The organism is Klebsiella sp. CN_Kp066 (genome assembly GCF_040065135.1).
Lineage (GTDB): Bacteria > Pseudomonadota > Gammaproteobacteria > Enterobacterales > Enterobacteriaceae > Klebsiella > Klebsiella oxytoca.
In genome coordinates this window covers 1-57,095 of the sequence record NZ_JBEAIU010000002.1, presented here as the reverse complement: position 1 = coordinate 57,095, position 57,095 = coordinate 1, and the positions used below count along the sequence as shown (strand labels likewise).

At 54.8% G+C, this 57,095-nt stretch carries 55 protein-coding genes and 1 other RNA gene (1 of these 56 running past the window's edge); 40 read left to right on the top strand and 16 right to left on the bottom strand.

The annotated features are described in order from the left end of the window. Both lsrK and ABLV75_RS01260 read left to right on the top strand, forming a co-directional pair. Positions 1 to 558 carry the final stretch of an autoinducer-2 kinase gene (gene lsrK / locus ABLV75_RS01265; RefSeq protein ID WP_004105945.1) on the top strand. Its footprint begins 1,035 nt before the window's first position, so 558 of the gene's 1,593 nt are visible here — the last part of the coding sequence; its start codon lies beyond the left edge, outside the window; it ends in the stop codon at positions 556 to 558. A gap of 213 nt (positions 559 to 771) precedes the next feature. Next, complete coding sequence (locus tag ABLV75_RS01260) at positions 772 to 2,793, top strand: NADPH-dependent 2,4-dienoyl-CoA reductase (protein WP_047720605.1); 2,022 nt, start codon at positions 772 to 774, stop codon at positions 2,791 to 2,793. Between the two features lie 153 nt (positions 2,794 to 2,946). On the opposite strand, the gene ABLV75_RS01255 is transcribed toward ABLV75_RS01260, so the two are convergent. The 3 genes from ABLV75_RS01255 to ABLV75_RS01245 all read right to left on the bottom strand — a co-directional run bounded on the left by ABLV75_RS01255 (position 2,947) and on the right by ABLV75_RS01245 (position 6,430). Further along, a complete protein-coding gene (locus ABLV75_RS01255) occupies positions 2,947 to 3,774 on the bottom strand; it encodes a hypothetical protein (RefSeq protein WP_004105947.1) in 828 nt (275 codons plus the stop codon). A 77-nt stretch (positions 3,775 to 3,851) separates the two neighbouring features. Then, entirely contained in the window at positions 3,852 to 4,982 is a 1,131-nt protein-coding gene (gene rlmG, locus ABLV75_RS01250; RefSeq protein WP_348854874.1) for a 23S rRNA (guanine(1835)-N(2))-methyltransferase RlmG, read from the bottom strand. A gap of 104 nt (positions 4,983 to 5,086) precedes the next feature. After that, on the bottom strand, positions 5,087 to 6,430 hold the full coding sequence (locus ABLV75_RS01245; RefSeq protein ID WP_064356198.1) for a glycoside-pentoside-hexuronide (GPH):cation symporter: 1,344 nt from the start codon (positions 6,428 to 6,430) through the stop codon (positions 5,087 to 5,089). 107 nt (positions 6,431 to 6,537) lie between these two features. Between ABLV75_RS01245 and ABLV75_RS01240 the strand changes: the two genes are divergently transcribed. The 6 genes from ABLV75_RS01240 (at position 6,538) to sstT (ending at position 13,538) form a co-directional block, all read left to right on the top strand. After that, positions 6,538 to 7,404, top strand: coding sequence for an AraC family transcriptional regulator (locus tag ABLV75_RS01240; RefSeq protein WP_004105950.1), 867 nt, complete (start codon positions 6,538 to 6,540; stop codon positions 7,402 to 7,404). A 128-nt stretch (positions 7,405 to 7,532) separates the two neighbouring features. After that, entirely contained in the window at positions 7,533 to 9,176 is a 1,644-nt protein-coding gene (locus ABLV75_RS01235) for a glycoside hydrolase family 43 protein (RefSeq protein ID WP_053064444.1), read from the top strand. A 78-nt stretch (positions 9,177 to 9,254) separates the two neighbouring features. Beyond that, entirely contained in the window at positions 9,255 to 9,758 is a 504-nt protein-coding gene (locus ABLV75_RS01230) for a M48 family metallopeptidase (protein WP_014839612.1), read from the top strand. A 69-nt stretch (positions 9,759 to 9,827) separates the two neighbouring features. Further along, positions 9,828 to 10,817 carry a Gfo/Idh/MocA family oxidoreductase gene (locus ABLV75_RS01225; protein ID WP_023330070.1) on the top strand — a complete coding sequence of 330 codons (990 nt, stop codon included), beginning with the start codon at positions 9,828 to 9,830 and terminating at the stop codon, positions 10,815 to 10,817. Positions 10,818 to 11,067: 250 nt separating this feature from the next. Next, complete coding sequence (locus ABLV75_RS01220; protein ID WP_004105962.1) at positions 11,068 to 12,036, top strand: TerC family protein; 969 nt, start codon at positions 11,068 to 11,070, stop codon at positions 12,034 to 12,036. A 254-nt stretch (positions 12,037 to 12,290) separates the two neighbouring features. Continuing rightward, a complete protein-coding gene (gene sstT / locus ABLV75_RS01215; RefSeq protein WP_348854873.1) occupies positions 12,291 to 13,538 on the top strand; it encodes a serine/threonine transporter SstT in 1,248 nt (415 codons plus the stop codon). 15 nt (positions 13,539 to 13,553) lie between these two features. Here sstT and ABLV75_RS01210 read toward each other — a convergent pair whose 3' ends face one another. The 3 genes from ABLV75_RS01210 to uxaC all read right to left on the bottom strand — a co-directional run bounded on the left by ABLV75_RS01210 (position 13,554) and on the right by uxaC (position 17,271). After that, positions 13,554 to 14,108: a YgjV family protein gene (locus tag ABLV75_RS01210; RefSeq protein ID WP_004105965.1), complete on the bottom strand. Its 555-nt coding sequence runs from the start codon at positions 14,106 to 14,108 to the stop codon at positions 13,554 to 13,556. A gap of 244 nt (positions 14,109 to 14,352) precedes the next feature. Then, positions 14,353 to 15,840, bottom strand: coding sequence for an altronate dehydratase family protein (locus tag ABLV75_RS01205; RefSeq protein ID WP_348854872.1), 1,488 nt, complete (start codon positions 15,838 to 15,840; stop codon positions 14,353 to 14,355). 18 nt (positions 15,841 to 15,858) lie between these two features. Next, complete coding sequence (uxaC, locus tag ABLV75_RS01200) at positions 15,859 to 17,271, bottom strand: glucuronate isomerase (protein ID WP_004105970.1); 1,413 nt, start codon at positions 17,269 to 17,271, stop codon at positions 15,859 to 15,861. A gap of 480 nt (positions 17,272 to 17,751) precedes the next feature. On the opposite strand from uxaC, the gene ABLV75_RS01195 reads away from it, so the two are divergent. The 11 genes from ABLV75_RS01195 to ABLV75_RS01145 all read left to right on the top strand — a co-directional run bounded on the left by ABLV75_RS01195 (position 17,752) and on the right by ABLV75_RS01145 (position 25,368). Next, positions 17,752 to 19,053, top strand: coding sequence for an MFS transporter (locus ABLV75_RS01195; protein ID WP_004115725.1), 1,302 nt, complete (start codon positions 17,752 to 17,754; stop codon positions 19,051 to 19,053). A 127-nt stretch (positions 19,054 to 19,180) separates the two neighbouring features. Further along, positions 19,181 to 19,957, top strand: coding sequence for a transcriptional regulator ExuR (exuR, locus tag ABLV75_RS01190; protein WP_004105974.1), 777 nt, complete (start codon positions 19,181 to 19,183; stop codon positions 19,955 to 19,957). Positions 19,958 to 20,295: 338 nt separating this feature from the next. Next, positions 20,296 to 20,958 (top strand): DedA family general envelope maintenance protein YqjA, encoded by a 663-nt coding sequence (gene yqjA, locus ABLV75_RS01185; protein WP_004105976.1) that lies wholly within the window; start codon positions 20,296 to 20,298, stop codon positions 20,956 to 20,958. Positions 20,959 to 20,966: 8 nt separating this feature from the next. Further along, a complete protein-coding gene (gene mzrA, locus ABLV75_RS01180) occupies positions 20,967 to 21,344 on the top strand; it encodes an EnvZ/OmpR regulon moderator MzrA (RefSeq protein WP_160886235.1) in 378 nt (125 codons plus the stop codon). Between the two features lie 139 nt (positions 21,345 to 21,483). Next, positions 21,484 to 21,852 (top strand): DUF1090 domain-containing protein, encoded by a 369-nt coding sequence (locus ABLV75_RS01175; RefSeq protein WP_004105978.1) that lies wholly within the window; start codon positions 21,484 to 21,486, stop codon positions 21,850 to 21,852. Positions 21,853 to 21,897: 45 nt separating this feature from the next. Next, complete coding sequence (locus ABLV75_RS01170; RefSeq protein WP_004105979.1) at positions 21,898 to 22,203, top strand: YqjD family protein; 306 nt, start codon at positions 21,898 to 21,900, stop codon at positions 22,201 to 22,203. Between the two features lie 2 nt (positions 22,204 to 22,205). Beyond that, positions 22,206 to 22,604 (top strand): phage holin family protein, encoded by a 399-nt coding sequence (locus ABLV75_RS01165; protein ID WP_004105980.1) that lies wholly within the window; start codon positions 22,206 to 22,208, stop codon positions 22,602 to 22,604. Further along, positions 22,601 to 22,900 carry a YqjK-like family protein gene (locus ABLV75_RS01160; RefSeq protein WP_004105981.1) on the top strand — a complete coding sequence of 100 codons (300 nt, stop codon included), beginning with the start codon at positions 22,601 to 22,603 and terminating at the stop codon, positions 22,898 to 22,900. Before ABLV75_RS01165 ends, ABLV75_RS01160 begins: the two co-directional genes overlap by 4 nt. Before the next feature lie 330 nt (positions 22,901 to 23,230). Continuing rightward, positions 23,231 to 23,623 (top strand): DoxX family protein, encoded by a 393-nt coding sequence (locus ABLV75_RS01155; RefSeq protein WP_004105982.1) that lies wholly within the window; start codon positions 23,231 to 23,233, stop codon positions 23,621 to 23,623. Positions 23,624 to 23,886: 263 nt separating this feature from the next. Continuing rightward, the gene (locus ABLV75_RS01150; protein WP_004105983.1) at positions 23,887 to 24,873 is read left to right on the top strand and encodes a glutathione S-transferase family protein; all 987 of its coding nucleotides are present in this window, start codon (positions 23,887 to 23,889) and stop codon (positions 24,871 to 24,873) included. Positions 24,874 to 24,999: 126 nt separating this feature from the next. Further along, entirely contained in the window at positions 25,000 to 25,368 is a 369-nt protein-coding gene (locus ABLV75_RS01145; RefSeq protein WP_004105984.1) for a DUF805 domain-containing protein, read from the top strand. Between the two features lie 37 nt (positions 25,369 to 25,405). Here ABLV75_RS01145 and ABLV75_RS01140 read toward each other — a convergent pair whose 3' ends face one another. Next, entirely contained in the window at positions 25,406 to 26,302 is an 897-nt protein-coding gene (locus ABLV75_RS01140; protein ID WP_004105985.1) for a LysR family transcriptional regulator, read from the bottom strand. A 104-nt stretch (positions 26,303 to 26,406) separates the two neighbouring features. On the opposite strand from ABLV75_RS01140, the gene ABLV75_RS01135 reads away from it, so the two are divergent. Both ABLV75_RS01135 and ABLV75_RS01130 read left to right on the top strand, forming a co-directional pair. Beyond that, on the top strand, positions 26,407 to 27,108 hold the full coding sequence (locus ABLV75_RS01135; RefSeq protein WP_004105987.1) for a pirin family protein: 702 nt from the start codon (positions 26,407 to 26,409) through the stop codon (positions 27,106 to 27,108). Positions 27,109 to 27,132: 24 nt separating this feature from the next. After that, a complete protein-coding gene (locus ABLV75_RS01130; RefSeq protein WP_004105990.1) occupies positions 27,133 to 27,294 on the top strand; it encodes a hypothetical protein in 162 nt (53 codons plus the stop codon). Between the two features lie 35 nt (positions 27,295 to 27,329). On the opposite strand, the gene ABLV75_RS01125 is transcribed toward ABLV75_RS01130, so the two are convergent. The 6 genes from ABLV75_RS01125 to garP all read right to left on the bottom strand — a co-directional run bounded on the left by ABLV75_RS01125 (position 27,330) and on the right by garP (position 32,971). Continuing rightward, the gene (locus tag ABLV75_RS01125; RefSeq protein ID WP_004115743.1) at positions 27,330 to 27,740 is read right to left on the bottom strand and encodes a Spy/CpxP family protein refolding chaperone; all 411 of its coding nucleotides are present in this window, start codon (positions 27,738 to 27,740) and stop codon (positions 27,330 to 27,332) included. Between the two features lie 556 nt (positions 27,741 to 28,296). Next, an RNA gene (gene rnpB, locus ABLV75_RS01120) (RNase P RNA component class A) lies at positions 28,297 to 28,675 on the bottom strand. A 32-nt stretch (positions 28,676 to 28,707) separates the two neighbouring features. After that, positions 28,708 to 29,853 (bottom strand): glycerate 2-kinase, encoded by a 1,146-nt coding sequence (gene garK, locus ABLV75_RS01115; protein WP_004105997.1) that lies wholly within the window; start codon positions 29,851 to 29,853, stop codon positions 28,708 to 28,710. 65 nt (positions 29,854 to 29,918) lie between these two features. After that, complete coding sequence (gene garR / locus ABLV75_RS01110) at positions 29,919 to 30,809, bottom strand: 2-hydroxy-3-oxopropionate reductase (protein ID WP_004105999.1); 891 nt, start codon at positions 30,807 to 30,809, stop codon at positions 29,919 to 29,921. Between the two features lie 28 nt (positions 30,810 to 30,837). Continuing rightward, a complete protein-coding gene (gene garL / locus ABLV75_RS01105) occupies positions 30,838 to 31,608 on the bottom strand; it encodes a 2-dehydro-3-deoxyglucarate aldolase (protein ID WP_004106001.1) in 771 nt (256 codons plus the stop codon). A 28-nt stretch (positions 31,609 to 31,636) separates the two neighbouring features. Then, on the bottom strand, positions 31,637 to 32,971 hold the full coding sequence (garP, locus tag ABLV75_RS01100) for a galactarate/glucarate/glycerate transporter GarP (RefSeq protein ID WP_004106004.1): 1,335 nt from the start codon (positions 32,969 to 32,971) through the stop codon (positions 31,637 to 31,639). A 518-nt stretch (positions 32,972 to 33,489) separates the two neighbouring features. Between garP and garD the strand changes: the two genes are divergently transcribed. Then, on the top strand, positions 33,490 to 35,061 hold the full coding sequence (garD, locus tag ABLV75_RS01095) for a galactarate dehydratase (protein ID WP_004106006.1): 1,572 nt from the start codon (positions 33,490 to 33,492) through the stop codon (positions 35,059 to 35,061). Between the two features lie 50 nt (positions 35,062 to 35,111). Here garD and ABLV75_RS01090 read toward each other — a convergent pair whose 3' ends face one another. Next, complete coding sequence (locus ABLV75_RS01090) at positions 35,112 to 36,059, bottom strand: sugar kinase (RefSeq protein ID WP_004106007.1); 948 nt, start codon at positions 36,057 to 36,059, stop codon at positions 35,112 to 35,114. Positions 36,060 to 36,069: 10 nt separating this feature from the next. Continuing rightward, positions 36,070 to 36,864 carry a DeoR/GlpR family DNA-binding transcription regulator gene (locus tag ABLV75_RS01085; protein ID WP_163524817.1) on the bottom strand — a complete coding sequence of 265 codons (795 nt, stop codon included), beginning with the start codon at positions 36,862 to 36,864 and terminating at the stop codon, positions 36,070 to 36,072. Between the two features lie 352 nt (positions 36,865 to 37,216). On the opposite strand from ABLV75_RS01085, the gene ABLV75_RS01080 reads away from it, so the two are divergent. The 14 genes from ABLV75_RS01080 to ABLV75_RS01015 all read left to right on the top strand — a co-directional run bounded on the left by ABLV75_RS01080 (position 37,217) and on the right by ABLV75_RS01015 (position 52,192). Further along, positions 37,217 to 38,071, top strand: coding sequence for a tagatose bisphosphate family class II aldolase (locus ABLV75_RS01080; protein WP_348854870.1), 855 nt, complete (start codon positions 37,217 to 37,219; stop codon positions 38,069 to 38,071). A gap of 24 nt (positions 38,072 to 38,095) precedes the next feature. After that, on the top strand, positions 38,096 to 39,010 hold the full coding sequence (pfkB, locus tag ABLV75_RS01075) for a 1-phosphofructokinase (protein WP_004106013.1): 915 nt from the start codon (positions 38,096 to 38,098) through the stop codon (positions 39,008 to 39,010). A gap of 10 nt (positions 39,011 to 39,020) precedes the next feature. Further along, entirely contained in the window at positions 39,021 to 40,433 is a 1,413-nt protein-coding gene (locus ABLV75_RS01070; protein WP_004106015.1) for a PTS fructose transporter subunit IIBC, read from the top strand. 10 nt (positions 40,434 to 40,443) lie between these two features. Further along, positions 40,444 to 41,259, top strand: a complete 816-nt coding sequence (locus tag ABLV75_RS01065) for an HPr family phosphocarrier protein (protein ID WP_004115756.1) — start codon at positions 40,444 to 40,446, stop codon at positions 41,257 to 41,259. A 176-nt stretch (positions 41,260 to 41,435) separates the two neighbouring features. Beyond that, positions 41,436 to 42,707, top strand: coding sequence for a tagatose-bisphosphate aldolase subunit GatZ (gene gatZ, locus ABLV75_RS01060; RefSeq protein WP_004106019.1), 1,272 nt, complete (start codon positions 41,436 to 41,438; stop codon positions 42,705 to 42,707). A 15-nt stretch (positions 42,708 to 42,722) separates the two neighbouring features. Next, positions 42,723 to 43,190 (top strand): PTS galactitol transporter subunit IIA, encoded by a 468-nt coding sequence (gene gatA / locus ABLV75_RS01055; RefSeq protein ID WP_004106021.1) that lies wholly within the window; start codon positions 42,723 to 42,725, stop codon positions 43,188 to 43,190. Between the two features lie 26 nt (positions 43,191 to 43,216). Then, positions 43,217 to 43,501 carry a PTS galactitol transporter subunit IIB gene (gene gatB, locus ABLV75_RS01050; RefSeq protein WP_004106023.1) on the top strand — a complete coding sequence of 95 codons (285 nt, stop codon included), beginning with the start codon at positions 43,217 to 43,219 and terminating at the stop codon, positions 43,499 to 43,501. Positions 43,502 to 43,506: 5 nt separating this feature from the next. After that, positions 43,507 to 44,880, top strand: coding sequence for a galactitol-specific PTS transporter subunit IIC (locus tag ABLV75_RS01045; RefSeq protein ID WP_004106027.1), 1,374 nt, complete (start codon positions 43,507 to 43,509; stop codon positions 44,878 to 44,880). 46 nt (positions 44,881 to 44,926) lie between these two features. Further along, complete coding sequence (gene gatD, locus ABLV75_RS01040; protein WP_004106028.1) at positions 44,927 to 45,970, top strand: galactitol-1-phosphate 5-dehydrogenase; 1,044 nt, start codon at positions 44,927 to 44,929, stop codon at positions 45,968 to 45,970. Between the two features lie 110 nt (positions 45,971 to 46,080). Next, positions 46,081 to 46,854: a DeoR/GlpR family DNA-binding transcription regulator gene (locus ABLV75_RS01035; protein WP_004106029.1), complete on the top strand. Its 774-nt coding sequence runs from the start codon at positions 46,081 to 46,083 to the stop codon at positions 46,852 to 46,854. A gap of 328 nt (positions 46,855 to 47,182) precedes the next feature. Further along, the gene (locus ABLV75_RS01030; RefSeq protein ID WP_004106030.1) at positions 47,183 to 47,752 is read left to right on the top strand and encodes a fimbrial protein; all 570 of its coding nucleotides are present in this window, start codon (positions 47,183 to 47,185) and stop codon (positions 47,750 to 47,752) included. A 60-nt stretch (positions 47,753 to 47,812) separates the two neighbouring features. Next, a complete protein-coding gene (locus tag ABLV75_RS01025; RefSeq protein WP_004106031.1) occupies positions 47,813 to 48,505 on the top strand; it encodes a molecular chaperone in 693 nt (230 codons plus the stop codon). A 56-nt stretch (positions 48,506 to 48,561) separates the two neighbouring features. Continuing rightward, positions 48,562 to 51,087: a fimbria/pilus outer membrane usher protein gene (locus ABLV75_RS01020; protein ID WP_004106039.1), complete on the top strand. Its 2,526-nt coding sequence runs from the start codon at positions 48,562 to 48,564 to the stop codon at positions 51,085 to 51,087. Positions 51,088 to 51,100: 13 nt separating this feature from the next. Then, positions 51,101 to 52,192, top strand: a complete 1,092-nt coding sequence (locus ABLV75_RS01015) for a fimbrial protein (protein WP_004106040.1) — start codon at positions 51,101 to 51,103, stop codon at positions 52,190 to 52,192. A gap of 50 nt (positions 52,193 to 52,242) precedes the next feature. Here the strand turns inward: ABLV75_RS01015 and rsmI are convergent, their stop codons facing one another. After that, positions 52,243 to 53,103: a 16S rRNA (cytidine(1402)-2'-O)-methyltransferase gene (gene rsmI / locus ABLV75_RS01010; protein ID WP_004106041.1), complete on the bottom strand. Its 861-nt coding sequence runs from the start codon at positions 53,101 to 53,103 to the stop codon at positions 52,243 to 52,245. Between the two features lie 63 nt (positions 53,104 to 53,166). Here rsmI and ABLV75_RS01005 point away from each other — a divergent pair, with 63 nt between their 5' ends. The 4 genes from ABLV75_RS01005 to dolP all read left to right on the top strand — a co-directional run bounded on the left by ABLV75_RS01005 (position 53,167) and on the right by dolP (position 56,979). Beyond that, positions 53,167 to 55,248, top strand: a complete 2,082-nt coding sequence (locus tag ABLV75_RS01005) for a penicillin-binding protein activator (RefSeq protein ID WP_004106043.1) — start codon at positions 53,167 to 53,169, stop codon at positions 55,246 to 55,248. Then, a complete protein-coding gene (locus ABLV75_RS01000; RefSeq protein ID WP_004106044.1) occupies positions 55,206 to 55,592 on the top strand; it encodes a YraN family protein in 387 nt (128 codons plus the stop codon). Before ABLV75_RS01005 ends, ABLV75_RS01000 begins: the two co-directional genes overlap by 43 nt. A 211-nt stretch (positions 55,593 to 55,803) precedes the next feature. Beyond that, on the top strand, positions 55,804 to 56,394 hold the full coding sequence (diaA, locus tag ABLV75_RS00995; RefSeq protein WP_002918211.1) for a DnaA initiator-associating protein DiaA: 591 nt from the start codon (positions 55,804 to 55,806) through the stop codon (positions 56,392 to 56,394). Between the two features lie 9 nt (positions 56,395 to 56,403). Beyond that, complete coding sequence (gene dolP, locus ABLV75_RS00990) at positions 56,404 to 56,979, top strand: division/outer membrane stress-associated lipid-binding lipoprotein (RefSeq protein WP_004106049.1); 576 nt, start codon at positions 56,404 to 56,406, stop codon at positions 56,977 to 56,979. Positions 56,980 to 57,095: the final 116 nt, after the last annotated feature.

Here is a 57,095-nt window from a genome sequence, read left to right as displayed (position 1 = left end):
CACGGGGTGATGCCGATTTTCTCTGACGCCATGCACTTTAAGCAGTGGTACCACGCTGCGCCATCGTTTATTAACCTCTCCATCGACCCGGAAAAATGCAATAAGGCCACGCTTTTCCGTGCGCTGGAAGAGAACGCGGCGATTGTCTCCGCCTGCAACCTGGCGCAGATTTCGCAGTTTTCCGGCGTGCAGTTTGATAGCCTGGTCTTTGCCGGCGGCGGTGCAAAAGGGGCGCTGTGGAGCCAGATCCTCAGCGATGTCACCGGTCTGCCGGTGCGGGTGCCGGAAGTCCGCGAAGCGACGGCGCTGGGCTGCGCGATCGCCGCCGGCACCGGCGCCGGGCTATACGCCGATATGGCGACAACGGGTGAGAGACTGGTGAGCTGGTACCGGGAATTTACGCCTAATCCCGCGCATCGGGAGCTGTATCAGGAGATGATGACCAAATGGCAGTCGGTGTACGCCGAGCAGCTCGGTCTGGTGGACAGCGGATTGACGACCTCCATGTGGCAGGCGCCGGGTCTGGCGCGCCGCGAGCGCGTTGCCCCCTCACCCTAAGCCTCTCCCCGACAGGAGAGAGAACAGTCCGGGCTTCACTGGCCCCCTGCGCTATTCCGCCCTTCTCCCTTTCCCGGTGGGAGAAGGGAGAACCTTCCGCCGTTCTTTGAATCCCATCACAATCGCCGCACTCCCCTTTTCCCTTTTTGCCCGCGGCGGCTAAATTAGTAACTCATCCGACCACATAACAATAATTTTACACTGGAAGAGATTATGAGCCGCTACCCGTCGCTTTTCGCCCCGCTTGAGCTGGGGTTCACTACGCTCAAAAACCGCGTGTTGATGGGCTCAATGCATACTGGCCTGGAGGAGCTCCCGGATGGCGCGCAGCGGCTGGCGGCTTTTTACGCCGAGCGCGCCCGCCACGGGGTAGCGCTGATCGTCACCGGCGGAATTGCCCCCGCCCCTTCCGGCGTCACCATGGCGGGCGGGGCGGTGCTTAACGACGCCAGCCACCTCTCCCATCATCGCTATATTACCGACGCGGTACACGAGGAGGGCGGCAAAATCGCCCTGCAGATCCTGCATACCGGGCGCTACAGCTACCAACCGAAGCTGGTGGCCCCTTCCGCTCTGCAGGCGCCAATCAACCCCTTTACGCCTCACGAACTGAGCCACGAAGAGATCTTACAGCTGATCGATGATTTTGCCCGCTGCGCCCAGCTGGGGCGAGAAGCCGGGTACGACGGCGTCGAAGTGATGGGCTCGGAAGGCTATCTGATTAACGAATTTCTTGCCGCGCGCACCAACCTTCGCGACGACCAGTGGGGCGGCGACTACGCCCGACGCATGCGTTTTGCCATAGAGGTGGTCAGAGCCGTGCGGGAGCGCGCAGGCAACGACTTTATTATTATCTATCGTCTGTCAATGCTTGACCTTGTCAGCGGCGGCAGCACCCTGGCGGAAGTCACCGAGCTGGCAAAAGCCATTGAGGCCGCAGGGGCAACGATTATCAATACCGGCATCGGCTGGCACGAGACGCGTATTCCCACCATCGCCACACCGGTACCGCGCGGCGCCTTTAGCTGGGTCACCCGTAAGCTGAAAGGCGCGGTGTCGATCCCGCTGGTCACCACCAACCGGATTAACGATCCCGATGTGGCGGAAGCGATCCTGGCTCGCGGAGACGCCGATATGGTATCGATGGCCCGCCCTTTCCTCGCCGACAGCGAATTTCTCTCCAAAGCACAAAGCGGACGGGCGGAAGAGATCAATACCTGCATCGGCTGCAACCAGGCCTGCCTCGATCGGATCTTCGCCGGCGAGGTCACCTCGTGCCTGGTCAACCCGCGCGCCTGCCATGAAACCCTGATGCCGATAGCGCCCGCGACCACGCCGAAGCGGCTGGCGGTGGTCGGCGCTGGTCCTGCCGGGCTGGCCTTTGCGGTTAACGCCGCCTCGCGCGGACATCAGGTTACCCTTTTTGATGGTCATTGCGAGATTGGCGGCCAGTTTAATATCGCCAAGCAGATCCCCGGCAAAGAGGAGTTCTACGAAACCCTGCGCTACTATCGCCAGATGCTCGATCTTCACGCTGTCGATCTGCGATTGAATACCCACGTCACGGCCGGGGATCTGCGGGCATTTGATGAAATCGTCCTCGCCACCGGGATCGCCCCGCGGATGCCGGATATCGCCGGGATCGAGCATCCCAAAGTGCTGAGCTACCTCGATGTCCTGCGCGATAAAGCGCCGGTAGGCGAGAAGGTGGCGATTATCGGCTGCGGCGGGATCGGCTTTGATACGGCCATGTACCTCAGCCAGTCCGGCATTGCCACCAGCCAGAATATCGGCGAGTTCTGTGCAGAATGGGGGATCGATACCAGCCTGCAGAACGCCGGCGGACTGCGCCCGGAGGGGATGCAGCTGGCTAAAAGCCCGCGCCAGATCGTGATGCTGCAGCGCAAAACCAGCAAGCCCGGCGACGGGCTGGGGAAAACTACCGGCTGGATCCATCGCGCTACCCTGCTGGCCCGCGGCGTCAAAATGATCCCCGGCGTCAGCTATCAACGGATCGATGATGCCGGCTTACATGTGACGATCGGCGGCGAATCTCAGGTGCTTAACGTTGATCATGTGATTATCTGCGCCGGTCAGGATCCCCGCCGCGAGCTGGCCGATCCGCTGCGGGCGGCGGGTAAAACGGTACATTTGATCGGCGGCTGCGACGTGGCGATGGAGCTGGACGCCCGGCGGGCTATCGCTCAGGGCACCCGGCTGGCGCTGTCGATTTAAAAGTTCATGCTCAGACAATCGCGAGCGCCATAGCTAAACTCGCGATTGTCATTTCCCTGCGTGAGGCGGTACATCACTATCGCCCCATCCTGATACAAACGGCAATCTTGATATTGCTGGCTGCGATAGCTTCAATCAGCAATTTTCCCCATCTTAAAATTGACAGTCTTTTGGCGTAAACGACAGGTCACGCGTCTCATACCCCTGCGCAAAGCGGACTATCATTTTTAAATCAAGCGAGCTCGCCACATCGTTGGCGCAATAACGCGAGTAAAGTTTTTTAGCGTGCGCGTAGTAGAGCGCCATCGGTAATTCGGCCAGCTTTGTCTGGCGAACATGGTGTTCAACAATCAAGGTGTGCTGATCAAAATAGATGTCGGTAAGGGAAGTATTATTATCGATTTTTATCGGCAGCGGGATCTTACTCTTATCTTCCATGACCGATTGATAAAACGCCTGCCAGAGGATATTGCGGGTGTGCTTCTGCGCCTGTTTCAGGCCCAGACAGGATGAATGGAAAAGCACGAGCACAACGATATACAGCGTTCGCGTTCGCTTATTAATATATGTACTGTCATCAATCCCGATGACTTTATGTTTACGCCGCATCCAGCAGGCAATAATTCCGTGGCAAAAACAGAGTAACCAGATCGTGGTCCCTGCCAGCCAGGCCACATTAAAGCTGCGTCCGGGCGGAAATAACTCCACCGCCAGTTGATCGATAAAATAAAGAACCAGCGCCATGACAGCGCAGGCGCGGCTATATTTATAGATTCCGAAGGCCATTGCTGCCCACAGGACAGCGAATAGCAGATTATACCCTCCACCGGTATTATCACTAAACCCGAGCCAGCCAGAACCAGTGATGTATATATAAACTATGCATTGTATAACGCAAACAAATACGGCAGGATGCCTGCCTAAGACAATTTTGCGCGGAGTGGCGGCTCCATTACTGTATTCATCTTCCTGATGATTCATATTAATAATCCCTGTCCGATTAATATAAATAAGCAGGCCATAGCGGCCTGCTTATCCAGGAACGAGATTATTATCTTTTAACGCGCCTTACGCAATTTCACCGCTTTTAAAACCACAAATTTATTATTAGTGGCGATCGTCGTGCAGTTACCGAACGCGCGCTTCAGCTTGCGGAAATAATCGAGGTGGCGGTTACCGACGACATACAGCTCGCCGCCGTACTTCAGGCTACGACGGGCATCGTTAAACATCTGCCAGGCAATATGATCGGTGATCGCATGCTGCTGATGGAACGGCGGGTTGCAGAGGATGGCGGCGAAGCGGTCCGGTTCAATATCGGACAGCGCGTTATTCACCATAAACTCGCAGCGCTCGAGGTCATCCGGCAGATTGGTTTCGACATTCAGTCGGCTGGAAGCGACCGCCATATAGGACTCATCGGTAAACATCACCCGGGCGTCGGGGTTTAAAGCCAGCGCTTTCAGGCCAATCACGCCATTGCCGCAGCCGAGATCGGCGATCTCGCCTTCAATATTTACTGGCAAGTGTTCCAGGAAGAAGCGCGCGCCAATATCCAGGCCGCTGCGGGCAAACACGTTGGCGTGGTTGTGAATCGTCCACGGTGTACCGTCCAGCTGCCAGCTGTAAGTTTGCGGCGCATCGGCTACCTCAGGCACGGTAAAGGTACAGAAAATCAGCCGCGCCTTTTTCCAGGCCAGCGATGTGGTGGTGGTGCCAAGGATTTTCTCAAACAGCGCCAGGGTGGAATTGTGGACGTCGCGAGCTTTCGCAGCGGCAATGATGCGGGTTTCTGGCGTGACAACCGCGCGCAGAGCGCGCAGCTGCTGCTCCAGCAGCGCCAGCTGTTTTGGTACTTTAATGAGCACCAGTGCCGGAGCTGCGGGCAGTTCGCTCAAGGGATCCTGAAAACGTACGCTCTCTTCATCAATGCCGTTCATCCGCAGGTTGTAGCGGGTCGCCAGCTCAGAGACGTAGGAATCGTTGATGCTGACCGGATTGCGTTCCGCCAGCGCGCAACCCAGCGCGCCGAAGCTGTCATTGAAAATGAGCGTCAGGCCGTCGACATCATTCACCTGTTGCAGCAGATATTCATCCGCCGCTTCCCACGCCTGAAGCGCTTCCTCTTCAGCATTCGGCGGGAACCGCTCTAATGTGAATAACTCACCGTTTAACTCTACCTGGCTCATCGCCTTTGTGCCTCCGGAACTCTAAAACCCGCGAGTTTATACGCAAACTCCGCCCAGTAGAATAGAGATGCGCCGATTATCTCCTTCTTCCGGGCGATAGCCCGTTACGCCGGGAGGTCGTCCTGCGCCATGCGCGACAGGCGCTTATCGTCCAGACTATATTTGTTCATGATAACAATCAGCAGCGCCACCAGCACGCCGGGGAAGACGGTAAACAACAGCTTAATCATCTGCAGCGCGGACTCGGTTTGCTGGGCTGCGCCGCCGACGTAGTCGCCCCAGGCCAGCATATAGCCCACCAGCGCGCCGCCGATGGCGATCCCCAGCTTGATGGCAAACAGGTTCGTTGAAAAAACGATCCCGCTGAGCTTTTTACCGCTGCGTTTTTCTTCCGCATCGATGATATCGGACAGCATGCTCCACTGCAGCGGCGTGGCGGCCAGCTGGATAATATTGATGATAATCACCAGCGCAAAGATAGCGGCTACGTTCCCCGCCGGGACGAAGTACATGCCCGTCAGCAGCGCCGCCTCGATGGCCATCGAGATTTTAAACCCTTTCACTTTATCAATATTTTTAAAGATAAACGGTGAGAGCATCGCCCCCAGCACGCCCGAGGCCAGGGTGGTGGTCAGCAGCAGGCTACCCAGATCCGCCCGCCCCATAATGTTGTTGACGTAATAGAGCGTGGTCCCGCCTTTAAACAGCACCGCAATCAGGTTAACGACGTTTAGCGCGAACAAAATGCGCCAGTCCTTGTTGGCGAGCAGAGTTTTTAGATCGTCAAGAATGCTGCTTTGGTTGTTGACCGCGATATCCGTGGTGTAACGCTCTTTCGTCAGGCCAAAACAGATAAAGAACAGGATGATGCTCAGGCCCCCCATTACGATCATGGTGTAAAAATAACCGTTTTGTACGTTCCCCTGGCCCAACCACGCCACCAGCGGTAGCGCGGTCAGCGAAACAATCAGGCCGCCAAGCGTACTGAGCGCAAAGCGCCAGGACTGGAGCGATACGCGCTCGCGGGAGTCGTTAGAAATATTATTGATCATCGCGCAATACGGAACGTTAATCGCTGTATAGACCAGCGATAATAAGGTATAAGAAACATAGGCATAAATGAGCTTGCCGGTATAACCGAAATCTGGCGTATAAAAAGTTAAGCAGCAAAGAACGCCAAAAGGAATGGCGAACCATAAAATATAAGGACGGAATTGCCCATATTTAGTTCGGGTACGATCCGCCACCGCCCCCATTAATACATCGGTCACCGCGTCTAATACCCTTACCGCGAGAAACATGGTTCCCATATGCGCCGGACTTAAACCAAATACATCGGTATAAAACCAGGCCATAAACAGCATCACTGTTTGCCAGACTAAATTACAGCCGGTATCCCCTAACCCATAGCTAAATTTTTCTTTAATACTGATACGGGCAGTGTTCATCGCGCCTCCGCCAGAAACATCGTTAATATTTGTCCTCTGTACGTTATTGCGAAGGGCCTACCGATTATGTATAAATCATCCTGTTAAATATAAGAAGAGTGTACCCGATGAGTGACGAATCTCCCGTTTTCGAAAAGATCCCCGTGGGCGCCGGCGAGCTATTTACCTTACGGGTAGATAACATAAATGATTTCAATGGCATAAACGTAGTCCCCCATTTTCATATGATGGACGAACTGATGTGGTTCAGAGAGTCGGCAGGCAGCTATTCGATTGGTGATGAGAAATTTACGATAAAAAACAATACCCTGGTTTTCGTCCCTGCCTTATTGATCCATGAAATGACGCTGCCGGCCGCTGCCAGCCACAAGCGTTATCTTATGCAATTCGAAAAAGAGTGGCTTGAGGGATATGACCTGTCGCTACCCGCCGCGCACTGCGGCGCAGTCGCTTACCTTTCCGGCGAGGAAGCCGAGCGTCTGGAGCTGCTCCTGAGCTGGTGCGGCGAGTTCAGCGACTTTGCCGATTCGCTGTTCCGTTCCCTGATGCAGAGCGTGCTGCTGCATGCCTTTAACAGCCTGAAAGATTCCGTCCCCATTACCGAACGGACCAACCACCGCTACCTCAGCGAGCTGATTGAACTTCTGCAATCCATTGATGAAAATGAAAATTTTGAGATGACGACCGAAGAAGCCGCCCGCCGCTGCCGGTGGTCGAAATCCTGGTTTTCCCGCACCTTTAAATCCGCCTTCGGTATCAGCTTCAAAAAATTTATGCTGCTGCGAAAACTCAATATCGCTATCAACCTGCTGACCAATACCGACCTGAAGATCAGCGATATCTCGCAAAGCGCCGGCTTCACCGACAGCGCCTACTTCTGCCTCAAGTTTAAGGAGATGATGAACGACACCCCGCTGGCCTTCCGTCATAAAGTCAGAAGCACCGATGCCGTAGGCAGCCGGGCGGAGAAATAACGCGGTTTTGTGAGCGCCGTCACCGGATAAGTAGACGTTTATTATATAAATAGCCAGAGTCTATATATCCCCTTTGCTATCGCCTGTTTACAATCATCGCTATATTTTGCGCATTAAGGGTAAATACGATGATTCAGAATCCTGTTTTTAAAGGTTTTAATCCGGACCCCAGTATCTGTCGGCGCGGCGATGATTATTATGTAGCTGTCTCTTCCTTTGAATGGTTTCCCGGCTTGCCGATTTACCATTCGAGAGATCTCAAACATTGGCAATTACTCACCCACGTTCTCACCGATGATACGAATCCGGATTTAAAAAAGCTGCCCTCCGCCAAAGGTATTTGGGCGCCAAGCCTGACCTGGTGTGAAGAGGAAAAGCTGTTCTACGTTATTTATGGCGTAATGAATTCCATGAATTCGCGTTATTTTGATGTAGATAACTATCTTATTACCGCCAGTGAAATCAGCGGCCCGTGGAGTGAGCCGGTTTATCTTCACTCGGCCGGGTTCGATGCTTCTATCCTGCACGACAGCGACGGTAAAAAATGGATCGTTTCACTGGAGTGGGAAACCCGCGAAGGTTACGAAAAACCGGGCGCCATTTGCCTGGTGGAGTATTCACCGCAAAGGCAAAGCGTTGTCGGCTATCCGCAGCGGATCTGGCGCGGCGGGACCGATCGCGGTTGTATAGAAGCACCGCATTTGACGCGCCGCGGCGACTATTACTATCTGATGGTCGCTGAAGGCGGCACCGGTTACGGCCATGCGGTCACTATGGCGCGCGCAACGCAGGTCGCTGGCCCCTATGAAGGCGATCCGCAAAATCCTATCGTCACCGCCTGGCCGGAGAATTTTAACGAGCGCCACGATGCAGGTCATCTCAAACCACACTACTTCAATCCGCAAACCTATCTGCAAAAGGCCGGGCACGGCAGCTACGTCGAGACCCCGACGGGGGAAGTCTGGTTAACCCACCTTTGCAGCAGACCCTTCCGCCAGGAGTTGCGCTGCCCGCTAGGCCGCGAGACGGCGATACAAAAGATGGTATGGAGCGACGATGGCTGGCTGCGCATGGCGGCCGGGGGGAACCTCGCTCAGCACCAGGTGGAAGAGTCTAATCTGCCTTCTCAGCCGTTTCCGGCTAAACCAGACAGGGATGATTTTGATGGGCAGACGCTGGATAACGCCTTCTATGCGCCGCGGATCCGCTTTCAGCGCTTTACCAGCCTTGAGCGTAAAGCGGGTTACCTTGCCTTACGCGGTCAGGAGTCGCTGAGCTCGCTGAATAAAGTCAGCCTGCTGGCGAAAAAGCTCACCTCGGTATACGCCACCATCACCACGAAAATGGATTTCAGCCCGGAGATTTATCAGCATAGCGCGGGCCTGGCGCTTTACTACGACAATATGAACTATCTGTTTTTGCATAAAACCAGGGATGAAGCCTCCGGCGCAGCGCAGCTGGCCATCATTTATATGGACAACGGTGAGCGTCACGACGACCCGCAGAAAATCTGCCTTACGGAGGGGGAAATCTATCTGGCGATGGCGATTAATGGCCGGGAGATACAGTGCTCGTGGTCCGTGGATGGCGAAAAATACCTCAACATCGGCGCGGTCTACGACACCTCGCGTTTTTCCGATGAATACAGCCGCTATGGCGAGTTTACCGGCGCGTTTGTCGGCATGGCCTGCGTGGATAGCATGCTGCATCGTAAAGAGGCGCTGTTTGACTTCTTTAGCTACCGGGCGGTCGAAGACGCGATAATCGAGTAACGCTGCCTTTCTGGCATCCTGCCCGCGCGGGGTGCTAGAATCCGCGGCTGTTGTCGCTGAATTACGCAAACAGGCCACATGAGCACTTTAACCTATCTCCAGGGCTACCCTGAATCCCTGCTGGCGCAGGTCACCGCGTTAATCGAACAGAACCGTCTCGGCGAGGTGCTGAAAAAGCGCTATCCGCAGGGCCACGATATCAACAACGATAAAGCGCTGTATCAGTACACCCAGGATCTGAAGTCCCGCTATCTGCGCGGCGCGGCGCCTATTAACAAAGTAATGTACGACAACAAGATCCACGTGCTTAACAACGCGCTCGGCCTGCATACCGCCATCTCCCGCGTTCAGGGCGGCAAGCTGAAGGCCAAAGCCGAAATTCGCGTCGCCACCGTTTTTCGCGATGCGCCGGAGGATTTTCTGCGGATGATCGTGGTGCACGAGCTGGCGCACCTGAAGGAAAAAGAGCACAACAAAGCGTTCTATCAGCTGTGCTGCCATATGGAGCCGCAGTACCATCAGCTGGAGTTTGATACCCGCCTGTGGCTGACCCAGCTTTCGTTAGAGCGTTCTGCGCCATAGCGCACTGGTTTTGTCATGATGCCGTGCTACAGTGACGAAAGGTCCCTTTTACGGAGTTCGTCAACGTTTATGATACGTTTCGCAGTTGTTGGCACAAACTGGATAACCAAGCAGTTTGTCGATGCCGCCCATGAAACCGGCAAATATAAACTCACCGCCATCTACTCCCGCAGCCTTGAGCAAGCCCAGGCTTTCGCCAGCGATTATCCCGTCGAACATCTCTTCACTTCGCTGGAAGATTTAGCGCAAAGTCCTGACGTTGACGCGGTCTATATCGCCAGCCCAAACTCGCTGCACTTTCCGCAAACCCGCCTGTTTCTGCGCCATAAAAAGCACGTCATTTGCGAAAAACCGCTGGCCTCGAATCTGCAGGAAGTGGAAGCCGCCATTAAGACGGCGCGGGAAAATAACGTGGTGCTCTTCGAAGCGTTCAAAACCGCCAGCCTGCCAAACTTCCTGCTGCTTAAACAATCATTCGACAAGATCGGCAAGCTGCGCAAAGCCTTTATTAACTACTGCCAGTACTCTTCCCGCTATCAGCGCTATCTCGACGGTGAAAATCCCAACACCTTCAATCCGGCCTTCTCTAACGGCTCGATTATGGACATCGGCTTTTACTGCCTGGCCTCGGCGGTCGCGCTGTGGGGCGAGCCTCGCGCGGTGCACGCAACCGCCAGCCTGCTGGAGAGCGGCGTCGATGGCCAGGGCACGGTCGTTCTCAGCTACGGGGATTTTGATGTCACTTTGCACCACTCAAAGGTCAGCGACTCGGCGATCCCCAGCGAAATTCAGGGCGAAGCCGGCGCGCTGGTGATCGAAAAAATCTCCGAATGCCAGAAAGTGTGTTTCGTGCCGCGCGGCGGCAAGTCTCAGGATCTCACCCAGCCGCAGCATATCAATACGATGCTGTATGAAGCGGAGGAGTTCGCGCGTCTGGTCGAAGCCAACGAGGTGGTTCATCCGGGTCTGGAAGTGAGCCACATCACGGCGAAGCTGCTGAGCGAAATTCGTCGCCAGACCGGGGTCGTGTTCCCGGCGGATAGTCAACCGGTGGCGTAAAGCTGTGTAAATGGTCCGTCGGCCTCCATTGACGCCATTTATAACCTGTAATACTTTGTTACGCGCAAAGGGGAGTAACTTCCTTGCCGGCCGATCGTCATTACGATGCGTGAAAAACCGCATCCGGTCGCCGGGCAACAGATTCTTGTTGTAAGTGAGACCTTGCCGGAAGGCGAGGTCTATGCATAAAAGCGCAGCGGCTGCCGTCTTCCGACGTCAGCCGTTTTGTTTTTATGTAAGGAAAATAGTAATGAATACTGTCGGCACACCGTTGTTATGGGGCGGATTCGCAGTGGTCGTGGTCATTATGCTGGCTATCGATCTGCTGCTGCAGGGACGGCGTGGTGCACATAGCATGACCATGAAGCAGGCCGCTGGCTGGTCAATTCTCTGGGTTACCCTCTCGCTGCTGTTTAACGCCGCTTTCTGGTGGTATCTGGTGCAGACCGAAGGTCGCGCCGTGGCCGACCCGCAAGCGCTGGCGTTCCTCACCGGCTATCTGATTGAAAAAGCGCTGGCCGTGGATAACGTCTTCGTCTGGCTGATGCTGTTCAGCTACTTTGCCGTTCCGCCTGCGCTACAGCGCAGAGTGCTGGTTTACGGCGTACTGGGCGCGATCGTGCTGCGTACGATCATGATCTTCGCCGGTAGCTGGCTGATCTCTCAGTTTGAGTGGCTGCTCTACGTCTTCGGCGCCTTCCTGCTGTTTACCGGCGTGAAGATGGCGCTGGCGAAAGAGGATGATTCCGGGATCGGCGATAAACCGCTGGTGCGCTGGATCCGCAATCATCTGCGCATGACGGATAAAATCGAGGGTGAGCGCTTCTTTACCCGCAAAAACGGCGTTATCTACGCCACGCCGCTGTTGCTGGTGCTGATCCTGGTCGAGCTGAGCGACGTTATCTTTGCCGTTGACAGTATTCCGGCCATCTTCGCCGTGACCACCGATCCGTTTATCGTGCTGACCTCCAACCTGTTCGCGATACTTGGCCTGCGCGCGATGTATTTCCTGCTGGCGGGCGTCGCGGAGCGCTTCTCGATGCTGAAATATGGCCTGTCGGTGATTCTGGTGTTTATCGGCATCAAGATGCTGATTGTCGATTTCTTCCATATTCCTATCAGCATTTCTCTGGGCGTGGTCGGCGGTATTCTGGTGCTGACCCTGCTTATCAACGCCTGGGTCAACAAGCAGAACGATAAGAAAAAACAGCTGCAATAAAAGGTAAACGACCGGGTGAAGACCCGTTTCACCCGGTCGGCAACGTTCGCCGCGCATTATTCTTACTCATGTCACAAAATAGTTAATGCATAGTTAAAAAATAAGATCTCAGCGCGATAAACAGCATTTTACCCTTCCCCAATAGCGTTCTTTCCGTATACTCAACCAGGCAAACATCTATTTACATCCGGACATAAACGTTACAAATAATACGTAGCCGGGACGGACAGCGACATCACTGGAAGGAATGAATTATGGCAACCCCATCACCCCGATCGACCCTGCTACGGCGGCTGGCTCAGGGCAGTCTGGTCAAACAAATTTTAATCGGTCTGGTACTCGGCGTACTGCTGGCGACGGTCTCAAAATCGGCCGCCGTCGCGGTTGGGCTACTGGGTACGCTTTTCGTCGGCGCGCTGAAAGCGGTAGCGCCGGTGCTGGTATTGATGCTGGTTATGGCCTCCATCGCCAATCATCAGCAGGGGCAAAAAACCAGCATCCGCCCGATTCTGTTCCTCTATCTGCTGGGGACTTTTGCCGCCGCGTTAACCGCGGTGCTGTTTAGCTTCCTCTTTCCGTCAACGCTGCACCTGAACGCAGTGGCAGAGAGCATTACTCCGCCGTCGGGCATCGTTGAAGTCCTGCGCGGGCTGCTGATGAGCATGGTTTCTAACCCGATTGACGCCCTGTTGAACGCTAACTACATCGGGATTCTGGTCTGGGCCGTCGGTTTAGGGTTCGCGCTGCGCCACGGCAATGAAACCACCAAAAATCTGATCAACGATATGTCCCACGCGGTGACCTTTATCGTTAAGGTGGTGATTCGCTTTGCGCCGCTGGGTATCTTTGGGCTGGTCGCGTCAACGCTGGCGACGACCGGGTTTGAAACCCTGTGGGGCTACGCCCAGCTGCTGCTGGTGCTGGTTGGCTGTATGCTGCTGGTGGCGCTGGTGATTAACCCGCTGCTGGTGTTCTGGAAAATCCGCCGCAATCCCTATCCGCTGGTGATGACCTGCCTGCGCGAAAGCGGCGTATACGCCTTCTTTACCCGCAGCTCCGCCGCCAACATTCCGGTGAATATGGCGCTGTGCGAAAAGCTTAATCTGGATCGCGATACCTATTCGGTCTCTATTCCGCTGGGCGCGACCATCAACATGGCCGGCGCGGCGATTACCATTACGGTACTGACCCTGGCGGCAGTGCACACGCTGAACGTTCCGGTCGATCTGCCGACCGCGCTGCTGCTCAGCGTCGTTGCTTCGCTGTGCGCCTGCGGCGCTTCCGGCGTGGCGGGCGGGTCGCTGCTGCTGATCCCGCTGGCCTGTAATATGTTTGGTATCCCGAACGATATCGCCATGCAGGTGGTCGCCGTCGGCTTTATTATCGGCGTCCTGCAGGACTCCTGCGAAACCGCGCTGAACTCCTCAACCGATGCGCTGTTCACCGCTGCCGCCTGTATCGCTGAAGACGAACAGCTGGCGAAGAACGCCCTGCGCAGTTAATCTCCCCCCCCTCCGCTAACGCGCGGAGGGGGTTTCCTTCTGTACCGCCTTTTCCACTTTAAACGGATCGATACCGCGCTTCTGCATCCGCCGGAAACGAATGATATTCAGGCCGTTCATCAGCAGGAAGCTGCCTTCAATCAGAGTGCCGCCGATCGAACCCAGCCAGAAGTTGTGGATCACCCAGCAGGCGGTTGCACACCACATCACGCAGCGGACGGTGAGCCCGGAGCAGCGAAAGAGCGCCCAGGTACTGGCCAGGGTGCCAATAATCGGCAGCAGCTCCATAGCGTGCTGCAGCTTCGCCAGCCCCAGTACCAGCGTGAGCACAATAAACAGGGTCATCACCCACAGCCTGCGGGTGCGCATGGAGACGAGGGTACGAACGGTATTCAGCTCGGCGCTCATACCCGCCGGCCAGGCGCCCATCAAAAAGAAATGCACGCCAATGGTGGCGCTATAAACGGCTAGCTGGAGCTTAAAGCGGCGCTCATCGCGATTGAAAAATGTCGTAATACCGATCAGAAAGGCGATAACGCCAACGCTCTGGGCAAGCCAGTATGCGGTCATGGGAAATCCTTATATACCCGTCATACTTCAAGTTGCATGTGCGTTAGCCGCGTTACTCGGCCTGCGGTCTCGCCCCTTCGGGGCCAGCGCTGTTCAAAGCACAAGTGCTTTGTCCTGCGACTCGAATTATTTAGGGTATAAGACAAAACGGCGCATCATACTCAGAAACGCCGCTTTTGAAACGCCTCTCTTTATTACTCAATAAGGTTTCACGCCGCAGCTGTGGCGTGAAAGATACGAGTACTTAAAGGGTGACGCCGCTTTTGAATATCGCCAGTTCGCGGAAATCATTACGCTCGTTGCAGGTTTGCTTACCGTTGGCAAAGGCCACAATGGTATCGACAAACTCTTCCAGCAGCTGCGGCATCGCTTTACCGTGAATCAGCTGACCGGCATCGAAGTCGATCCAGTGTTTTTTCTTCGCCGCCAGTTCGCTGTTGGTGGCAATTTTCACCGTCGGAACGAAACCGCCGTATGGCGTGCCGCGTCCGGTGCTGAAGAGCACCATATGGCAGCCCGCGCCGGCCAGGGCGCTGGTCGCTACCGCATCGTTGCCCGGCGCGCTCAGCAGGTTAAGGCCGTGCACTTTCAGCCGCTCGCCGTAGCGCAGAACGTCAACCACCTGGCTGGAGCCCGCTTTCTGCGTACAGCCCAGCGACTTATCCTCAAGCGTAGTGATGCCGCCCGCTTTGTTGCCCGGCGATGGGTTCTCATAAATCGGCTGGTCATGAGCGATAAAGTACTGTTTGAAATCATTAACCATCGTCACCAGCTTGCCAAACGTCTCTTCATCGCGACAGTGGCTCATCAGCAGCTGTTCGGCGCCGAACATTTCCGGTACTTCGGTCAGCACGGTGGTACCGCCGTTAGCAATCAGGTAGTCCGAGAAACGGCCCAGCATCGGGTTAGCGGTGATGCCGGACAGACCGTCTGAACCGCCGCACTCGAGACCAAACTTCAGTTCGCTCAGCTTACCCGGCTCGCGCTTATCGTGGCGCATCACGTCATATAGCTGACGCAGATGCTCCAGCCCGGCTTCCACTTCATCATCCTGATGCTGGCAGATCATAAAGTGGACGCGGTCAGGGTCGAACTCGCCCAGCGTTTCGCGAAATGCATCAACCTGATTGTTTTCGCAGCCCAGGCCGACCACCAGCACCGCCCCCGCGTTCGGATGGCGCACCATGTTTTGCAGCATGGTACGGGTGTTGATGTGATCGTCACCGAGCTGTGAGCAGCCGTAGGTGTGACTGAAAAGATGTACGCCGTCAATATCTTCCGCGTCATTCGTCTCTTTCAGGAATCGATTCTGCATTTGACGCGCTATGGCGTTGACGCAGCCGACGGTCGGCAGGATCCACAACTCGTTGCGCACGCCGACTTCGCCGTTGGCGCGACGATAAATCTGGATATCGCGATCCGCCGGCTGCGCGGCGGGTTCGATAAGATCCGGTTGATAGCTGTACGCGTCGAGATCGCTTAAGTTAGTACGCGTATTATGGGAGTGGATATGTTCCCCCGGCGCGATATCCGCCAGCGCATGCCCTATCGGCAGACCGTACTTAATGACGTTGTCTCCCTTCGCAATGCCGCGCAGCGTAAACTTATGCCCGCGCGCAATATCCTGAGCCAACGTGACCGTATCGCCGTCAATGGTGACTACCGTGCCTGCCGCCATATCCGCCAACGCTACCGCGACGTTATCTTGCGAATGGATTTTAATGTATTGCATATCAACCGACCTCTGGTCTTAGTTCAGTTCAATGGCGAAGTAGTCACGCGCATTGTTAAAGCAAATATTTTTCACCATCTCGCCCAGCAGCTGAATGTCCGCCGGGGCTTCTCCCGCTTCAACCCAGCGACCAATCATCTGGCACAGGATGCGACGGAAATATTCATGACGGGTGTAGGAGAGGAAGCTGCGGCTATCGGTCAGCATCCCGACAAAGCGGCTCAGCAGGCCAAGCTGCGCCAGCTGGGTCATCTGACGTTCCATACCGTCTTTCTGATCGTTAAACCACCAGCCGGAACCGAACTGCATTTTGCCCGGCATACCTTCCCCCTGGAAGTTGCCGATCATAGTGCCCAACACTTCGTTGTCGCGCGGGTTCAGGCAGTAGAGGATAGTTTTCGGCAGCAGGTTTTCTTCGTTCTGTTTGCTGAGCAGTTTGGACAGCTCTTCCGCCATCGGACGGTCGTTGATGGAGTCAAAACCCACATCCGGCCCTAACAGTTTGAACTGGCGCAGGTTGTTGTTGCGCAGCGCGCCGATGTGATACTGCTGTACCCAGCCGCGACGGGCGTATTCCGCGCCGAGGAAAACCAGAACCGCCGTCTTGAACTGCGCAACCTCATGCTCGCTAAGGGCCTCGCCCGCCAGACGACGCGCCAGGATGCTATCCAGTTCGCTTTCGTTGGCTTCGGCAAACAGCACCACGTCCAGCGCATGGTCAGAAACTTTACAACCGTGAGCGGCGAAGTGATCCAGACGTTTAGTCAGCGCGGACTGGAGATCGGCAAAGCGGCGGATATCGGTGTCAGACACTTCGCCCAGCTTCGCCATGTAGTCGTTGAAGGTCGCCTGTTCGATATTGAAGGCTTTGTCCGGACGCCAGCTTGGCAGCACTTTCACGGTGAAGGAGCTGTCTTTAGCGACGGAAGCGTGATGCTCGAGAGAATCGACCGGATCGTCGGTGGTGCCGACCATTTTCACATTCATCTGCTGCATGATGCCGCGAGCGGAGAAGCTCTCCTGCGCCAGCAGATCGTTGCACTGATTCCAGATTTCGTCCGCCGTAGCCGGAGAGAGGACTTTACCTGTAATACCAAAAGGACGACGCAGCTCAAGATGCGTCCAGTGGTATAACGGGTTACCGATGGTATGCGGTACGGTGGCCGCCCAGGCGTCAAATTTCTCGCGATCGGAAGCATCACCGGTGCACAGACGCTCGGCTACGCCGTTGGTACGCATCGCACGCCATTTATAGTGATCGCCTTTTAGCCAGATGTCATACAGATTTTTAAAGCGGTAATTTTCCGCAATCTGCTGCGGCGGCAGGTGGCAATGGTAGTCGAAAATCGGCTGGTCTTTCGCGTAATCGTGGTACAGACGGCGGGCAAACTCGGTATCAAGCAGGAAATCTTCGGTCATAAACGGTGTCATTTTCGTGTCCTCTTCGCCCCCGGGGGAGCCCATCAGATGATTGACTATAATGCTGACAAAGTTATCACACCAATTTCTACAGACCGAAGTATTTTTCGTGAGTTAGATCAATAAACGATGACAAAAAAAGTACCATGAAAGGAGTAAACGGCCCGCCAGAGCGCGCCAGCTCTGGCCTTTCTCGCATGAACGAATGCCCACACAAACTTTCCCACTTTTGTGACGTCACTCAACTTTTGAAGTTGTATGACAAGTTATCTTGCTGCCGTCGAAACATATAAACCGACGGAATGCATTACCGACGAACTATCACGTCGGATTTACCGGTATGGACACCGAATTAGACACAACAGTTAATGGCAAGGTTCGGGCCATACGAGGTTTCCTCTCCTGAACCCTCCGTTTCACCTTCTTCGCCGCCGTTACAGGCAAGAAGATAGCCGCACCCGCTGCGGATATATAACAAACGATGAGGTTTACATGCGTAAAATTAAAGGGTTACGTTGGTACATGATCGCACTGGTGACCTTAGGCACCGTGCTGGGGTACCTGACGCGTAACACTGTGGCGGCAGCTGCGCCGACTCTGATGGAAGAGTTACACATCTCCACCCAACAGTATTCCTATATCATCGCGGCCTATTCCGCTGCCTATACCGTCATGCAGCCTGTCGCCGGCTACGTGCTGGATATTTTAGGTACCAAAATCGGCTATGCCTTCTTTGCTATCGCCTGGGCCGTGTTCTGCGGCTCTACCGCGCTGGCGGGAAGCTGGGGCGGTCTGGCGCTGGCGCGCGGCGCGGTGGGTGCCGCCGAAGCGGCAATGATCCCGGCGGGTCTGAAAGCCAGTTCCGAATGGTTCCCGGCGAAAGAGCGTTCTATCGCCGTCGGCTACTTCAACGTCGGCTCCTCTATCGGCGCTATGATTGCTCCGCCGCTGGTGGTTTGGGCTATCGTTATGCACAGTTGGCAGATGGCCTTTATCATCTCCGGCGTACTGAGCTTTGCCTGGGCAATGGCGTGGCTGGTGTTCTATAAACACCCGCGCGATCAGAAAAAATTAACTGACGAAGAACGCGACTACATCATCGGTGGCCAGGAGTCTCATCACCAGACTAACAACGGCAAGAAAATGTCTCCGTGGCAGATTCTGCGTAACCGTCAGTTCTGGGGTATCGCCCTGCCGCGTTTCCTTGCCGAACCGGCATGGGGGACCTTTAACGCCTGGATCCCTCTGTTCATGTTTAAAGTCTACGGCTTTAACCTGAAAGAAATCGCCATGTTCGCCTGGATGCCGATGCTGTTTGCCGACCTCGGCTGTATTATCGGTGGATACCTGCCGCCGCTGTTCCAGCGCTGGTTTGGCGTGAACCTGATTGTTTCCCGTAAAATGGTCGTGACGATGGGCGCGCTGCTGATGATTGGCCCAGGGATGATCGGTCTGTTCACCAGCCCGTTCGTCGCTATCGCCCTGCTGTGCGTCGGCGGTTTTGCTCACCAGGCGCTGTCCGGTGCGCTGATCACGCTCTCTTCCGACGTATTTGGTCGTAACGAAGTGGCAACCGCGAACGGTATGACCGGCATGGCCGCATGGCTGGCCAGCACCATGTTTGCCCTGGTGGTTGGCGCACTGGCGGATACTATCGGCTTTAGCCCGCTGTTCGCCGTACTGGCCATCTTCGATGTGCTGGGCGCGGTGGTCATCTGGACCGTACTGAAAAATAAATCTGCGGATGACGACAGCACTCCGCTGGAAACCAGTAAGCCTGCCACGCAAAGCTAGTTAAACGCGGGCTCCCCCCTCCCGAAGCCGCCTTGATGAAGGCGGCTTTTTCATTTCTTCTTGTGGTGAGAAGCGCGTAAAAGTGGTATAACAAATCCAATATTGTCGCCATCTCCCGGGAGCGAATATGGAAATCACTGAATCGCGTCGTTTGTATCAGCAGCTTGCCGCTGAGCTTAAGACGCGTATTGAACAAGGTGTCTACCTTGTAGGCGATAAGCTACCCGCAGAGCGGTTTATCGCTGACGAAAAAAGCGTAAGTCGTACCGTCGTTCGCGAAGCCATCATTATGCTGGAAGTGGAAGGCTACGTTGAAGTCCGCAAAGGTTCCGGTATCCACGTTATCTCCAATCATCCGAAACATCAGCAAATTGCCGATGAATCGCTGGAATTCGCCAATTATGGTCCTTTTGAGCTGTTGCAGGCCCGCCAGCTGATCGAAAGCAACATTGCCGAATTCGCCGCCACTCAGGTGACCAAGCAGGACATCATGAAGTTGATGGAAATCCAGGAAAAAGCGCGTAAAGAGAAGTGTTTTCGCGATTCCGAATGGGATCTTCAGTTTCATGTGCAGGTGGCGCTGGCAACGCAAAACACCGCCCTCGCCGCTATCGTGGAAAAGATGTGGACCCAGCGCGTACATAACCCGTACTGGAAAAAGCTGCATGACCATATCGACTCGCGTACCGTCGATAACTGGTGCGACGATCACGATCAAATTCTGAAAGCGCTGATTCGCAAAGATCCTCATGCGGCTAAGCTGGCCATGTGGCAGCATCTGGAAAATACCAAGCTGATGTTATTCAATGAAACCAGCGATGACTTTGAATTCAATGCCGATCGCTACCTGTTTGCCGATAATCCGGTAGTTCATCTCGATACGGCCGCCAACGGCGCAAAATAGCCCTTTATCTCCCTGCCGGGCAGCAACTCCTGCGCTGCCCGAAAAGCCCTCAGGGTAAGCAAAGCATATATAGTGTCAGCCTGTGTAAATACACTCGCCACCCTCCGCCGCAATCAGCAAAATCAGAATGCAACAAACTGCAATTTCTCTGACGTAAAGTCAGCGGGTTTGTTACAATTAGATGCATTTTGTCGTTCTGAGAGTAAGCTTTTGCTTACTTCACTTTTAAACAGGGAACCGTTCAGAGCGCAGTAGCGACCATAATCCAATAAGAAGCTATGTCGCCATGCATATGCCGCGTTCAGACGTGCCGTTAACCGATGTACCAGGAATCGTGAATGGAACTATTAACCCAATTATTGAATGCCTTGTGGGCTCAGGATTACGAAACTCTCGCTAATCCCTCCATGATTGGCATGCTGTACTTTGTCTTATTTATGATTTTATTCCTTGAGAACGGTCTGCTGCCCGCCGCCTTCTTACCAGGCGATAGCCTGCTTGTTCTGGTGGGCGTACTGATTGCCAAAGGCGCGATGGGTTTTCCACAAACGCTGCTGCTGCTTACCGCGGCGGCAAGCCTGGGCTGCTGGCTAAGTTATATTCAGGGCCGCTGGCTGGGCAATACGCGTATCGTACAAAACTGGCTGTCGCATCTCCCTTCGCACTACCACCAGCGCGCGCATCATCTGTTCCATAAGCACGGGCTTTCCGCCCTGCTGATTGGCCGTTTTATCGCTTTCGTGCGCACGCTGCTGCCGACCATTGCCGGCCTGTCGGGCCTGAGCAGCGCGCGTTTCCAGTTTTTTAACTGGATGAGCGGGCTGCTGTGGGTGCTGATTCTGACTTCGCTGGGATATCTGTTGGGGAAAACGCCGGTATTCCTGAAATATGAAGATCAGCTGATGTCCTGCCTGATGCTGCTGCCCGTCGCGCTGCTGGTATTCGGCCTGATTGGCTCGCTGATCGTCCTGTGGAAGAAAAAATACAGGAGCCGGGGCTGACAATGGCGATAAAGCGCGCCTCTCTACGTCAGATAAGCTGGATGCTGGGCGGTTCGTTACTCCTGTGCGGCCTGTTCTGGCTCTGGCTCACCGTGCAGCAGCAGGAATCAACCCTGGCTATTCGTCCCGTTAGCCAGGGTATTAGCATGCCGGACGGTTTTTCCGTCTGGCACCATCTCGATGCCAACGGCATCCGTTTTAAGAGCATTACGCCACAGAATGACGGTCTGCTCATCAAGTTTGACTCCAGCGCTCAGGGAGCCGCCGCCAAAGAAGTTTTGGGTCGCGCTCTGCCGCATGGTTATATTATCGCTTTAGTGGAAGACGATGATTCGCCGACGGCCTGGATTTCCCGCCTGCGCGATACGCCACACAGATTCGGGTAATCAACGAAAATTCCGAATATTTTCACCCGGTTTGGTGATTTCCCGGTTTACTTACTATCATTAAGTTTGCGGAAGTCACCAGACTCACGTTTATCAACTGGATCGGGGTTATTCCCCCGCACAATGGAAGGTAGTATCCATGAAACACCGCATCGCTTTGCTCCTGGTTCTGTCATCACTTAGCGCCAGCGCCTTTGCCATCTCCCCTTGCCAGGAAAAAGAGCAGGATATCCAGCGGGAGATCAGCTACGCAGAAAAGCATAATAATCAGCATCGTATTGACGGTCTGAAAAAGGCGCTGAGCGAAGTGAAAGCTCACTGCAGCGACAGCCAGCTCAAAGCCGATCACCAGAAAAAAATCGCCAAACAGCAGGAAGAAATTGCCGAACGCCGCAACGACCTGCGCGAAGCCGAACAGAAAGGCGATGCTGATAAAATCAGCAAGCGCCAGCGTAAACTTGAAGAAGCGCAGCAAGAACTGAAAGAGCTGCAATCTCGCGAGTACTAATCGCTTAAGCAAGACCAATATGGACCACTTTAACAGGAGATAAACATGGCTAAAGATAACGTTGCAGAAGACCTGCGTGCGGAACTGAAGACGCTGGCTGATACCCTGGAAGAAGTGCTGAACTCCTCCACGGATAAGTCGAAAGAAGAGATCGGTAAGCTACGTAGTAAAGCTGAAAGCGCGCTGAAGGAAAGCCGTGTACGCCTGGGTGAAACCAGCGACGCTCTCATGAAGCAAACGCGAGAAACCGCTGCGCGTGCAGATGAATACGTCCGTGAAAACCCGTGGACCGGCGTGGGGATTGGTGCTGCCGTCGGGCTGGTGCTGGGTGTCCTGCTGACGCGTCGTTAATTATGGCGAATTCTAAAAGCACGCAAGGCCCCGGACAAAGCGTTTTCGGCATCGGTCAGCGCATCGTCACTTTGCTGGTTGAGATGGTGGAAACGCGCCTGCGCCTGGTCGTCGTGGAGTTGGAAGAGGAGAAAGCCAACCTCATCCAGCTATTCCTGATGCTCGGATTGACGCTGCTGTTCGCCGCGTTTGGTTTGATGAGCATGCTGGTTCTGATCATCTGGGCGGTCGATGCGCAATATCGATTAAACGTGATGATCGGCACCACGGCGGTTCTGCTGCTGGCAGCGCTCATTGGCGGTATCTGGACCTTACGCAAAGCCCGACGTTCAACGTTCCTGCGCTTCACGCGTCAGGAGCTGGCAAACGACCGCGCATTGCTGGAGGACGATAAGCCATGAGCCGCGAACAGCAGGAACGCGAACGACAAAAAGCGCTTTTGCTGCGCCTGATCCAACAGCAGCGGCTGGACCTTAGCGCCAGCCACCGCCATTGGCTTGAGGCAACTGCGCCCATTGATCGCGGCTGGAATACCCTGCTGAATCTGCGTTCATGGGCAATGGTCGGCAGCGGCCTCGTGGCAATATGGTCAGTTCGTCATCCGCGCTTTTTGATGCGCTGGGCAAAACGCAGCCTCGGTATCTGGAGCACCTGGCGGATGGCCCGCAATCTGCTGCGCCAGTCGTCATCACGCTGAGGCTAATGTTCATAGCGGAATGATATAAGCCGGGTCAGGCGCCAGCCGCTCCCGGCATCATGAGCAGATCTGCTTCCCCCTTGAATTTCATGACAGCCGCATCGCTTCTCATTTCTTCTTTTCTCATCTCCAGCGCCGCTATAGCGGTTCTTCTATTCATTTGGTTTATCAATAATCACTCAGAATCTTTGAAGAAGATCTACAGTTTTCCTTGCTAACAATTCCGTCACGGCCCCGCTAATATTCACCCCATCGACAGCAACCCCGCGTAACACGCTGGATTACTTTGAAAAACAAAATCGCCGCCCTTTGGGTTTTCTGGAGTAGGAAATGAAAAAATTAGAAGATGTTGGTGTACTGGTAGCGCGCATTCTGATGCCCATTCTGTTCATTACCGCAGGTTGGGGAAAAATTACCGGGTATGCGGGTACACAACAATATATGGAAGCCATGGGCGTCCCTGGGTTTATGCTGCCGCTGGTGATCCTGCTTGAATTCGGCGGCGGTCTGGCAATCCTGTTCGGTTTCCTGACCCGCACTACCGCGCTGTTCACCGCCGGCTTCACCGTGCTGACCGCGTTCCTGTTCCACAGCAACTTTGCTGAAGGCGTGAACTCGCTGATGTTCATGAAAAACCTGACCATCGCGGGCGGCTTCCTGCTGCTGGCTATCACCGGTCCAGGCGCCTTTAGTATCGACCGCGTACTGAATAAAAAGTGGTAAGCGCACTATACTGAATAAATATAAAGCGAGGAGACATCTCCTCGCTTTTATTATCTATACCCTAAATAATTCGAGTTGCAGGACAAAACGGTTAACCGTTTTGAACAGCGCTTGCGCTGGCCCTGAAAGGGTGAGTCCCGTAGGGGCGAATTACGCGGCGACGCAGTGAATCCCCAGGAGCTTACTCCAGTAAGTGACTGGGGTGAGCGAGGAAAGCCAACGCACAAGCAACTTGAAGTATGACGGGTATAAAGGAGGAAATAATGGGACAATTAGTTGACGGCGTCTGGCACGACACCTGGTATGACACCAAATCCACCGGAGGGCGATTTAAGCGTTCTGTTTCCGCCTTTCGCAACTGGTTAACCGCAGACGGCGCGCCGGGCCCAAGCGGCGAAGCCGGATTCGCTGCGGAGAAAGATCGCTATCATCTGTACGTTTCTCTTGCCTGCCCATGGGCGCATCGCACCTTAATTCTGCGTAGCCTGAAAGGACTGGAGCCGTTTATCTCCGTCTCCGTGGTTAATCCCTTGATGTTCGAGAACGGCTGGACTTTCGACGATAGCTTCCCGGCAGCCACCGGCGATACGCTCTACCAGCACGAATATCTTTATCAGCTTTATCTGCATGCCGATCCCCACTACAGCGGGCGCGTTACGGTGCCGGTGCTGTGGGACAAAAAGCAGCACACCATCGTCAGCAATGAGTCGGCGGAAATCATCCGCATGTTTAATACCGCCTTCGATGGGCTGGGCGCCCGCGCAGGAGATTACTACCCGCCTGAGCTGCGCGATCAGATTGATGAGCTGAACGGCTGGATCTACGACAATGTGAATAACGGCGTCTATAAAGCCGGGTTCGCCACCAGCCAGCAGGCCTATGATGAAGCGGTTGATGCAGTGTTTACCGCTCTGGAGCGTCTGGAGCAAATCCTTGGCCAGCATCGTTTCCTGACGGGTAACCAACTGACGGAAGCTGATATTCGCCTGTGGACCACCCTGGTTCGTTTCGATCCGGTGTACGTGACCCACTTTAAATGCGACAAACGCCGCATCAGCGATTACCTCAACCTGTATGGCTTCCTGCGCGATATCTACCAGATGCCGGGCATTGCGGAAACGGTGGACTTCGCCCATATCCGCAACCATTACTACCGTAGCCATAAAACCATCAACCCGACCGGGATTATCTCCGTTGGTCCGCAGCAGGATCTTAACGAACCTCACGGCCGCGATCTTCGTTTCCGCTAGGCAATTGGGCGCGATTTGCTGCGCCCAATAATTCACAAAACAAATATTTACCATCATTTCATTCACGTCTATTCTTATTTCGATCGCTTTAAAAACAAGTGATTGACGGTTAACAGAGGCGTAGAAATGGACTGGTATCTTAAAGTATTAAAAAACTACATTGGATTTGGCGGCCGCGCCCGGCGCAAAGAGTACTGGATGTTTATTCTGGTCAACATCATCCTCACCGGCGTACTCAGCATCATTGATAAGATGCTGGGATGGCAGCGCGCCGGAGGAGAAGGGATTCTGACCACTATCTATGGCGTGCTGATATTCTTACCGTGGTGGGCCGTGCAGTTCCGTCGATTGCACGATACCGACCGCTCGGCATGGTGGCTGTTATTGCTGCTGATTCCCGTTATCGGCTGGCTGGTGATCCTGGTATTCAATTGCCAGAACGGCACCCCAGGAAATAATCGCTTCGGGCCGGATCCTAAACCGACTTCTTACTAACGATGCGCCCCTCGACAAAAAAGGGGCGCATTTTGTTTTATCTTCCCATAAACAGCTTCGGGATTTCCCGCAGACACCATGACTTCGCCTCACCCATGCTGTCGCGACGCCAGGCCATAATAATGTCGATCTCGTTGCTGTATTCCGGACTGACCACCCGCAGACGCCCTTCGGCAATATCCTGCTCTACGAGCGGATACGGCATCGTCGCAACGCCCAATCCTGCCAGCAGCGCCTGACGCTTATCTTCGATGGTGCTCACGGTTAAGCGCGGCTGTTTATCGAGCAGCTGCACGGTCAACACCGGGCGCTCGCGGGCGGTATCCGCGACCGCCACGCCGCGGTACTTAACGCGCGTAACTTCAGAAAGCGGCTCCGGCTCCTGGTGAATAGGGTGATCCGGCGCGGCTACATAGACGCTCATCACCGAATAGAGCTTGCGGGAGTTGATTTCCGAAGAGGAGCGAAAATGCATATCCGGCGCAACGACAATATCCGCCCGCCCCTGCTCAAGGCGTTCCCATGCCCCGGCCAGTACTTCGGTAATAATCGACAGTTGAGTATTCGATTTGGTCGCCAGCTTTTCAATTAAAGGAAAAAGGTCGGTGGTGGGCACCAGCGCCTCGGTGACGATAGTGAGGTGCGTTTCCCAACCGCGCGATAGCGCTTCGGCATCCGTCGTCAGCTTATCGGCCGCCTCCAGCAGTACGCGCCCGCGCTCCAGCAACATTCGGCCCACGTTAGTGAATTTTGTTCGATGACCTGAACGGTCAAACAGCACGACGTCCAGCTCCTCTTCCAGCTTTTGCATGGTATAGCTCAGCGCTGAAGGCACCCGACCCAGCTCATCGGCCGCCGCCGCAAAGCTTCCGCGTCGGTCAATTGCATCCATAACGCGCAATGCTTCCAGCGTTAATGCTCTCTCTTTAGCCATCGCAGTCTCATTCAGGAAATTTGAATATACCGGGCAGAATATCTGGCTAACAATACAGCGTCCATACCTTTACCATTGATTTAGTGTAAAGAGAGGTCAAGAAGATGATTACAACCCGAACAGCCAAACAGTGCGGTCAAGCAGACTTCGGCTGGCTGCAGGCCCGCTACACCTTTTCCTTTGGCCACTACTTCGACCCTAAATTGCTGGGCTACGCATCGTTGCGCGTGCTCAATCAGGAAATTCTGGCGCCCGGCGCGTCGTTTCAGCCGCGGACCTACCCGAAAGTCGACATTCTGAACCTGATTCTGGAAGGTGAAGCGGAATACCGCGACAGCGATGGCAACCATATTCAGGCAAAAGCCGGCGAAGCGCTGCTGATATCAACTCAGCCTGGCGTAAGCTACAGCGAGCATAACCTGAGTAAAGATCGCTCGCTGACGCGAATGCAGCTGTGGCTGGATGCCTGTCCACAGCACGAAAACCCGCTGGTGCAAAAAATCGCTATCGCCGCCGGATCGCAGCAGCTGCTGGCTTCGCCGGACGGCAGCCAGCATAGCCTCCAGCTGCGCCAGCAGGTATGGATCCACCATATCGACCTGGCGAAAGGCGAGCAGCTTAACGTGCAGCTTCACGGCCCCCGCGCCTACCTGCAGTCGATTCACGGTACGGTGCATGCGCGGGTGCAGGAAGAAGAGAAGCAGGCTCTGACCTGCGGCGATGGCGCTTTTATTCGTGACGAAGCTAACATTACCCTCGTTGCTGATACGCCGCTGCGCGCTTTGCTGATAGATTTACCAGTGTAACAACGGCAGTAAGGGAGTATGTCAGTGGGCAAGAAGAAAACAAAAAAAGTGGCGCTATCGGCGCAACAGCCGCAATCGGAAACCGTCACTACGATGAGTTTTGGCTATGAAGAGATGTTAAGCGAGCTGGAAGCGATCGTCGCGGAAGCGGAGATTCGGCTCCAGGAAGAAGAGAGCGTCGCCTGATGCAAATATCGGCCCCGGGCGCGGGGCCGATGGATTTACTCACTCAGCTCCTGAGCTAAGTCTTTTTGTACCTGCTTACGCTGTTCTGGCGTCAGCACCTGGTTCACATCAAAATAGTACTTCACGCGATAATAGCGAGCCTGCTGCTCTACCTGGCTAAATGCCGCCAGCTGATCTTTGACCGCCTTTTCGTTCCATTTTCCAGAATCAATAACCTCAAACAACACGCCGTCTTTAATATCTTTCTGGGAAATCTGCTGAACGTTTTTTTCCAGCTGCTGATGCAGGCTTTTAATTTTCGTTATCTGATCGTTAGTCAGTTTTAAGTGCTGGACAATCGGGTCCTGCGCCGGAGCGGGTGCAGCCTTAACATCCGCAGCCTGAGCCGCCATGGAGAACCCAGTGGCGAGAGCGGCTGTTAATGCAATGCGGGTCATTAATTTCATTGTTGTATCCTGATTAATTATCGTCGATATGGCGGTCTATTATTTTTCAGAAGCTAATGACGAAATGTAAGAAATAGTACGTATAAATGTAGTTAAATCAGTGACATATAATAAATACGAATGCTATAATTCAATTCATTTATTTAAAATATATAAAACCAGACGAGGAGAATGCATGGCCGTATGAGTCATGATGCGGTTGATGGCAGCCCGGTTTCCCACATACTGCCCGCTTTCTTTGTTCAAACCCGAAGCCAGAAGCAAAAACCCCCGCCATTGCTGGCAGGGGTTTTGCTGAAAAGTTGAAGCTGGCCGTTAAGCCGCTTTCTTTCGGGTATAGCGTCGTGGACAGTCATTCATCTGCCCGTGTTTCAACCCGAAGCCAGAAGCAAAAACCCCCGCCATTGCTGACAGGGGTTTGCTGAAAAGTTGAAGCTGACCGTTAAGCCGCTTTCTTTCGGGTATAGCGTCGTGGACAGGCATTCATCTGCCCCGTGTTTCAACCCGAAGCCAGAAGCAAAAACCCCCGCCATTGCTGACGAGGGTTTTGCTGAAAAGTTGAAGCTGACCGTTAAGCCGGGTTCTGTCGTGGACAGTCATTCATCTAGGCCAGCAATCGCTCACTGGCTCAAGCAGCCTACCCGGGTTCAGTACGGGCCGTACCTTGTGAACCCCTATTTGGCCTTGCTCCGGGTGGAGTTTACCGTGCCGCGAACTGTTACCAGACGCGCGGTGCGCTCTTACCGCACCCTTTCACCCTTACCTGATCCCACTTGCGTGGGCCATCGGCGGTTTGCTCTCTGTTGCACTGGTCGTGGGCTTGCGCCCCCCAGGCGTTACCTGGCACCCTGCCCTATGGAGCCCGGACTTTCCTCCCCTCCGCCCGTCTCCCCCGAAGAGGACGACGACGAAGCGGCGACTGTCTGGTCAGCTTCGGCGCGAAGTATAGAGGGTTTACCGACGGTTGTCATCCTTCCGTCGCCATCCCAACCTGCAATGTCGCCGCAATATTACGCGACGCATGATAAATATTGTCCGCCGCGCCGCGAAACGCCTCTTCGAGCGTCGTTACGCTGGTCAGCACGCTAAACACCGCATCAATCCCATACTGGTGAACCACACCGACGTCCCGGGTCAGACTGCCGGCGATGCCAATCACCGGCTTATGATACTTTTTCGCCACGCTTGCCACGCCAACCGGCACTTTACCGTTAATACTCTGGCTATCCAGCCGACCTTCGCCGGTCACCACCAGCGAACAATCAAGGATATGCTCCTCCAGGTTCAGCGCCTGGGTCACGATTTCAATCCCGCTGCGTAATTCAGCCTTCAGAAACGCCATCAGCGCTGCCCCCATACCGCCCGCCGCGCCCGCACCGGCAACCTGCTTCACATCGACATGCAGATCGGCCTTAATAATATCGGCGTAGTGCGCCAGATTGCTGTCCAGCTCGCGGATCATCGCTTCGGTAGCCCCTTTCTGCGGGCCAAAAATTCTTGACGCGCCGCTATCGCCGATCAGCGGATTGGTGACATCGCAGGCGACCCGAATAGCGCAATCATGCAGTCGGGCATCAAGACCGGAGATATCTATCGAATTGAGGCTACACAGACTACCGCCGCCGTTGCCAATCTCCGCGCCGTTGGCATCGCAAAGCCGCGCGCCCAGCGCCTGCACCATTCCTGCGCCGCCATCGTTGGTGGCGCTGCCGCCAATGCCAATGATGATATTTTTCGCCCCGTGATCCAGCGCCTGCAGAATCAGCTCGCCGGTACCGCGCGATGTCGTCAATAGCGGGTTACGCTGTACGGGCGGCACGAGCCCCAGCCCGCTGGCCGCAGCCATTTCGATAAACGCGGTTTTGCCGTCACCGGAAAGCCCCCAGCAGGCATCAACCGGGAGACCCAGCGGCCCCGTCACGCAGGCGCTCATCTCGGTTCCCTGCGTCGCGGCAATCATCGCCTCAACGGTACCTTCTCCGCCATCAGCGAGAGGAACCTTCACGTAGAGCGCATCGGGGAAAATTTCCCGAAAACCTTTTTCTATAGCCTGAGCAACCTCGGTGGCCGAGAGGCTTTCTTTATAAGAGTCTGGGGCGATTACGATTTTCATAGTTATGTAGCCTGACAGTGCCGCGCAAGGCAAGAATTACAGGGCGCGCATCCGCGCCCTTCTTGTTAGCGAGTGACTTCCACTTTCGCCAGTTTTTCGTAGTAGCATGCAAGTGCGCTATGGTCGGCGGTACCCAGGCCATCAGCGCGCAGCGCCTGCATCATCTCCATTACTGCGGCGGTCAGCGGCAGCTGGGCGCCCACGCCGTGAGAAGTATCCAGCGCATTCGCCAGATCTTTAATATGCAGATCGATACGGAAGCCCGGCTTAAAGTTACGATCCATCACCATCGGCGCTTTGGCATCCAGCACGGTGCTCCCGGCCAGCCCGCCGCGGATGGCCTGATAAACCAGATCCGGGTTCACGCCCGCTTTAGTCGCCAGCGTCAGCGCTTCGGACATCGCCGCAATGTTCAGCGCCACAATCACCTGGTTGGCCAGCTTGGTGACGTTGCCCGCGCCGATCTCGCCGGTGTGTACCACGGATCCCGCCATCGCTTTCAGCAGATCGTAATATTTATCGAAAATCGCTTTATCACCGCCCACCATCACCGACAGCGTACCGTCGATAGCCTTCGGTTCGCCGCCGCTGACCGGGGCATCCAGCATATCGACGCCCTTCGCTTTCAGCGCTTCGCTGATTTCGCGGCTCGCCAGCGGCGCGATGGAGCTCATATCAATCAAAACGGTGCCCGGCTTCGCGCCTTCAATGATCCCGCCTTCGCCCAGCGCGACCTCTTTCACGTGCGGGGAGTTCGGCAGCATGGTGATGATCACATCGCACTGCTCGGCAATCGCTTTCGCTGATGCGGCGGTTTCTGCGCCTGCGGCAATCACTTCGGCAATCGCTTCCGGATTACGGTCAGCAACCACCAACGAGTAACCCGCCTTGAGGAGGTTTTTACTCATTGGTTTACCCATGATACCGAGGCCAATAAAACCAACTTTCATTGTCATGTCTTTATCTCTCTAGTTTCGGTGGTGGTTATTTCTTAAAGGAGTCAGCCAGCTTCTGCGTGGCAGAACGGAAAACGCCCAGGTCGCTGCCGACGGCGACAAAGGTCGCGCCCCATTCCAGATAGCGGCGCGCGTCGGCTTCAACCGGTGCCAGAATACCGCTCGGCTTACCGTGCTTCTTCGCGCTGGCAAAAATATGCTGGATTGCTTTTTGAACTTCCGGATGGGAAGCATTGCCCAGATGACCCAGCGCAGCGGCCAGATCGCTTGGGCCGACAAAAATACCGTCCACGCCAGGCGTGGCGGCTATCGCATCAACGTTATCCACGCCCTGCTGGCTCTCGATTTGCACGAGAATGGTGATATTTTTGTTCGACTGCGCGAAGTAATCCGGCACGGTGCCAAACATATTGGCGCGGTGCGAGACGGATACGCCGCGAATGCCTTCAGGCGGGTAGCGGGTTGAGGCAACGGCGTTAATCGCCTGCTCTTCCGTTTCCACAAACGGGATCAGGAAGTTATAAAAACCGATATCCAGCAGGCGCTTAATGATCACCGGTTCGTTGGTCGGTACGCGAACGACCGGCGCGCTGGCGCTCCCTTTCAGCGCCATCAGCTGGGGGATAAAGGTAGAGATATCGTTCGGCGCATGTTCGCCGTCCAGTACCAGCCAGTCGAAACCGGCCAGGCCTAAAACTTCGGTGCTAATTGGGCTCGCCAGCGCGGACCAGCAACCAATCTGAACCTGATGCGCCGCCAGGGCCGCCTTAAATTTATTCGGGAAGATATCGTTATTCATCACTTATACCTTGTCACTTAACCGTTAATTATTTCTGCAGTTCCATACGTTTGATGTCGCCGACCACAAACAGATAGCAAACCATCGCCATCAGGGCGGAACATCCAACAAAGACCAGCGCTGCGTTGAATGAGTGCAGTTCGCTCACCAGGTAACCGATAACCAGCGGGGTTACGATGGAAGCAACGTTACCAAATACGTTAAATACGCCGCCGCACAGACCAACAATCTCTTTCGGCGCGGTATCGGAAATCACCGGCCAGCCCAGCGCGCCAAACCCTTTACCGAAGAATGCCAGCGCCATCAGGGTGACCACCAGCGCGGTATTATTGGTGTAGTTACACAGAATGATGGTGGAAGCGAGCAGCATTCCGAGGACGATCGGCAGCTTACGCGCCACGGTGATGGAAAAACCGCGTTTAATCAGATAGTCAGAGAACACGCCGCCCAGCACGCCGCCGGCAAAACCGCACAGCGCCGGAATCGATGCGACCAGACCCACTTTCAGAATCGACATACCCTTTTCCTGCACCAGATAAATCGGAAACCAGGTGAGGAAGAACCAGGTAATGGTATTGATAAAATATTGACCGAAGAATACGCCCAGCATCATGCGGTTGGTCAACAGCTGCTTGATATAGTGAAGCTTCGGACCGCTGGCCGCCGCGCTGCCGGGCTTTTTATGGTCCATATCAACGACTGCGCCATTCTCGGAGATAAACTTCAGCTCCTCTTGCGTCATGCGCGGATGGTCAGTGGGATTATGGATCAGTTTTATCCACAGGCCGGTCAGCACAAAGCCAATCACGCCCATGACGGTGAAGACATGCTCCCAACCCCAGGCAAAGGTCAGCCAGCCCAGCAGCGGCGAGAACAGCGCCAGGGAGAAATACTGCGCGGAGTTAAAGATCGCCGATGCGGTGCCGCGCTCTTTCGTCGGAAACCACGCCGCGACGATACGGGCGTTTGCCGGGAAAGATGGCGCTTCAGAGAAGCCCAGCATAAAGCGCATAAAAAACATTGAGATGCCCGCCCACGCCAGCGGAAACATATCCACAAAGCCTTGCAGGAAGGTGAACAGCGACCAGAAGAACAGGCTGTAAGAGTAGACCTTTTTCGATCCAAATTTATCGAGCAGCCAGCCGCCGGGGATTTGCATTAGCAGGTAGGCCCAGCCAAAAGCGGAGAAAATATAGCCCATTGAGACCGCACTCAGCTGCAGCTCTTTCGCCACCTCGGTACCGGCGATCGAAAGCGTCGCGCGGTCGGCATAGTTAACGGCAGTGACAATAAAAATAATTAACAGAATTAAATAGCGGGTTGGCACACTTTTTTTCTGTTCTATTGTTGCATCCAGACTCATCTCATATTCCTCAGGTACAACACACCTTCCATTATTTATTTTGGTGTGATTCTTAATCATTCAGAAATCAATATCAGGAGGTATCGATTTACTCATCCGGCGCATTGCAAGCATGACTCAGTATAATCAGCTTGCGACCGTTAAACACTGTGCATACAACCTGTAAATGGCGTTTAATTATCTCTAATGTTGTGCAAATGCAATAATCAATGGGCGCTGATCCACAGTTCCAGCGATTTCCCCCATGTGCGGGTTCTCTTGCGTAGCAATGGGTGATTTAGATCACATTTTCAAATTCAAACACCTGACATTCTTTATTTCACAAATCTGCGCATCAGAAATTGAATATACCCTAAATATTTCGAGTTGCATGAAGGCGGCAACGCAGGGAATCCCCTGGCGCTTACTAAAGTAAGTGACTGGGGTGAGCGAGGAAAGCCAACGCAAATGCAGCTTGAAATATGACGGGTATAAACGTTTTATTTTATTATTCGCACCTTGCTGGAGAATACTGGACAATGGCTGACATTGAAATTAGACAAGAATCGCCAACGGCGTTTTATATAAAAGTGCACGAAACGGATAACGTGGCGATTATTGTTAACGATCGAGGTTTAAAAGCCGGAACGCGTTTCCCTGACGGGCTCACGCTGGTTGAGCATATCCCGCAAGGCCACAAGGTCGCGCTGGTCGATATTCCTGTACACGGTGAAATCATCCGCTATGGCGAGGTGATTGGCTACGCGGTACGCGATATTCCGCAGGGCAGCTGGATTGACGAATCGCTGGTGGAACTGCCGAAGGCGCCGCCTCTGCACACCTTACCTCTGGCGACCAAAGTTCCGGCGCCGCTGCCGCCGCTGGAAGGCTATACCTTCGAAGGCTATCGCAACGCCGACGGCAGCGTTGGCACCAAAAATCTGCTCGGTATTAGCACCAGCGTGCACTGCGTGGCGGGAGTCGTCGATTACGTAGTGAAAATTATCGAACGCGATCTGCTGCCGAAGTATCCCAACGTCGATGGCGTCGTGGGTCTGAACCATCTTTATGGCTGCGGCGTGGCGATTAACGCTCCGGCAGCGGTCGTTCCGATCCGCACCATTCATAACCTGGCCCTCAATCCAAACTTCGGCGGCGAAGTGATGGTGATTGGCCTTGGCTGCGAGAAACTGCAGCCGGAGCGCCTGCTGGAAGGCACCGACGATGTAAAAAGCATTCCCGTAGATAGCGCCAGCATCGTCAGCCTGCAGGATGAGAAGCACGTCGGTTTTAAATCAATGGTGGATGACATTCTGCAGGTCGCCGAGCGCCATCTGGAGAAGCTGAACCAGCGCCAGCGCGAAACCTGCCCGGCCTCCGAACTGGTGGTCGGTATGCAGTGCGGCGGCAGCGATGCGTTTTCTGGCGTGACCGCCAACCCGGCGGTGGGCTATGCCTCCGATCTGCTGGTGCGCTGCGGGGCGACCGTCATGTTTTCCGAAGTCACCGAAGTACGCGATGCGATTCATCTGCTGACGCCGCGCGCCATCAACGAAGAAGTCGGCAGACGCCTGCTGGAGGAGATGGCCTGGTACGATAACTATCTTGATATGGGTAAAACCGACCGCAGCGCCAACCCATCCCCGGGCAATAAAAAAGGCGGTCTGGCCAACGTTGTAGAAAAGGCGCTGGGTTCTATCGCTAAATCCGGAAAGAGCGCGATTGCCGAAGTGCTCTCTCCGGGGCAGCGCCCGACCAAACGCGGTTTGATTTACGCCGCGACGCCGGCGAGCGACTTCGTCTGCGGTACTCAGCAAGTGGCCTCCGGGATCACGGTGCAGGTCTTTACTACCGGTCGCGGTACGCCGTATGGCCTGGTCGCCGTACCGGTGATTAAAATGGCGACGCGTACCGAGCTGGCAAACCGCTGGTATGACCTAATGGATATCAATGCGGGAACCATCGCCACCGGCGAAGAAACCATCGAAGAGGTAGGGCTGAAGCTGTTTGAATTTATTCTTGATGTCGCCAGCGGCCGCAAGAAGACTTTCTCAGATCAGTGGGGCCTGCACAATCAGCTGGCGGTGTTTAACCCGGCGCCGGTGACCTGATCGGCTCAGCAACTTATCCCGCTCGTGATGCTTCGGGCGGGATACCTCTGCTATTGATGCGCGTTGAGAAACCCCTCTATCTGCGCTTTGGTGGAAGTCCCTTCCATCGGCCCACGCCGGGTAATCGCCAGAGAGCCGCTGGCGTTGGCCCATCTCAGCGCCTCCTGCGGCGATGCGCCGGACAGGAAAAGGCTGACAAAGGTGGCGCCAAAGCAGTCGCCGGCCCCCGTCGGATCGACAACCGGGACATGAAAACCGGCAGCATGATGCGTTTCTCTGGCGCTGTAATAGCTCGCTCCGCGCGGGCCGCGTTTAATTACCACGTGCTTAACGCCGCGCTTTAAAAGCTTATCCACCAGCACCTGCTCATTGCGCCCAGGGTTGAGGCCAAAGTAATCCAGTTCGCCATCGCTGGGCAAAAAAATATCTGTATAATCAAGGATATATTCAAAAGCCTGCGACATTTCAGGGATGTTGAGCATCTCTTTGCGGATATTCGGATCGAACGAAACCGTGCCGTTGCGCGCTTTAATATTTTCAATCGCTTTACGCATCGCGTCGATCATGCGAAACGAAAACAGCGAAGAGCCCATAATGTGAAAATGATTGCACTGGTTAAGCAGACGGTCGTCAATATGGTCAGCGGTTAGCAAACCACAGGCGCTGTTCGGCATATTAAAAATAAAATCGCGCTGCGCCTGGCTACGGTAGCTCACGAAAGCGCTGCCGGTGGTCGCCTTTTGCAGTATGGCGATCCCATTAACGTTTACGCCGTCGCTTTCCAGCCGCGCGATATTCATTTCACCAAACGCATCGTTGCCGACACAGCTGAAAAGCACCGAGCCCAGCCCCAGCTTTGCCACCTGATCGGCGAAAATTGCCGGGGCGCCGCTGGGATATGGCCCCCAAAATTCACCCGGGCGAGAAAAACCCTGGTTCTCTTCTTTTGCCAGAAACTCCACCAGTAGTTCGCCGATGGTGCAAATGGTCACATTCATCATCGCTCCTTTACTTTGCCTTCTGCAAAGCAGGGTTGAGCCATGTCAGGCACTCGTTGTTGGTATAGCTGTTAGTCATGCCAGCGGCGAGAAGGCGGGCGTGATACTCCGCGGCGACCACCTGCGGCGTCACGATGCCGCTAATTTGCTGCAAGTCGCCAATCGCGTAGCGCTTATCGCCATACACCGGACGATGCGCAACGACCGCAATCACCCTCTCACTTTGCGCCACCGCTTCGCTCAGCAGGCGAGCGCTGGCTTCCTGTCTGACGCTCAAGGTGCCATCTTCCGCAATGTGGTCGACAGCGATCAGCGCTCGTGAGGGGCGATATTGACCCAGCGCGTTCAGCGCCAGATCGCCTTCGACTATTTTGCCGCTGCTCCCGAGTACGCCGCCGAGCAGCACGGTTTCCCCATTCAGAAACTCCTGCGCCAGCGGCACATGCGCCAGGTCGTTTAACAGCAGACAAAGCTCGTCATAGCCAGCAAGAAACGGGATCACTTTGCGTAAGATCGACCCCTGCCCCAGAAAGAGCGTTTCGCTATCTTCGATCTGCGCGGCGATCTGGCGAGCCATTTCGGTCTCCAGGGCTTTATCCGTTACTACCGGGGCCTCCGGAGCCAGGGCGATCGGAGTCCCGGCCTGGGAAGTGTAAATTGCGCCGCCAAACGAGCGCTTAAGGTAGCCCTGCTGTTCAAGGTAGTTCAGGTCATTACGGATCGTTACCCCAGATACAGCCAGCATTTCAGCCAGATCGTCAACTTTGATCTCTCCGTTTTTGCGCACGATCTCCGCGATGTCCAGGCGCCTTTTCAGCAGACTTGTAGACGGTTTTGCCACAGTGTTGTGCCTTCTTATTTTCTCCCAGAATAACTTTCATTTTTAAATTTCCCCGCTGCATTGTCAAACGCCAGGCCTTCTTCAAGCATTGAATGACGAATTAAAATTATTTAATTCAGTAGGTTATGTTTAATCATGCTTTTTAAGATACTTTTAAAAAAGAAAACAAACAAGAGCATATAACTTTCATTTTTAAAATAACATCACAGTAGTGTGCGATTGATCACAACAACAAAGCGCAGCGATCGCTACATTACTTTCAAAACGAAGGTATAATCAACAAACAAATTTACAAAATGAAAGTTAAGGAGCAAGAATGTACATTATCTCGAGTAAAAACATGCTGTTGAAAGCTCAGCGGCTTGGATACGCTGTTCCGGCCTTTAATATCCACAACCTGGAAACGATGCAGGTGGTGGTAGAGACGGCGGCCGAGCTGCGTTCTCCGCTGATCCTTGCCGGCACCCCGGGAACTTATAGCTATGCAGGAACCGGTAACGTGGTGGCGATCGCTCGCGATCTGGCTAAGATCTGGGATCTCCCTTTAGCGGTCCACCTCGATCACCATGAAGATCTGGCCGATATCACACGTAAAGTACAGGCCGGTATCCGCTCGGTCATGATCGACGGTTCACACACACCTTTTGAAGAAAACGTCGCGTTAGTCAAGAGCGTGGTTGAACTGAGCCACCGTTATGATGCCAGCGTCGAAGCCGAGCTTGGTCGCCTGGGCGGTGTGGAAGATGATCTCGTGGTCGATGCAAAAGATGCGCTGTATACCAACCCGGAACAGGCGCGTGAATTTGTCGCCCGCACCGGTATCGACTCGCTGGCGGTCGCTATCGGTACTGCCCACGGCATGTACGCTGCAGAACCCAAGCTCGATTTTGACCGCCTCGCCGCCATTCGCGATCGCGTTGAGGTTCCTCTGGTTCTTCATGGCGCATCGGGTCTGGCCGATAGCGATATCCGCCGGGCAATCTCGTTGGGCGTGTGCAAGGTCAACGTCGCCACCGAGCTGAAAATCGCCTTCTCCGATGCCCTGAAGCACTATTTCGAGGAAAATCCAGACGCTAACGATCCGCGTCATTATATGAAACCGGCCAAAGCGGCGATGAAGGATATCGTACGCAAAGTCATTCACGTTTGCGGCTGTGAAGGACAACTGTAATTTTCGGATCGAAGGAGCAACGTCGTGATCCATACCCTGACACTCAATACTGCAATCGATATGAATATCTTTTGCGATCCGCTGAAGCCGTCGGCAGTGAACCGAACCCGGCACACGGAATATTGCCCGAATGGCAAAGGAGTGAACGTTTCGCTGATATTAAATCACTATCAGCAGCCCACTCACATTATGGGCATTTTCGGTGGTTTCACTGGCCGTTATATTGTGGAAGAGTTACGTCAGAAAAACATTAAAGTGACGCCGGCATGGGTCTCTGAGCCAACCCGAATTAATATTTTTATTAATGACGGTGCTGAGGAATATAAACTCGTTAATCCCGGAGCAAAAATTGATGATGAGTGCAAACAACAGGTTATTCATCATCTGCAATGCGTCACTTCCGGGGATTATTTAGCGATCAGCGGCAGCCTGCCGCCGGGAATTGAAAGCCGATTTTATGCTGAAATCATTGAATTATGCCAGCAGAAAGGCTGTGAAGTTATTCTCGATATCAGCCATCCGGTACTGCGCCAGCTGCTGGAATTACGGCCATTGTTGATTAAACCCAACGATGACGAGCTGCGGGAAATCTTCGGTCTTGACGTCAGTAGCCGCCAGCAGGTGCGTGAGGCCATGCGCACGCTGCATCAACTGGGCGCTCGCAACGTGCTGCTGACGATGGGAGCCGAGGGTCTCTACTTTTCCAACGGCGAAGGCGTGTGGTTTTGCTCCGCACCGAAAATTGAACTGGTCAGCTCCGCCTGCGCTGGTGACGCCGCACTGGGTGCTTTTCTCAGTAAATGGCTTAACAAAGAAGATGTCAATCACGCTCTGGCATTAGCCAGCGCGACCGGTGCCGATGTCGCCGCTTCCGCCGGGTTAGGCAAATTACAACGCACAGAAGAATTATTACAACAAATTCAGGTCGTCCAATTATAAAGGTCCGATTATGAAAAAAATCATTGCAGTTACCGGCTGCCCTACGGGTATTGCACATACTTTTATGGCTGAAGAGGCCTTAAAAACCGCAGCAAAGAAATTAAATGTCGATATTAAAGTGGAAACCAACGGCGCTTCCGGCGTTGAAAACGCGATTACCCCCGCGGATTTAAAAGATATTTATGGCGTGATTATCGCCGCCGATAAAGACGTGAACGCCGAGCGGTTTAATGGCCTGCCGGTCATTGAGGTTCCGGTTAAAGAAGCCATTCACCATCCGGCCGATTTAATTAATAAAGTGATCGGCGGTCAGGCGGCGCGTCGCCAGGGAATTTCTGTTTCCGCCGAGTCAACGGAGAAATACGAGCAAGAGTCTTTCGGCCGTCAGGTTTATAAGCACCTGATGAGCGGCGTGTCCAACATGCTGCCGTTTGTCGTAGCGGGAGGGATTTTGATTGCCATCTCCTTCCTGTGGGGCATCTACTCCGCCGATCCAAACTCGCCGCAATATAACGCGATCGCCGCAACGCTAATGAAAGTGGGCCAACAAGCCTTCTCAATCATGGTACCGATTTTCACCGCCTATATCGCCTGGTCTATTTCCGGGCGTCCCGGTATGGTCGCGGGCTTCGTCGGTGGCTTACTGGCCAATGCGACCGGCGCAGGCTTTCTCGGCGGAATTATCGCCGGTTTTGCCGCCGGTTATTTTATGCTGCTGATCCGCAATATGCTCAACGGCCTGCCGCGACAGTATGAAGGGCTCAAATCGATATTCATTATGCCGCTCATCGGCGTGCTGGTGATTGGTGTAATGATGGTCCTCCTCGGTCAACCCGTCGCCGCCATCAATAACGCGATGATGAACTGGCTAAGTTCATTACAGGAAGCAAACCCGATTCTGTTAGGTATTGTGGTCGGCGCGATGTGCTCCTTCGACTTCGGCGGCCCGGTGAATAAAGCCGCCTACGTCACCGGTACGCTGCTGCTTGGCCAGGGCAACTACTTCTTTATGGCCGGGGTTTCCGCCGCCTGCATCACACCGCCGCTGGTTATCGCTCTGGCAACGACCTTCTTCCCGAAAGGGTTCAGCGAAGAAGAGCGCGCCGCCGGGATGGTCAACTATATTCTCGGCTGCACCCATATTACTGAAGGCGCTATTCCGTTCGCCGCGAAAGATCCTTTACGCGTTATCCCCATGATGATGATCGCCTCTTCCATCTCTGCGGTTCTTAGCTACAGCCTGCATATTCAGGTTCCCGCTCCGCACGGCGGCTTCCTGATCCTGCCGCTGGTGAGCAAACCACTGATGTGGGTGCTGTGCATTCTCGCCGGTTCCGCCTGCGGCGCGGTCATGCTGGGGTGCTGGAGGCTGTGGCAAAAGCGGGCCCTGGAAGCGACATCGCTGGCCGGCGCTATTAAATAAGGAGCTATGTATGCAACTGACTTGCGCAGATATCCATTTCGATCGCGCGATCAAAACGAAAGATGAAGCGCTGCAACGCGTCGTTGGCAAATTAACCGAAGCCGGGCATACCACGCCCGCTTATCTGAGCGGCATGCGCGACCGTGAAGGACAAATCAGCACTTACCTCGGCAACGGTATCGCGATCCCTCACGGCACGCCGCAGAGCCGCGATGCGGTACTGAAAACCGGTGTCAAAGTACTGGCCTGCCCGCAGGGTGTGGATTGGGGAGAAGAACAAACGGCATATCTGATTGTGGGCATCGCCGCCCAGGATAACGAACACCTTGATATTCTCCGCCAGCTTACCCACGCCCTGAGCGATGAGCGCGTGCCGGCAGCGCTTTCGCGTGCTGAGAGCCCACAGGCGGTGCTGGAGATACTGGCCGGGAATATCTTCCCGGCCGGAGGAGAAGAGACGGAACCGCCCCCGATGTTCGACGAAGAGGCGACCTTTACCCTGCGCAATCCCCACGGACTGCACGCGAGACCAAGCGCGGTACTGGTGAAAGCGGTGAAGCAGTGGCAGTCGCAAATCCGGGTGGAAAATCTCGATACGCGTTCCGCCATTGTTGACGCCAAAAATCTGATGCGGGTTGTCTCTCTCGGCGCAAAACAGGGCCATCGGCTGCACTTTATGGCCAGCGGAGAGGATGCTCATCAGGCGCTGGAGGCTATTGGCGCGGCCTTTAATGCTGGATTAGGCGAAATCGCCGCTCAGCCGCAGCGTGCCGTTCCGCCCGTAGAAAAACCTAAACGGAGCTGGCTGTCTCGATTATTTAGTTAAATTTCAAACAATTAAAAACGCTCTGCCGTCATCGCCAGAGCGTTTTTTTATCTCTAACTTTCGCAACATTACGTTTTACCTTTCTTTTTTTCGAGATTGATCACAAATCAAAACAAAGGAGTTTGCGAGCAAAACAAAACATAACGAATATATTCGAAAGAAAACGGAGGTTTGAAATGAAAGATATTATTTCCCGCCACAAAGCTGGCGAACACATCGGCATCTGCTCAGTTTGTTCCGCACACCCGTTGGTCATCGAAGCCGCGCTACGTTTCGATCTGCATACCAACAATAAGGTCCTCATCGAGGCCACCTCTAACCAGGTTAACCAGTTTGGCGGCTACACCGGAATGCAGCCTGCGGACTTCCGTGATTTCGTAAATAAAATCGCCCGCGAAGTCGGTTTCCCGTCAGAACGCATCATCCTCGGCGGCGACCATCTCGGCCCCAACTGCTGGCAGGGCGAACCCGCCGCTGAAGCGATGGAAAAATCAGTCGATCTGATTAAAGCCTACGTCGCCGCAGGATTCAGCAAAATCCATCTCGATGCTTCAATGTCCTGTGCAGACGATCCGGTGCCGCTGAACCCGGCCGTCGTCGCCGAACGCGCCGCTCGCCTGTGCCAGGCTGCGGAAGAGACCGCAACCGACGAGCAGAAACGCCATCTGACCTACGTCATCGGCACCGAAGTTCCGGTTCCCGGCGGCGAAGCCAGCACCATCGGCAGCGTCCACGTGACCCGCGCCCAGGATGCGGCGGCAACGCTGGAAACCCATGAAGCCGCCTTTCGTAATCTGGGGCTGAACGCCGCGCTGGATCGCGTCATCGCTATCGTGGTGCAGCCCGGCGTTGAGTTCGACCATACGCAAATTATTCATTACCAACCGGAGGCAGCCAAAGCACTCTCCGCGTGGATCGAAAGCACGCCCATGGTCTACGAAGCGCACTCGACTGACTACCAGTCCCGTCAGGCCTACCGGGCGCTGGTACGCGACCATTACGCCATCCTGAAAGTGGGTCCGGCGCTAACCTTCGCGCTGCGTGAAGCCATCTTTGCTCTCGCGCAAATGGAGAATGAACTGGTCGCTCCGGAGTCCCGCAGCCGCGTAATGGAAGTGATTGATGAAGTGATGCTTAACGAACCGGGCTACTGGCAGAAGTACTATCGTCCGACCTGGAGCCAGGCAATGGTGGATATTCACTTCAGCCTGTCCGATCGCATTCGCTACTACTGGCCGCATCCGCGTATTCGCCAGAGCGTGGAAAAGTTAATGGCAAACCTGACCGAAACTAAGCTGCCTTTGGGCCTTATCAGCCAGTATATGCCCGTGCAGTTTGAACGACTGTCGTTAAACGAACTCGCCGCCGTGCCGCACGACCTCATCCTCGACAAAATTCAGGATGTGCTGCGTGCCTACCGTTACGGCTGTTCATCTGAAATCGCCTGAAGTTAAAGAGGATTTATGAGTCAATTGTTTGTTCGTACCGGCATTCATTTTCGTTCCAGCCAGCAGGCGCTGGAACACATTGGCGAAGAGATGCTGGCGCGCGGCGTCGTGCACGATAGCTATCCGCTGGCGCTGCTCGAACGAGAAGCGACTTTCCCAACCGGTATTGCGCTGGAGCAGCATGCGGTCGCGATTCCCCACTGCGAGGCGGTACATGCGAAGTCTCCGGCTATCTATCTGATTCGCCCGGACAATCCGGTCCCTTTTCAGCGTGCTGACGACGACGGCGAAATCGACGTTTCGTTAATCATCGCGCTGATTGTAGAAAATCCGACTGCACAGCTACAGCTGCTGCGCCGGTTATTTAGTGAGCTACAGAACCCGACCACGCTTGAAGCATTGCTCGCTGCCCCGCAGGAGCAGCTGCCCGAGCTGTTTCGGCGCTCTATCCTTGAGTCAGAGCCGAGCGCTCAGGCTTTATAAGACACTGATAATAAAAGGGGTACCCTATGAAACGCAAAGTAATCGTCGCCTGTGGCGGCGCTGTCGCCACCTCGACCATGGCCGCAGAAGAGATCAAAGATTTGTGCGCGGACCACAGCATCGAGCTGGACCTGGTGCAGTGCCGGGTGAATGAAATCGAAACCTATATGGACGGCGCACACCTCATTTGCACCACCGCCCGGGTTGACAGAACCTTTGGCGACATTCCGGTGGTTCACGGTATGCCTTTCATATCCGGCGTAGGCATTGAAGAGCTGCAGCAAAAAATCCTGAACATCCTGACGGAGTAACGCCCATGTTTAGCGAAATCATGCGTTATATCCTCGATCTTGGTCCGACGGTGATGCTGCCTATCGTGATCATTATCTTCTCCAAAATACTGGGGATGAAGCTCGGGGATTGTTTTAAATCTGGCCTGCATATCGGCATTGGCTTTGTCGGTATCGGCCTGGTTATCGGCCTGATGCTCGACTCTATCGGCCCGGCGGCAAAAGCGATGGCTGAGCATTTCCAGATTAACCTGCACGTGATTGATATTGGCTGGCCGGGGTCGTCACCGATGACCTGGGCGTCGCAAATCGCGCTGGTGGCGATTCCTATCGCCATCGCAGTCAACATTTTCATGCTGGTCACCCGGATGACTCGCGTCGTGAACGTCGATATCTGGAACATCTGGCATATGACCTTTACCGGCGCCATGCTGCATATCGCGACCGGTTCTTACTGGATTGGTATTCTTGGCGTAGTGGTGCATGCAGCTTTCGTTTACAAGCTCGGCGACTGGTTTGCGAAGGATACCCGCGACTTTTTCGGCCTTGATGGCATCGCCATACCGCACGGTAGCTCGGCTTATTTAGGGCCGATAGCGGTGCTGGTCGATACGATTATCGAAAAAATCCCCGGCCTGAACCGCATTCACTTCAGCGCTGACGACATTCAGAAACGCTTCGGTCCGTTTGGCGAACCGGTCACCGTCGGTTTTGTGATGGGTCTGGTCATCGGCGCGCTGGCGGGCTACGACCTGAAGGGAATTCTCCAGCTGGCGGTCAAAACCGCGGCCGTCATGCTGCTGATGCCGCGCGTTATCAAACCTATCATGGATGGCCTGAACCCGATTGCCAAACAGGCGCGTAAACGTCTGCAGGCGAAGTTTGGCGGCCAGGATTTCCTGATTGGTCTCGATCCGGCGCTACTGCTTGGGCATACCTCGGTCGTATCGGCCAGCCTGATCTTTATTCCGCTCACTATTCTGATCGCGGTTGTGGTGCCGGGCAACCAGGTCCTGCCGTTCGGCGATCTCGCGACCATTGGATTCTTCGTCGCCATGGCGGTGGCGGTACACCAGGGGAACCTGTTCCGCACGCTGATTTCCGGGATCACCCTGATGGGGATCACGCTATGGATTGCGACGCAGACCATCGGCCTGCATACCCAGCTGGCGGCTAACGCCGGGGCTCTGAAGACAGGCGGCCTTGTGGCCTCTATGGACCAGGGCGGTTCACCGGTTACCTGGCTGCTCATTCAGCTCTTCACCTGGCAAAACGTGGTGGGCTTTGTGGTTATCGGCGTCATCTATGTCGCCGGCGTGCTGTTGACGTGGCGTCGGGCGCGCAGCTTCGCCGCCGCAGAGAAAGCCACCGCCGCGCAGCAAAGCCCGAGCGTTTCTTAATCTCAAGGGGGAGCATTCGCTCCCCCGGACATTTCTGGAGAATATTATGCAATCAGTGGTTATCCATGCTGAGGGGACAGTGTGCGTTGAAGAACGCCCGATACCGGCCCTACAAACGGAAAACGATGTCCTGGTCAAAGTCGTCAGCTCTGGATTGTGCGGTTCTGATATTCCGCGCATCTTCGCCAAAGGCGCCCACTACTATCCCATCACCCTGGGTCACGAGTTCAGCGGTTATGTTGAATCTTACGGCTCAGCGGTGACCGACCTGCAACCGGGCGACGCGGTAGCCTGCGTGCCTCTGCTCCCCTGCTTTAGTTGTCCCCAATGTCAGCGCGAATATTTCTCTCTCTGCAAGCAGTATCAGTTTGTCGGTTCGCGCAGCGAAGGCGGAAATGCGCAGTACGTGGTAGTTAAACGCGCCAACCTGTTCCGTCTGCCGGATCAGATGCCGATTGATGACGGCGCGTTTATTGAACCGATTACCGTCGGTCTGCACGCCTTTCATCTGGCGCAGGGCTGCGAAGGGAAAAACGTGATTATTATTGGCGCAGGCACGATTGGCCTGCTGGCGCTGCAGTGCGCCCGCGAACTGGGCGCCAAAAGTATTACGGCTATTGATATCAACCCGCAGAAGCTGGAGCTGGCAAAAACGCTCGGCGCAACGCACGTCTTTAACAGTAAGGAGATGAGCGGCAAACAGATTCAAACGGCGCTGGAAGAGATTCAGTTCGACCAACTGGTGCTGGAAACCGCCGGCACGCCGCAAACCGTGGCGCTGGGCATTGAGGTCGCCGGACCGCGTGCGCAGCTGGCGCTGGTGGGCACGTTGCACCATGATTTGACGCTGCCTTCCGCCACCTTTGGCCAGATTCTCCGTAAAGAGCTGACTATCGTTGGTAGCTGGATGAATTACTCCGGTCCGTGGCCGGGAGAAGAGTGGCAAACGGCGGCTCGGCTGCTGACGGAAAAACGCATTCAGCTTGCCCCGCTTATCGCCCACATCGGCGATGCCGAAAGCTTTGCCCGCGAAGTCCAGGCGCTCAACGGCGCGCCGATGCAGGGGAAAATCCTGCTTAAACTCTCCTGACCGCCTGAGCCAGCAATCTGCGCTGGCTCACATAACCTTTCGAAAATTATCGTTCAACTTTCATTATCCTTCGATTACACTAAGATCAGTTAATTATCAGGCAAATTAATATGAACTCATTCGAGCGAAGGAACAAAATTGTCGAAATGGTCAATACGCAGGGTAGCGTATTGGTGCTGGACCTTTCGAATCTCTTTGGCATCTCCGAAGTGACTATCCGGGCCGATCTCCGCTTGCTGGAGGAAAAGGGATTACTCACCCGCTTTCACGGCGGCGCCGCGAGGCCCGGCAGCAATTTAACCGAAGGAGATAGCCAGGAAGTGGTGCTGGAAGAGCGTTATCAACTGGCCAGCGACCCGAAAAAGCGAATAGCCCAGGCCGCGGCGGCAATGATTAGCGAAGGCATGACGGTGATCCTGGATAGCGGCAGCACCACCCTGCTGATTGCCGAGGCGCTGGTACGTATGACCAATATTACGGTGATTACCAATAGCTTACCCGCAGCGTTTACGCTTTCAGAAAATAAAGATATCACCCTGGTGGTGTGCGGTGGCACCGTGCGCCACAAAACGCACTCGATGCACGGCACCATCGCTGAACGCTCGCTTCAGGGCATCAGCGCCGATCTCATGTTCGTCGGCGCGGACGGTATCGACACCACCAACGGCATCACGACCTTCAACGAAGGCTACTCCATCAGCGGCGTCATGGCAGCCGCTGCGCATAAGGTCGTTGCCGTGCTGGATGCCAGCAAATTTAATCGTCGCGGCTTCAACCAGGTTCTGCCGATGGAGAAAATAAACTGCGTGATTACCGATGACGGGATTAGCGGGGAATATCTCGCAGAGTTAAAAAACACACCCATTGAGTTACAAATCGTCTAGACAACCCGGCAGATATTAAACATCTGCCTTTTGTCACTTGATTAATATTATAAAAACAAAACCTATAAAAATAGCTTGCCAACCAGTATGGTTATGAATTCATTTTCAATAAAATCAATTCATAAACCCATTCCTGAAACTTTTATTTAAACGTAAATTAAGCACATTTAACTTTACAGAGAATTACCATAAATACAATCCTAAAACCCGCCTCAGTCAATATGAATTCATAAAAATTTCAATATAATCTTCGTCGTGATGATTTATGAAAAAAGCTTAATCACCATAAAAGATGTTTTCCAAAAAAAATACATGGATGAGGTAAAAAATGAATGTAATTGCAAAGTCCGTTGCAGTTGGATTACTGGCAATGGCTGCAGGCAGCGCCTGGGCAAGCGATGGTACTATTGAATTCACGGGTGAAATCACCACCTCTACCTGTGAATTCGCTAACGGCGATACGGTAAATGTTGAACTGGGCCATTACTCTAATACCCAGTTTAAAACCGTAGGCGACAAATCACCGACTACCCCGTTCACCATTCCGCTGACCAATTGCCCAACTGAAGCCTGGAAACATGTTGATGGCAGCGAAAGCAAGTCGTTCCAGCTCTGGCTGGAAACGCGTAATGGCGGTACTACGGGCGCAAATAACGATCTGGTTGCAGTAACGGGTTCGGCCACGCCTGCGACCGGCGTCGGTATTCGCATCGACCGCGCTTCCGACGGAGCCCAGCTGGCGCTCAATAAACTGAACGACACCCCGGTCACTTTTGATATCACGGGTGAACAAACGGACGTCAATCTGCAGGCTTACTACGTCTCTACCGTTGAATCTTCGGCCATCACCGCCGGGGAAGCGAACGCTTCCGTCGACGTTACCATCGATTATCGTTAATTCTCACGTTGTGCTTTTACCCACCATATGGTGGGTAAAACTTTTTATTGGAGCCGCAGGATGAAAGGGAAAACCCTGGTAGCATTGGCCTTGTTGCTTGGAGGATGGGTCAGCCAAAGCCTGGCCGGCGGGATCGTTCTGCAAACCACGCGGGTGATTTACGACGCCAGTAAAAAAGAGGCCGCCCTGCCCGTTGCCAATCACAGCAGCAAAATGCCCTATTTATTGCAATCATGGATTGATAATCCGCAAGGAACAATCCGCGGGCCGTTTATTATGACCCCGCCGCTGTTTCGCCTGAATGCCGGCGACGACTCCTCATTGCGCATTATTAAAACCGAAGGCAATTTGCCGGAAGATAAAGAGTCGCTGTTTTACGTTAACGTGCGGGCTATTCCGGCCCAATCGAAAAGTGAAGCGGAAAAAACCAACGCGCTGACCCTGGTATTTAAAACCAGAATAAAGCTTTTCTATCGCCCGGCGCATCTTAAAGGCGCCCCGCAGGATGCGTGGAAATCTATACAATATAAGCGAACGAATAATACCTTAGATATCTATAACCCATCCGCCTATTACGTGGTATTTGCCGGCATCGCATTGGGTAAAACTGATTTAACCAATCAGGTTGACTATATCGCTCCCGGCGAGCACAAACAAATTCCGCTACCTGCCGCATCGGGTAATACCGTGCAGTGGGCCGCCATCAATGACTATGGCGGTACCACGGCAAAAGAAACTCGGGTACTGCAATAACGCTTACGCAGGCAAGACGTAAATAACAATAAATAACGGATACGGGCAATCAGGGAATGCAAAGCAACACCACAGGGAAAAAAAACGTGCTGGCGCTTAAAAGCCTTGCTTACAGGGTCAGGCACGCTTTGCCGATGATGCTGGCCGGCAGCGGCCTGATATGCCATGTCGCGCAGGCCGACGACTTTTATTTCGATCCTTCGCTGCTGGAAACCAACAAAAGCGGCCTGCAAACGGTAGATCTATCAGCCTTCTCTCAGGACAGCGCCCAGCTACCCGGCGAGTACATCGTTGATATTTATATTAATAATAAGAAGCTGACGCAGCGTAAAATCCCGTTTGCCGCCGGGGATAACCACCAGCTTATCCCCCAGTTTACCGTCGGCCAGCTGCGCGAGCTGGGCTTTAAAGTTGATGAGATCCCGGCGCTGGCGAAGCTGGACGATGCAGCAAAAGTCACCAACCTCGCGCAAACGGTGCCGAACAGCAGCAGCGAGCTGGATCTCAACCACGGTAAGCTGAACATGAGCGTACCGCAAATTATGCTCTACCGCGATGCCAGAGGCTATGTTGACCCCTCCCGCTGGGACAATGGCATCCCGGTGCTGTTCACCAACTATAACTTTACCGGTTCAGAGAGCCGCTACGACGGCGGCGAGCGCAGCAGGCGCCAGTATCTGAACATGCAGAACGGCGCCAACCTCGGCCCGTGGCGGCTGCGCAACTACTCGACCTGGACGCACAACAGCGACACTTCGCAGTGGGACAGCATTAATACCTGGCTGCAGCGGGATATCAAAAGCCTCAAATCGCAGCTGGTGATGGGCGAAAGCGCGACTGACGGCAGCGTGTTCTCCAGCTATCAGTTTACCGGCGCGCGGCTCTATTCCGATGACAGCATGCTGCCTAACAGCCAGCGCGGCTTTGCGCCGACGATCCGCGGGATCGCTAACTCCAGCGCTATCGTGACGGTTCGTCAGAACGGTTACACCATTTACCAGAGCACCGTGCCTGCCGGCGCGTTCGAGATCAACGATCTGTACCCCTCCTCATTCAGCGGCGATTTAGACGTGACGATTGAAGAGGCTGACGGCACCACGCGCCATTTTGTACAGCCGTTCTCCTCCCTGCCGATGATGCAGCGGCCGGGGCATCTCAAATATAGCGTCACCGCCGGGCGCTTTCGGGCGGCAGGCTCGGAGGACAGTAAAGAACCGGAGTTCATTGAAACTACGGGGATTTACGGCCTGAGTAACACCTTTACGCTGTACGGCGGCCTGACGGGCTCCGAGGATTACCAGGCGTTAACTCTGGGTATCGGCGGTACGCTGGGAGAGTTTGGTGCCCTGTCGATGGATATTGGCCGGGCGGATACCCGCTTTGATAACGGCGACAGCGATTCCGGCTACAGCTGGCGCACCCAGTACATTAAAGATATTCCAGAGACCGGCACCAATCTATCGCTGGGCTATTACCGCTATACCAGCACTGGCTACTTCACGTTCTCAGATGCCAACCAGCGGGATATCGACGCCGGCGATCGGCAGAGCAGCGAAATCCAGTTCAGCATTAATCAGAATCTGTTTACCGGCGTCAGTTTTTACGCTTCCGGTTCGCAGCAGGAATACTGGGACAAAGGGCAGAAGGACAAAAACCTGTCGATTGGCCTTAGCGGCAACCTGTGGGGTGTCAGCTATAACGTCAGCGGCCAGTTTACCGATTATGCCGATCGCGACAGCGATCGTTCGCTGTCCATCAGCCTCAGCGTACCGCTGGACCGCTGGCTGCCGCACGCTAACGCCAACTGGCGGATCACCAGCCAGAAGGATCAAGCGACCCAGCATGAAGTCGGAATCAACGGCTCCCTACTGGAAGATAGCCGTCTGAGCTACAGCCTGAAACAGCGGCAGAGCGAGAATAACGACAGCAACGGCAGCAGCCTCTACGGCAGCTATCGTTCCGCCTACGGCACCGTCAACGCCGGTTACGATTACAGTTCCGATAACCGCCAGATGAGCTATGGCCTGGCCGGCGGCATCGTGGCGCACAGCCACGGCGTCACCTTGTCGCAGCCGCTGGGTAACGCCTTTGCGCTGATTGATGCCGATGGCGCCTCTGGTATACGCGTCAAAAACTATCCCGGAATCGCTACCGACTACTTCGGCTATGCCGTGATCCCCTACCTGACCTCTTATCAGGAGAACCGTATCTATCTGGATACCACCATGATGCCGGATGACGTCGACGTCACCCAGACCATGAAGCTGGTGGTTCCGAGTCAGGGAGCGGCTGTGACCGCGCAGTTTAGCGCCAAAATTGGCCAGCGCGTGCTGCTGACGCTGACCGACAGAAACGGTAAACCGCTGCCGTTTGGCGCGATGGCCAGCAGCGAAAGCCAGCAGCAGCAGAGCATTGTTGATGAAGGCGGCGTGCTCTATCTCACCGGCGTCAACGAACGGCCGCAGGCCTGGAACGTGCGCTGGGGGAATGAAGAGCATCAGCAGTGCCGATTTACGTTTAGCCTGCCCGCTAACGGCCAGCGCACAGCCTCCGTTATTCGGGCCACGACAACATGCCGCTAAGGAACAAAACACCATGAAAAACGCGATTTATCTTTTAACCGGCGGCATTGCTCTCGCCCTGTTTGCCGTAGCACCGGCACGCGCGGCGATGGGCGGCTGCGAAGCCGTAGGCGGGCCTGTTAATTTTACCACCAGCTTTGCCAACGACTGGACAAAAGAGCAAAACGTCGCCGGGACTTTAATAGACATGACCTCCGGCACCACATCTGGCGGTAGCTATAAAATGGTTTGCGACTGTCCCGCCAACACCGGGGTTAATCTCTACTATTCAGCAACCACGCCGTTAGCTAGCTCCGGCTATTCCGGATTTCAAAAATTAAATGATAATCTGGATATTAAAACGGTGATTACCGATGTACCTGGCGTATCGGCGCTTACGGTTCCTACTAACATAAACTCACCGGCTAGAGGCGAAGGTTATTTTAAGGCTGCAAACGATAATGGCGTATGTAATGGGGATCCTGACGATCAGCGCGCCGGGGCATTTACTGTGGGCAGTAACATCAGCATTACCTTTCGCGTCACGCAATCTTTTTTAGGCCGGATGGAGATCCCCAGCACGCATATCGCCACCCTCCAGTCGGCATGGAGTAGCACCGTTAGTTATGCAAAAAACGTCTACAAAGATATTGCCGATATCTATCTCGAGGGCAGCATCACCGTTCCGCAAAGCTGTAAGATTAACGAAGGCGATGTCATTCGGGTCGACCTTGGGCAAATCAGCGCCTCAAAATTCACCACTAAGGACCACATGCCTGACGGATATACGCCTGTAAGGTTTGATATTGTCTACGATTGCGGGGATACATCCTTGTTTGGACAAAATGACTATATCAGTCTGGCTGTTCAGGGTGAAGACATCGCCGATCAGTACACATTAGCCGCCCGCCGTAGAGAATCAGATAATGTCGCGGATATTGGGATCCATATAAATAACCTTACCGCGGGGGCAGGTCTTATCACCGTTACAGGAGACTCTGGTATGACTTTAGCTGATTCGGCAGGCGTTCTCCATATGCGGGCATACCCCATTAATCTGGTCGGAGGGGCCCTACAGCCAGGGCCTTTCCGTACCTCTGCAACCCTCACCGCAACGGTTAGATAGCCAAGTCCGCCTTTCCTGACGCGCTATCAGGAAGGCGGTAATTCGCAGTATTACCCCTGCTGCTCCAGAGCATACTTATACAGCGCGTTTTTCTTCACGCCGTGAATTTCTGCGGCCAGGGCAGCGGCTTTTTTCAACGGTAGCTCGGCCTGCAGCAGGGCCAGCGTGCGCAGCGCCACCGCCGGCAGCGCCTCTTCCTGCGCTTTAAAACCCTCGACGATCAGCACCATCTCGCCTTTACGGCGGTTTTCATCTTCTTTCACCCATGCCAGCAGCTCGCCGATTGGCGCGCCGTGAATCGATTCCCAGGTTTTGGTTAGCTCTCGCGCCAGCACCACGTAGCGGGACTTGCCCAGTACCGTGCAGATATCTTCCAGGCTTTCCAGCAGGCGGTGGGTCGATTCATAGAAGATAATGGTGCGCGGCTCTTCTTCCAGCGCCTTCAGCGTATCGCGACGCCCTTTAGACTTCGCAGGCAGAAAACCTTCGTAGCAGAAACGATCCGACGGCAGCCCCGCCGCGCTCAGCGCCGCAATCGCCGCGCAGGGGCCGGGCAGCGGCACCACGCGAATATTGGCCTCGCGGCAGGTACGCACCAGATGATAGCCGGGATCGTTAATCAGCGGCGTTCCGGCATCGGAAACTAGCGCGATGTTTTGCCCCTCTTTTAGCTTCGCGACCAGCGTTTCCGCTTTTTGCTGCTCGTTATGGTCATGAAGCGCAAATAACCGGGCGTTAATCGCAAAATGCTGCAGCAGCAAACCGGTATGGCGGGTATCCTCGGCCGCAACTAAATCAACGGCTTGCAACACTTCCAGCGCGCGTTGCGTGATATCAGACAGATTCCCTATCGGAGTGGGCACAATATAGAGCTGTCCCTGAGAATTATCTGCTGATTCGTGTTGTTTCATTGTCTCGTCCGTATTGCCGAATTAATATTGAGCATTGAGCCAAAAAAATATCACTGGACACATATGGTACCGTCAACATTTCTTCGTTCTAAACCCGTGCGTTGTCTGCCCGTACTGCTGGCCGCTCTGATCTTTGCCGGCTGCGGCACCCACACCCCGGACCAAAGCACGGCGTATTTGCAGGGTACGGCACAGGCAGACTCCAGTTACTATCTGCAACAGATGCAGCAAAGCTCGAATGATAGCAAGACCAACTGGCAATTACTCGCCATTCGTGCACTGCTGAAAGAAGGTAAGAAACCGCAGGCCGTTGAGCTGTTCAACCAGCTGCCGTCCGGTCTTAACGCTGCGCAAAGTCGCGAACGGTCGTTGCTGGCGGTAGAAGTGAAGCTGGCGCAGAACGACTTCCAGGGCGCGCAGGCGCTGCTGAGCAAACTCGATCCGGCAAGCTTTGAGCAGAACCAGCTGCCGCGCTACTGGCAGGCGCAAATTGACGCCAGCCAGGGGCAGCCTTCGCTGAACCTGCTGCGGGCCCTGGTCGCCCAGCAGCCGCTGCTGAGCCTGGCCGCGCAAAAGCAGAAGAACATCGACGCGACCTGGAAAGCGCTCACCGCGATGACCAAAGATCAGGCCTACGCGCTGGTGATTAACGCCGACGAGAACGTTCTGCAGGGCTGGCTGGACCTGCAGCGCATGTGGTTTGATAACCGCAGCGATCCGACGATGCTCAAAGCAGGCATCAAAGACTGGCAGACCCGCTATCCGCAAAACCCGGGCGCGAAAATGCTGCCGACGCAGCTCGTCAATATGCAAAACTACCGGGCCGCATCGACCAATAAAATCGCGCTGCTGCTGCCGCTTAACGGCCAGGCGGCCATTTTTGGCCGGACTATCCAGCAGGGCTTTGAAGCGGCGAAAAACGGCGCGCCTGCCGTTTCCGGAAGCGCGGTGCCCGCCCAGGTCGCCCAGGCGGCGAATGTTGCCGATAGCGCAGTGGTAAGCCCGTCGCAGGCGGAAGTAACCGATCTGACGGCGACGAACAGCGCTCAGGCGCCAGTACAAACGCCAGCTGCCGACCAGGCGCAAGCTCAGGCGCCGGTCACCGCACCGGAGGCGACATCCGCCCCGGCGCCGGAGACCACCAGCCAGCCGGTACAGGCACCGCAGACTCAGGCTGTGTCCGCCACCCCGGCTAACCCGGCCGCCGAGCTGAAAATCTATGACACCACCACGCAACCGATGAGCCAGCTACTGGCTCAGGTACAGCAGGACGGCGCGACCATCGTCGTCGGCCCGCTGCTGAAAGATAACGTCGAACAGGTCATCAAGAGCAATACCTCGCTGAACGTGCTGGCGCTCAACCAGCCGGAGAAAATCGAAAACCGGATTAATATCTGCTATTTCGCCCTCTCTCCGGAAGACGAAGCTCGCGACGCGGCGCACCACATACACGATCAGGGTAAACAGACTCCGCTGCTGCTGGTACCGCGCGGCGCGCTGGGCGATCGCGTGGTTAATGCCTTTGCCAATGAGTGGCTGAAGCTGGGGGGCGGCACGGTACTGCAACAGCGTTTAGGTTCCACGGCCGAGCTGCGCGGCAGCGTTAACAGCGGTATTTCATTAAGCGGTACGCCGGTTTCTACCCTGCCGTCAGCGCAGGACAGCGCTCTGGGAAGCCCGAGCGATATGCCGGTCAGCAGCACCGGCGGCGTCGACGCCGCGTACATCCTGGCGACGCCGGAACAAATTGCTTACGTCAAGCCGATGATTGCCCTGCGTAACGGTAGCCAGAGCGGCGTGACGTTGTACGCCAGCTCCCGCAGCGCCCAGGGAACCTCCGGCCCGGACTTCCGTCTGGAGATGGAAGGCCTGCAATACAGCGAAATCCCGATGCTGGCGGGAAGCAACCCGGCGCTGCAGCAGCAGGCGCTGGCCGCCGTTCGTAACGACTACTCGCTGGCGCGCCTGTACGCCATGGGCGCCGACGCCTGGTCTCTGGCCAACCACTTCTCGCAGATGCGCCAGGTGCCAGGCTTTGAGCTGAACGGCAATACCGGCGATCTTACGGCCACGCAGGATTGCGTGATCAACAGGAAACTGTCATGGCTCAAATACCAGGGTGGGCAAATCGTCGCAGCCAACTAAGTAAACAGACCGGCGATGCCTGGGAAATGCAGGCGCGCCGCTGGCTGGAGCGCCAGGGTTTGCGCTTTATCGCCGCCAATGTCCGCGAGCGCGGCGGCGAGATTGACCTCATCATGCGCGACGGTAGCGTCACCGTATTTGTCGAAGTACGCTATCGTCGCAGCGCAAGCTACGGCGATGCCGCTTCCAGCGTCACGCCGCAAAAGCAACAAAGACTGCTCAAAGCCGCGCGTCTGTGGCTCTGCCGACAGAATGGGAGCTTTGAGACTGTGGATTGCCGTTTCGATGTGGTAGCCTTCACCGGAAACGACATCCAATGGCTAAAAAACGCCTTTGGCGAATAGCGTACACCCAAAATAATTGGAGTTGCAGGACAAAGCACTTGTGCTTTGAACAGCGCTGGCGCTGGCCCCGAAGGGGCGAGACCGCAGGCCGAGTAACGCGGCAAGCGAGAAAGTCCCGATGAGCTGACTCAAGTCAGTGATTCGGGCGAACGAGCGTAGCCAACGCACAAGCAACCTGAAGTATGATGGGTAAAATGAATTAAGGGATCCCGTGCTCGACAGAATCAAAGCCTGCTTCACCGAAAGCATTCAAACCCAAATTGCAGCAGCGGAAGCACTCCCGGACGCCATCTCCCGTGCGGCTATGACGCTCGTACAATCGCTGCTGAACGGCAACAAAATTCTCTGTTGTGGTAATGGCACTTCCGCCGCCAACGCACAGCATTTTGCTGCCAGCATGATTAATCGTTTCGAAACTGAACGCCCTGGTTTACCCGCCATTGCACTAAATACCGATAATGTGGTCTTAACCGCAATTGCCAACGATCGCCTGCATGATGAAATCTATGCCAAGCAGGTGCGTGCGTTGGGACACGCCGGCGACGTACTGCTGGCGATTTCTACGCGCGGCAATAGCCGGGATATCGTGAAAGCCGTGGAAGCGGCGGTCACCCGCGATATGACTATCGTGGCGTTAACCGGTTATGACGGCGGTGAACTGGCTGGCCTCTTAGGGCAGCAGGACGTCGAAATCCGCATTCCCTCGCATCGCAGCGCGCGAATTCAGGAAATGCATATGCTCACCGTCAATTGTCTGTGCGATTTGATCGATAACACGCTTTTTCCACACCAGGACGATTAAGGAGAACACATGAAGGCTCTCTCGCCCCTCGCCATTCTGCTGTCTGCGCTACTGCTTCAGGGATGCGTTGCCGCAGCGGTAGTTGGCACGGCAGCGGTCGGCACCAAAGCCGCGACGGACCCGCGTACGGTAGGTACTCAGGTGGATGACAGCACGCTGGAGCTACGCGTCAACAGCGCGCTATCCAAAGATGAACAAATTAAGAAACAGGCCCGCATCAACGTGACCGCCTACCAGGGTAAAGTCCTGCTGACCGGTCAGTCTCCAACGCCAGACCTCTCCGCGCGCGCGAAGCAAATCGCAATGGGCGTAGAAGGGACAACGGAGGTGTTTAATGAAGTGCGTCAGGGCCAGCCGATCGGCTTAGGTACCGCCTCTTCGGATACCTGGATCACCACCAAAGTCCGCTCCCAGCTGCTGGGTACCGACCAGGTGAAATCCTCCAACGTGAAGGTAACAACCGAAAATGGCGAAGTGTTCCTGATGGGTCTGGTTACCGATCGTGAAGGACGCGCGGCGGCGGATATCGCCAGCCGGGTAAGCGGCGTGACTCGCGTCACCACCGCTTTTACCTATATCAAGTAAACGTTAACCCCCCGGCTTGCGCTTTGCTGAGCCGGGCTACGGGTTCATCGCCTGCTGTAGACCCGTAGCCCGATGTGATGGACACCTCCCCCTTACGGCATCAAAGTGCCAGACTG

Excerpts from the sequence above, each read along its gene's own strand:
- ABLV75_RS01045 (WP_004106027.1), top strand. The coding sequence starts at position 43,507 with ATGTTTAGCGAAATCATGCGTTATATCCTCGATCTTGGTCCGACGGTG.
- uxaC (WP_004105970.1), bottom strand. The coding sequence starts at position 17,271 with ATGACACCGTTTATGACCGAAGATTTCCTGCTTGATACCGAGTTTGCC.
- ABLV75_RS01170 (WP_004105979.1), top strand. The coding sequence starts at position 21,898 with ATGGCTAAAGATAACGTTGCAGAAGACCTGCGTGCGGAACTGAAGACG.
- ABLV75_RS01220 (WP_004105962.1), top strand. The coding sequence starts at position 11,068 with ATGAATACTGTCGGCACACCGTTGTTATGGGGCGGATTCGCAGTGGTC.
- garR (WP_004105999.1), bottom strand. The coding sequence starts at position 30,809 with ATGACAATGAAAGTTGGTTTTATTGGCCTCGGTATCATGGGTAAACCA.
- ABLV75_RS01015 (WP_004106040.1), top strand. The coding sequence starts at position 51,101 with ATGAAAAACGCGATTTATCTTTTAACCGGCGGCATTGCTCTCGCCCTG.
- gatD (WP_004106028.1), top strand. The coding sequence starts at position 44,927 with ATGCAATCAGTGGTTATCCATGCTGAGGGGACAGTGTGCGTTGAAGAA.
- ABLV75_RS01135 (WP_004105987.1), top strand. The coding sequence starts at position 26,407 with ATGATTACAACCCGAACAGCCAAACAGTGCGGTCAAGCAGACTTCGGC.
- ABLV75_RS01230 (WP_014839612.1), top strand. The coding sequence starts at position 9,255 with ATGAGCACTTTAACCTATCTCCAGGGCTACCCTGAATCCCTGCTGGCG.
- ABLV75_RS01195 (WP_004115725.1), top strand. The coding sequence starts at position 17,752 with ATGCGTAAAATTAAAGGGTTACGTTGGTACATGATCGCACTGGTGACC.
- ABLV75_RS01175 (WP_004105978.1), top strand. The coding sequence starts at position 21,484 with ATGAAACACCGCATCGCTTTGCTCCTGGTTCTGTCATCACTTAGCGCC.
- exuR (WP_004105974.1), top strand. The coding sequence starts at position 19,181 with ATGGAAATCACTGAATCGCGTCGTTTGTATCAGCAGCTTGCCGCTGAG.
- ABLV75_RS01140 (WP_004105985.1), bottom strand. The coding sequence starts at position 26,302 with ATGGCTAAAGAGAGAGCATTAACGCTGGAAGCATTGCGCGTTATGGAT.
- ABLV75_RS01005 (WP_004106043.1), top strand. The coding sequence starts at position 53,167 with ATGGTACCGTCAACATTTCTTCGTTCTAAACCCGTGCGTTGTCTGCCC.
- rsmI (WP_004106041.1), bottom strand. The coding sequence starts at position 53,103 with ATGAAACAACACGAATCAGCAGATAATTCTCAGGGACAGCTCTATATT.
- garL (WP_004106001.1), bottom strand. The coding sequence starts at position 31,608 with ATGAATAACGATATCTTCCCGAATAAATTTAAGGCGGCCCTGGCGGCG.
- yqjA (WP_004105976.1), top strand. The coding sequence starts at position 20,296 with ATGGAACTATTAACCCAATTATTGAATGCCTTGTGGGCTCAGGATTAC.
- ABLV75_RS01020 (WP_004106039.1), top strand. The coding sequence starts at position 48,562 with ATGCAAAGCAACACCACAGGGAAAAAAAACGTGCTGGCGCTTAAAAGC.
- ABLV75_RS01245 (WP_064356198.1), bottom strand. The coding sequence starts at position 6,430 with ATGAACACTGCCCGTATCAGTATTAAAGAAAAATTTAGCTATGGGTTA.
- ABLV75_RS01080 (WP_348854870.1), top strand. The coding sequence starts at position 37,217 with ATGTACATTATCTCGAGTAAAAACATGCTGTTGAAAGCTCAGCGGCTT.
- ABLV75_RS01235 (WP_053064444.1), top strand. The coding sequence starts at position 7,533 with ATGATTCAGAATCCTGTTTTTAAAGGTTTTAATCCGGACCCCAGTATC.
- gatA (WP_004106021.1), top strand. The coding sequence starts at position 42,723 with ATGAGTCAATTGTTTGTTCGTACCGGCATTCATTTTCGTTCCAGCCAG.
- garD (WP_004106006.1), top strand. The coding sequence starts at position 33,490 with ATGGCTGACATTGAAATTAGACAAGAATCGCCAACGGCGTTTTATATA.
- gatB (WP_004106023.1), top strand. The coding sequence starts at position 43,217 with ATGAAACGCAAAGTAATCGTCGCCTGTGGCGGCGCTGTCGCCACCTCG.
- ABLV75_RS01090 (WP_004106007.1), bottom strand. The coding sequence starts at position 36,059 with ATGAATGTGACCATTTGCACCATCGGCGAACTACTGGTGGAGTTTCTG.
- ABLV75_RS01240 (WP_004105950.1), top strand. The coding sequence starts at position 6,538 with ATGAGTGACGAATCTCCCGTTTTCGAAAAGATCCCCGTGGGCGCCGGC.
- ABLV75_RS01035 (WP_004106029.1), top strand. The coding sequence starts at position 46,081 with ATGAACTCATTCGAGCGAAGGAACAAAATTGTCGAAATGGTCAATACG.
- ABLV75_RS01125 (WP_004115743.1), bottom strand. The coding sequence starts at position 27,740 with ATGAAATTAATGACCCGCATTGCATTAACAGCCGCTCTCGCCACTGGG.
- ABLV75_RS01070 (WP_004106015.1), top strand. The coding sequence starts at position 39,021 with ATGAAAAAAATCATTGCAGTTACCGGCTGCCCTACGGGTATTGCACAT.
- ABLV75_RS01155 (WP_004105982.1), top strand. The coding sequence starts at position 23,231 with ATGAAAAAATTAGAAGATGTTGGTGTACTGGTAGCGCGCATTCTGATG.
- ABLV75_RS01145 (WP_004105984.1), top strand. The coding sequence starts at position 25,000 with ATGGACTGGTATCTTAAAGTATTAAAAAACTACATTGGATTTGGCGGC.
- garK (WP_004105997.1), bottom strand. The coding sequence starts at position 29,853 with ATGAAAATCGTAATCGCCCCAGACTCTTATAAAGAAAGCCTCTCGGCC.
- rlmG (WP_348854874.1), bottom strand. The coding sequence starts at position 4,982 with ATGAGCCAGGTAGAGTTAAACGGTGAGTTATTCACATTAGAGCGGTTC.
- ABLV75_RS01030 (WP_004106030.1), top strand. The coding sequence starts at position 47,183 with ATGAATGTAATTGCAAAGTCCGTTGCAGTTGGATTACTGGCAATGGCT.
- garP (WP_004106004.1), bottom strand. The coding sequence starts at position 32,971 with ATGAGTCTGGATGCAACAATAGAACAGAAAAAAAGTGTGCCAACCCGC.
- ABLV75_RS01210 (WP_004105965.1), bottom strand. The coding sequence starts at position 14,108 with ATGACCGCATACTGGCTTGCCCAGAGCGTTGGCGTTATCGCCTTTCTG.
- ABLV75_RS01205 (WP_348854872.1), bottom strand. The coding sequence starts at position 15,840 with ATGCAATACATTAAAATCCATTCGCAAGATAACGTCGCGGTAGCGTTG.
- gatZ (WP_004106019.1), top strand. The coding sequence starts at position 41,436 with ATGAAAGATATTATTTCCCGCCACAAAGCTGGCGAACACATCGGCATC.
- ABLV75_RS01165 (WP_004105980.1), top strand. The coding sequence starts at position 22,206 with ATGGCGAATTCTAAAAGCACGCAAGGCCCCGGACAAAGCGTTTTCGGC.
- ABLV75_RS01000 (WP_004106044.1), top strand. The coding sequence starts at position 55,206 with ATGGCTCAAATACCAGGGTGGGCAAATCGTCGCAGCCAACTAAGTAAA.
- ABLV75_RS01150 (WP_004105983.1), top strand. The coding sequence starts at position 23,887 with ATGGGACAATTAGTTGACGGCGTCTGGCACGACACCTGGTATGACACC.
- ABLV75_RS01260 (WP_047720605.1), top strand. The coding sequence starts at position 772 with ATGAGCCGCTACCCGTCGCTTTTCGCCCCGCTTGAGCTGGGGTTCACT.
- ABLV75_RS01025 (WP_004106031.1), top strand. The coding sequence starts at position 47,813 with ATGAAAGGGAAAACCCTGGTAGCATTGGCCTTGTTGCTTGGAGGATGG.
- ABLV75_RS01065 (WP_004115756.1), top strand. The coding sequence starts at position 40,444 with ATGCAACTGACTTGCGCAGATATCCATTTCGATCGCGCGATCAAAACG.
- dolP (WP_004106049.1), top strand. The coding sequence starts at position 56,404 with ATGAAGGCTCTCTCGCCCCTCGCCATTCTGCTGTCTGCGCTACTGCTT.
- sstT (WP_348854873.1), top strand. The coding sequence starts at position 12,291 with ATGGCAACCCCATCACCCCGATCGACCCTGCTACGGCGGCTGGCTCAG.
- ABLV75_RS01255 (WP_004105947.1), bottom strand. The coding sequence starts at position 3,774 with ATGAATCATCAGGAAGATGAATACAGTAATGGAGCCGCCACTCCGCGC.
- ABLV75_RS01225 (WP_023330070.1), top strand. The coding sequence starts at position 9,828 with ATGATACGTTTCGCAGTTGTTGGCACAAACTGGATAACCAAGCAGTTT.
- ABLV75_RS01160 (WP_004105981.1), top strand. The coding sequence starts at position 22,601 with ATGAGCCGCGAACAGCAGGAACGCGAACGACAAAAAGCGCTTTTGCTG.